The organism is Burkholderia sp. LK4 (assembly GCF_001043615.1).
GTDB classification, from domain to species: domain Bacteria; phylum Pseudomonadota; class Gammaproteobacteria; order Burkholderiales; family Burkholderiaceae; genus Burkholderia; species Burkholderia cepacia.
Genome location: NZ_LDUL01000041.1, coordinates 1 through 57,671, shown reverse-complemented (window position 1 = coordinate 57,671; position 57,671 = coordinate 1). Strand labels below are relative to the sequence as shown.

Genomic DNA, 57,671 nt, shown 5'->3' with positions numbered 1-57,671 from the left:
GGCAACCGTTTCGGACAGCTCGCGACCTTGCGCCTCGAGCGACTTCGATGCGGCCGCGGCCTGCTCGACGAGCGCCGCGTTCTGCTGGGTCGTCTCGTCCATCTGCGTGATCGTCAGGTTCACCTGGTCGATGCCGCGGCTCTGCTCGGCCGATGCGGCCGCGATCTCGCCCATGATGTCCGTCACGCGCGCGACGGCCTGCGTGACGTCCGACATCGTCTTGCCGGCTTCGCCGGCGAGCGCCGAGCCGTCGCGGATCGTCTGCACCGACGCGGTGATCAGTTCCTTGATCTCCTTTGCCGCCGTCGACGAGCGTTGCGCGAGACTGCGCACCTCGCTCGCCACGACCGCGAAGCCGCGGCCCTGTTCGCCCGCGCGCGCGGCTTCGACGGCTGCATTCAGCGCGAGGATGTTGGTCTGGAACGCGATGCCTTCGATGATGCCCGTGATGTCGGCGATCTTCGACGAGCTCTGGCCGATTTCCGTCATCGTGTCGACCACGCGGCCGACCACCGAGCTGCCGCGATGCGCGACATCCGACGCATTCGCGGCGAGCGCGCTCGCCTGTTGCGCGTTCTCGGCATTCAGCCGCACCGTCGACGTGAATTCCTCCATCGTCGCGGCGGTTTCCTGCAACGACGCGGCCTGTTCCTCGGTGCGCTGGCTCAGGTCGAGGTTGCCCGACGCGATCTCGCTCACGGCATGCGCGATGCTGTTCGATGAATCGCGCACGCGGCCGACAATGCCGATCAACCGCTCGTTCATCGTCCGCAGCGCTTCGAGCAGGTCGCGGGTTTCGTCATTGCCGCTGACGTGGATGCGACTGCCGAGATCGCCGTTCGCGACCGTGCGCGCGACGTCCACGGCCGAGCCGATCGGCACCGTGATCTTGCGCGTCAGCCACAGGCTGCCGCAGGCCGCGAGCGCGACCGCGATCAGGCAGATGCCGGCCAGCAGGTTGCGCTCCATCGCATAACGATCCGCGAATTGCTGGGCGATCGCGAGTTCGCGTTCATGCGTATAGGTCGCGTAGGCATCGGTCGCACGCACGAGCTGCGCGAGCAGCGGGCGGCAGTTGTCGTCGATGTCCGCGGTCGCCTCTTCTTTCTTGCCGGCCTGCGCGAGTCCGACGATACGCAGCGCGACGGGCCCGTAGCTGGATTCGATGCGGGCGATGTTGTCCACCAGTTCGCGCGCGCGATCGGAGGTGTCGGTCGCGTTCGCCATCATCTCCTTGAGCTTCGCGAGATGTTCCTGCACGTCCTTGTGCGCCTGGTTCACCTCGGCCAGTTCGAACTCGAGATCGGACGGTTTGGTCACGAGCACGATGTTGCGCGCGGCGATCGCGCGCCGGTCGACCGCGGTTCGGATTTGCGCGGACTGGTTCGCCCGCGCGTTGATGCCGTTCATGTAGCGGGAAAACTCGGCGTTCGTATCGGATAGCGCCTTGAGTGCCACGCCCGACACGATCACGACGACCGCGGCGAGCAGGCCGAAGCCGCCGAGGAGTTTTGTCTTGATGCTCATTCTGGCGATATTCACGTTGTGCCCCTGCGCGTGTGGTTGGTGAATTGAATTTATTGTTCGACCAGATACGGGCTCGTGCCGGCATTAACGGGTATACGGAATGATTCTTTACCCTTCGAAAACCCTGATATTAGTTTTTTTAGCGCTGGAATCCTTTTTGGGCGGGTTTGCTCGAACCGGGGCAGCAAGAACCGAGGCGCCCGTGATTCAAAGGTTTATACGTGGAATTTGAAACCGGTTTTATCGGGCGACGCAAAAGAGATATTTTTGCTAATAATTGTCTGATGAATTGGCTTCTATTTATGAGTGAATAAAACGAAATTCCCTCGCGCTCTAATTGGGGAGGGAACCGGTGCGCGTCGTCGGTATGTATGCGCGATGGGCGGAATTGTCCGGAAAGCGGAAATTCGTGGCGGAGTGGAGGCGCCGCAAGGCGGCCCGCGGCGGGCGCCGCGGGCCATGAGAGGGTCAGAACGTGGTGCGCAACCCGGCCATCACGCTGCGGCCGCCTTCCGGCGCGAGGCCGCGCACGACCGAGGTCGAATAGCGGATTTCCTGGTTCGTCAGGTTGTCGCCGCGCAGGTACGCGAGCCAGTGCGTCGCACCGACGCGGAACTTGTAGGTCAGCATCACGCCGAGCGACGTGTAGCCGTCCGTCGAAAAGTCGTTGTCGGGCACGCGATGCTGCGACCACGCATGCGTGACCTGCGCGCGCGCACCGAACGGGCCGTAGCCGTAGTCGGCCGCGAGTGTCGCGCGCAGCGGCGCGATGCGCGGCAGCGGCTGGCCCGTATCGACGTTGCGTGCGTGCGTGTAGTCGGCCGTCAGCTCCAGGTCGACCGTATGGCCGCGCCGCGCGAAGGCGCGCCACTTGCCGTCCGCCTCGATGCCGTAGAACTCGGCGCGCACGCCACGGTAGATCGCCTCGTTGAGCGAACCATCGGTACCGGGCGCGACCGGTTCGCCGTCGTCGTTCACCACGCGGCCCGTGTTGTACTCGGTCAGGTAGTTCGAGAAGCGGTTGTAGAACACGCCGACACTGCCGCGATTCGGCCCGCTCGTGTAGCGCAGCGACAGGTCGGTCGACACGGCCTTTTCCTTCGACGCGTTCGGGTTGCCGATCAGGAACTGGCCGGTCGCATCGTGCGGGCCGTTCGAATACAGCTCGTAGAAGGTCGGCGCGCGTTCGGTGTAGGCGACGTTGGCCGCCACCGACCACACGGGCGTCAGCGAGAACAGCGCGCCGGCCGAGACGCTGCCGGCATTGAAGTCGCGCGGCTGCGCGCCCGCGAATTTCTCGACGCCGGCCGGATCGGGATCGACCTTCACGTGCTCGAAGCGCCCGCCGAGGCTCAGCTTGAGCGCCGGGACGACCTGCCATTCCTCGAGGCCGAACAATGCGACGCTGTTCGTGCGCGTGGACGGCACGAGCAATTCGTCACCGAGCGCCGAAAACGTGTTCTGGCCGAACTGCACGCCGATCGCGCCTTCGAACGGGCCGATCCTGCGATGCCGCGCCTCGATGCGCGCCTCGTAGCCGCGGTTGCGAAAGGTGGTGGCCGTCTCGCCGTTGTCGACTTCCTTGTGGCGATAGTCGGTGTACGCGAAGTCGAATTTCAGCTTCGTGAACGGCCCGCTCAGGTTGCGTATCTCGGAGGCGAGCGCGAGCCGTTCCTGGCGCATCCGCAGGCGCACGTCGTCCTCGGCGACGGAGCCGTAGTTCGACTCGTAGCCGCTGTACGACAGGCCCGCGAAACCGTCGGCCCACGTGTACGACGCGCCGACCGCGCCGCCATGCACGCGGCCGTCGCTGTTCGGCACGTTGCCGTACGGTTGCGGCGTGTCGGGGCCGTCGATCGCGCGTTGCTGGCTGCTGCGCGCGTAGCCGGGAATCCGCAGCTTGCTCGTTTCGCGGTCGAACGCGTCGACATGGAACGCGAAGCGGCCGTTGCCGCCTTCGACCTGCGCGGCGCCCGCGCGCACCGAATTGGCGCCGCCGTAGCGCGCGTCGAGCGCGCCCGTCACGCCTTCGATCGCCTCGCGTGGAATCCGGTTGTCGATCGTGTTGACGACGCCGCCCACCGCATTGCCGCCGTACAGCAGCGCGGCCGGCCCGCGCACGATTTCGACGCGCTCGATCGACAGCGGATCCTGGGGCACCGCATGGTCGTATGACAGCGACGACGCGTCGTAGGCCGCGACGCCGTTCTGCAGCAGCCGGATCCGGTCGCCGTCCATCCCGCGGATGATCGGGCGGCCGACCATCGGCCCGTAGGTGGTGGTCGATACGCCGGGCAGCCCGTTCAGCGTCTCGCCGAGCGAATCGGCCTGGCGGCGCGTCAGCGCGTCGCCGGACAGTTGCGCGGTCGGCGAGATCAGGTCGGTGTCGCCGAGCGGGTTCGCGGTCACGAAGATCGGCGCGAGCGCAGTGGTTTGCGGCGATGTCGGCGACGCGGGCGCATCGGCCTGCGCGTGCGCGACGGCGGCGAACAGCATCAGCGAGACGGGCGAGAGCGGGCGAAGCGGTAGACGAGGGAGGTCGCGCATGGTCGGTGAATCAATTGAAATGGGTTGGAGTTCGATCGGAAGGCGAGCCATGCGGGTCACGGCTGGATACGATATATTGTTGCGTCTGTGGCGCGCAATGACCCGTCTGGATATGACTCGGCGTAACCCGGCCACCCGGATGAAACGGTTTCAGGTGGGCGAGATCACGAAATGATATGTTATATCATTTCAAACTCCAAGCGAAACGGCGGTCTGTCACAGGGTTTCCGACAAACGGCTGAAATGGCTGCGAAAGCAGAGGCGGGCCGTCGACCCGGCGGCGCAGCGGCGGTTTGCGCCACGCGTCCCACCATGAATCCGCCACCGGCGCGCACGATTCCTGCCCCGTTGACGCGTATCAATGCGTTCCGGTTTCGAGCCCGGATACTGGCGCGGTCATCGACCAGACAGGAGCGACGCATGACTCAAACCATGAAAGCGGCCGTGGTGCACGCGTTCGGCGAACCGTTGCGCATCGAGGAAGTGCCGATTCCGACGCCGGGCCCTGGACAGATCCTCGTCAACATCAAGGCGACGGGCGTCTGCCATACCGACCTGCACGCAGCCGACGGCGACTGGCCCGTGAAGCCGACGCTGCCATTCATTCCCGGACACGAAGGCGTGGGTGTCGTCGCGGCGGTCGGCGCGGGCGTCACGCACGTGCGCGAGGGCGACCGCGTCGGCGTGCCCTGGCTCTACACCGCATGCGGCCACTGCGAGTACTGTCACACCGGCTGGGAGACCCTCTGCCACGGGCAGCAGAACACCGGTTATTCGGTCAACGGCAGCTATGCGGAATACGTGCTGGCCGATCCCGATTACGTCGGCCATCTGCCGGCGCAGGTCGCGTTCGACGAGATCGCGCCGATCCTATGCGCGGGCGTGACGGTCTACAAGGGCATTCGCGTCACCGATACGCGCCCGGGCCAGTGGCTCGCGATTTCCGGTATCGGCGGGCTCGGCCACGTGGCCGTGCAATACGCGCGTGCGATGGGCCTGCACGTCGCGGCCGTCGACATCTCGCCCGACAAGCTCGCACTCGCGCGCGAGCTGGGTGCCCAGCTGACGATCGATGCGTCGATCGACGATCCCGCGAAGGTGATCCAGAAGGAAATCGGCGGCGCGCACGGCGTGCTCGTCACGGCCGTGTCGCGCAGTGCGTTCGCGCAGGCGCTCGGGATGGTACGGCGCGGCGGCACGGTGGCGCTCAACGGTTTGCCGCCGGGAGATTTCCCGTTGCCGATCTTCTCGAGCGTGCTGAACGGCATCACGGTGCGCGGGTCGATCGTCGGCACGCGGCGCGACCTGCAGGAGTCGCTCGATTTCGCGGCGGACGGGCTGGTGCGCGCGCATATCCATCGCGACCGGCTCGGCAACATCAACGACATATTCGCGCGGCTGCGCGAAGGGAAAGTCGACGGTCGTATCGTGCTCACCGACATGCACTGACGCGCATTCGGCCCGCTGCCGCGACGCGACGGACGTCGCGGCAGCGCTGCGCTCACGCGTGCATCACGGCGCGAAGAACACGTCGGTGCGGTTCGTCAGGTTGCCCGCGTTGGTCTGCACGAAGAACGGGTGGAACGACGACGAAGGCATCACGTCGAGCCCCTGGTAGTCGCCGATGAAGAAGCCTTCCGCGTTCGGCGCGAGCTTCAGGTCGAACGGGCCGCCGACGCGCCGCTCGTCGGCGAACGTCGTGCCGCCGTCATGCGAGATCTTGCGCCAGAAACCGGTCGGCAGCGTCGTCGTGTTGCCGGCCTGCAGGTCACGGAAGTCGTAGTAGGTGACCATCACGGCGCCCGTGTTGTCGACGCGCACCGACGGATTGAACGCAGGGCGCCCGGTCGGCGTGTTCAACTGCTGCGGCGTGCTCCACGTCGCGCCGCCGTCCTTCGACGTCGATACGGCGATCTCGTCGTACGTGCCGCCGTTGAAGCGGCTGTCCTGCCACACCACGTAAAGCTGCCCGGATGCCGGATCGATCGCGGGTTCCGGAATGATGTCGCCGGTGCGCACGGGCTCGCCGGTGTTCGGATCGGTGACGCCGACCGTCTGCAGCCCCGCGATCACCTGCGGTTTCGTCCACGTCGCGCCGTCGTCGGTCGACTTGATGAACGCGACCTTGCCTGCCGCCTTGCTGAACGGCGGCTGGATCAGGTCGAAGAAGTCGTAGAGCGTGCCGCTCTTCGGATCGACGACGATCTGGTTGCCGATCGTCTGCTGACGCGACGGCACGTTGACGATGACCTTCGGCGTGCTCCACGTCTTGCCGCCGTCGGTCGTCTTCGAGAACAGCGTCGGCCCGCGGTATGCGTGCGTATGCAGGTTCGCGTACGGGTTGCCGTTCGGCAGTTCGAGGCGGTCCCACACCGCGTAGGCCGTGCCGGCCTTCACCGGGTTCGCCGTCACCGATTCCTTGTCGTTGAAGAACTGCGTCGTCGGTTCGTCGTTCGCGATCAGCACGGCCGGGCTGCTCCAGGTCTGCCCGCCATCGGTCGACACCGACGCGGCCACCGCGTTGGCATTGTTCGACTGGTTGAACGAGATCGATACCGAATACGCGGTGCCGTCCGGCCCGAACGATACCCATGGATCGGACGCGCGCTCGTACTTCAGCCCGCCCGGCGCGCATGCGCTGAACGGCTGCGGCGTGCGGGCCCAGGTCGCGCCCGCGTCGAACGTGTAGCCGGCGACGAGCCCGTGGGCGCCGCCGTTCGACCAGCGGTCCTGCTGCCACACGCCGATCATGTTCATCGGGTTCGCCGGGTTGACCGACAGCCACGGTTCGACCTCGGCGTTCACGTAGTTCGTGCCGGGGCCGCCGATGGTGCAGGCGGAGAACGGGCTCGGGCCGGACACGGCCACGGGGTCGGCATGCGCGGCCGCGGTGGCGGCCATTGCCACGGCCGCCACGGCGGACAGGCGGGTGAGGCGGGTCAGGCCGGTGACAAGCGGGTGGGATACGGTCGAACGTCGCATGGACAGCTCCTCGTTGACGTGCGGCGGCGATGGCGGGCATCGAGCGGCGCGTCGCGCACCGGTACGCGGCGGCAACGAATGCCGTGCCGCGCGTCGGATCGTGTCGTTCAGGAAGCCGTTTCGGTCATCGCAATCCGCGTGTGCTGGATGCCGCCAGCACGTCGGTCAAGACACCTCTTCGTTTTCATTGCTTGTCGGGTGCGTCCACGGAGGCGGACGCGACGGGAAGGCCAGTCCGTGCATACGGCGAATGCGTCGAAGTGGATTGAATGTAGGCGATCGGTATGCGGCGCGGGAGGCGATTTTTTGTAACAGTACGTAGCCGGAAAGCGTTGCCGAAACAGCGCTTCCGGGACGCAAGATTTTCCGCCGGAAAGTTCGGAAACCGAATCGAATGAACGAATCGAAGGCGCGAATCGAAGGCACGAATCGGAATCGCTATCGATTACGCGGATTCGTGCCGATGCGGTGCGCGGTCGGCGCGGTTCAGCGTTCGGCCGGAAAGCGATCCTGCAACGCGTGCAGCCAGCGCGCGACGACGTCGAGTTCGGCATCGGAAAACCCGTCGCACAGCTTGCCGTTCAGCTCGCGCAGCAGCACGCGTGCGCGCTTGAGCGCCGCCTGGCCGTCGTCGGTCAGGTACAGCCGCGTGGCGCGGCCGTCGTCCGAATCGGCGTGACGCGTGATGAGGCCGGCCTTTGCCATGCGGTCGGCGAGGCCCGTCATCGCGGACGGCGCGAGCTGCAGCGCGGCACCGATTTCGCCGATCAGCGCGCCGTCCTGCTTCGCGAGACAGAACAGTGCACCGGCCTGCGCGGCGCTCGCGCGCGTCTCGGTTTCGGCCTTGCGGTCGATCCAGCGCTGCACGCGCCGCTGGCCGATGTTCAACATGAAAAACAGTCGTCGGTCTTCGCTCAAGCTGGGTTCCCGGCTGCAATGGAAAGGGAGGGGCGGCCCGCGGTGCGTGGTGCGTCGAGTGCCCGCGCGAGCCAGTCGGCCACGTCGGGCCACAGCACGGCGCCGGGCCGACTGCGAAAGAAGCCCATGTGCCCGACCGGGCCGCTGCCCGCCGCGCGCGGATCGATCTGGCGGCGTTCGACCGGCGCGCGGGTCAGATAGCTTACCAGCAGGCCGATCGCAGCCGGGTTCGCCCACGGATCGTCGTCGAAGCCGAGCGCGAGAATCGGCAACCGTTGCTTCGCGAAGCGCTCGGCCGCACCGAGCGTCGGATCGTCGAAGAAATAATGCGGCAGCGTCGTCCAGCGGCTCCATTCGCGGAACACGCCGGCCGGCATGTCTTCGCCGAGACCGAGTCGCTTGCCGGGCACGTAGCCGAGCAGCGCCGACATCAGCGGGCCGAGCACACGCAGGATCAGCCGCACCTTCACGCGTTCGGCCGCCTGCGTGATCAGTCGCGTGCTGCCCGCATGCGCGGCGACGAGCACGGCCGCGCGCAGGTGCGGCGTGGCGGCGGACAGCCCGATCGCGTGCCCGCCGACGCTGTGCCCGACCGCCAGCAGCGGCAGCCCTTCATAGGCCTGCCGTGCCCACGCGGTCGCGGCACCCACGTCGAGCTCCATCCAGTCGCGCATGCGGGCCTGCAGCGCACCCAGGCGCGCGGGCCGCGATGCACCGATGCCGCGATAGTTGTAGGTGAGCGCAGCGAAACCACGCTCGGTCAGGAAGCGTGCGAAGCCCGCATACAGCCGCTCCGGCACGGCCGTCGCCGGATGGATCAGCACCAGCGCGCGCGGCGCCGCGTCCGGCGACCACAGCGTGCCGTGCAACGCGTAGCCGTCAGCGGCGGAAAACTCGATGGGTTGGGAGGTCATGGCCGTCCTCGTTCCGGATGGTTATTTCGTATGCGAAATATAGTCCGGGATTTATTTCGCGCACGAAATATCTGTCGAGGATTCATTCGAACCGGGCTCCCGGACGGGCGGCGGGCGGCATCCGGCGATACCGGTCATGTCATAAAACATTTGCATCTTTGCATAGAAGAATATTGCGTTTGTTTCATGGTGCGGATCGACGTATCTTCACCGGTTCCATCCGTTCCGCCGGCCGCCGGGCACGGCGGATCACGTGGCGCCGCGATCGCGCGGGCGCCCGCCAACCTTCCGGGAGATCACGTTGCTGAGCCGAATCGTCACGGCACTCTTGCTGGCGCTTGCCGCGCAGCCAGGCATGGCCAAAGACACCGTCACGCTGCGCGTCGGTGAACAGAACTACTTCAACATCCAGGCGTCGATGGAGGCATCCGGCGTGCTGAAGGACCTGCCTTACACGATCGAGTGGAAGCACTTCCAGGCCGCCGCGCCCGTCGCCGAAAGCCTGAACGGCAACGCGATCGACGTCGGCTTCCTCGGCGATTCCGCGCTGCTCACGCTGGCCGCGCGCGGCGCGCCGGTGAAAGTCGTCGCGGTGTCGCGGCAGAGCCTCGACGGCGTTGCGATCCTCGTGCCGAAGAACTCGCCGGTGCGCACCGTCGCCGACCTGCAGGGCAAGACCATTGCCGTCTGGCGCGGCGCATGGAGCCAGCAGCTCGTGCTGCGCGCGCTCGAACACGCCGGCCTGCGCGCGGATTCGGTCAAGTACGCGTACCTGATGCCGATCGATGCGACCAACGCACTCGCGAACGGCTCGGTCGACGCCGTGTCGCTGTGGGAGCCGTTCGTCAGCACGCTCGCGCTGCGGCAGGGCGCCCGGCCCGTGACGACCGCGCAGGGGCTGATGCCGGCGCTGAGCTTCGTCGCCGCGAACGAGCAGGCCGCAACGGGCAAGCGCGCCGAGATCGCCGATTTCCTGAAGCGCGTGGTGGCCGCACGCCAGTGGGTCGACAGCCATCCGCGCGAGTATGCCGACCTGTGGGCGAAGCGCGCGAAGCTCGAGCCGGACGTCGCGTACCGCTGGCTCAACAATGCGCACCAGCGCGTGGGCCCCGTCGACGACACGGCCGCCAAGGATGCGCAGAACACCGCCGACTTCCTGCACAAGGCCGGCGTGATTCCGGCCGCGTACGACACGGCGAAGCTGCTCGACCGCTCGTATGCGGGCGCGTTCGCCGTGCCCGCGCAGAAGACGGCCGCCGCGCAGTGAGCGTGCCGCAGCGCGCAGCCATTTCCGATCGACAACGACAAGGACCCTCGACATGCCCGTCGACATCATCGGCATGATCACCGCGACGCCCGGCGCGGAGGTCGACGTACCGGGCGGCGCCGCCGTCCAGCCCGACTACGTGCGCCGCTTCGCGCAGGCGCACGAGGCCGCCGGCTTCGACCAGATCCTGGTCGGCCATTTCAGCAACGCGGCGGACGGCTTCATCGTCGCGTCGTTCGCGGCCGCCGCGACCGAACGCATCCGCATCCTGCTCGCGCACCGGCCGGGCGTGATCGTGCCGTCGGCCGCCGCGCGGCAGATCGCGACGCTCGACGTGTTCAGCGGCGGCCGGCTCGCGCTGAACGTCGTGTCGGGCGGCGACGATACCGATCTTCAGCGCGACGGCGATTTCGTGCCGCACGACGCGCGCTATCGCCGCACCGGCGAGTATCTCGACGTGCTGAAACGGATCTGGCAGGCCGACGCGCCGGTCGACCACGATGGCGCGTTCTACCGGTTGCGCGGCGCGTCGCCGCTCGTGAAGGGCGCGCAACGGCCGCATGTGCCGATCTATTTCGGCGGCTCGTCGCCGGCCGCGCTGGCGGTGGCGGGCGAGCATGCCGATGTCTACATGACGTGGGGCGAGCCGCTCGCGTCGGTGCGCGAGCAGATCGCGCGCGTGCATGCGGCCGCCGCGCCGTTCGGGCGTGCGCCGCGCATCAGCGTGTCGTTCCGGCCGATCGTCGCCGATACCGAGGCGGCCGCGTGGGAGAAGGCCGAGGCGATCCGCGAGCGCGTGCGCGCGGCGCGGCTCGCGAACGGCCAGCCGATCGACGGCCACGCGCCGCAAAACGCGGGCTCGCAACGGCTGATGGCCGCCGCCGCGCAGGGCGACGTGCTCGACGAGCGGTTGTGGATGGGCGTCGCGAACCTGACCGGCGCGCGCTGGAATTCGACCGCGCTGGTCGGCACGCCCGAGCAGGTCGCGCGTGCGCTCGGGGCGTATTACCGGCTCGGCGTATCGACGTTCCTGATTCGCGGGTTCGACCCGCTCGACGATGCGCTCGATTACGGGCGCCACCTGATTCCGGCGATTCATGCGCAGGTCGCGGAGCTCGACCGACATCACGCGGCGGTGCCTGCGTAGGCGCATCGCGTCGTTGCGACGCAGGAGGCTGCTTCGGTTCGCCCCGGCATTCCCGTTGCGGGATGCCGGGGCGATGTCATTCGGGTGGTCGATTAGCGAGAGCCTTCAGAACGACGGCAATCCCGGCGGATTGGTTTCCGCCCGCGCGATCGCCTCGCTCTGCAGACCCCAGCGCGCGAGCGCCTGTCCGTAGCGGCCGCTGCCGATCAGCGCGTTTGTCGCCAGCGTCAGCGCGGGCGCGAGCCCGCTGCCGCGCCGCGTCGCGATCGCCACGTCGGCGTTGGCCGGCCAGCCCGCATTGACGACGCCGACACGGCGGATCTTGCCGGTGCGCGCGGCCTCGTACGCGAGCGACGCGTTCGGGTTCAGCTCGGCATCGGCGCGGCCCGACAGCAGCGCGATGCGCGACGTCGCATCGTCGTCGAAATATTGCAGCTCGGCCGGCTTCAGCCCCTGCGCCACGTTGCGCTTGTTCCACTCGAGCAGGATGCGCTCCTGGCTCGTCCCCGCGCCCGTGATGATGCGCAGGCCGGCGATGTCCTTCGGCTCGGCGATCCTCGCGATCGGGCTGCCGGTGCGCACGTAGAAGCCGTGCAGCCCGAGCCGGTAGGTCGTGAAATCGTATTTCTCCTTGCGCTTCTCGGTCACGCCGACGTTCGAGATCACCGCGTCGTACTTGCCGGACGTCAACCCGAGCGGCCAGTCGGCCCATGCGATCGGCACCAGCACAAGCGTGCGGCCGAGCGCGTCGGCGACGAGCTGCGCATAGTCGGGATCGGCGCCGACCACGGTGCGTGCGTCGGTCGCGTAGGTCGATACGGGCGGCGCGTGCGGTGAAATCGCGACCGTGAACGCGTCGTCGCGCACCCAGCGGTAGCCGGCTGCCGCGCGGATCGCCGCGTCGTCGCGTCCGGCACGCACGCGGCCCGCCTGGCGCGGGTCGAGGTCGGCCGTCGCGGTGGCCGCATGCGCCGCGCGCCACGGCAAGCCCGCTGCCGCGACCAGCGCGGCGGTCATGAACTGGCGTCGGTCGGTCATCGTGCGGCCCCTCGGGAGTCGACAGCGGCGCGCATCACAGCACCCGCGACAGGAACGCGCGCGTGCGCGCATGCGTCGGCGCGTCGAGCACGACGGCCGGCGGCCCGGATTCGACGACGCGCCCGCGCTCCATGAACAGCACATTGTCCGCGACTTCGCGCGCGAAGCCGATCTCGTGCGTGACGATCACGAGCGTCGTGCCCGAGCGCGCGAGTTCCTTGATCACGTCGAGCACCTCGTTCACGAGTTCCGGGTCGAGCGCGGAAGTCGGTTCGTCGAACAGCAGTACCTTCGGGCGCAACGCGAGTGCCCGCGCGATCGCGACGCGCTGCTGCTGGCCGCCGGAGAGCTGGCGCGGATACGCATCGGCCTTGTCCGCGAGACCGACGCGAGCGAGCAACGTGCGGGCGATGCGCTCGGCGGCGTCGCGCGTGACGCCGCCGACGGCGACCGGTGCCTCGATCAGGTTCTCGAGCACCGTCAGGTGCGGGAACAGGTTGAAGTTCTGGAACACCATCCCGACGGCGGTGCGCCGCGTCAGCACGTCGCGCTCCTTCAACTCGTAGAGCACGTCGCCGTCGCGGCGATAGCCGATCAGTTCGCCGTCGATGTCGATGAAGCCGTCGTCGACGCGTTCGAGATGGTTGATCGTGCGCAGCAGCGTCGACTTGCCCGAGCCCGACGGCCCGACGATCACGGTCACGCTGCCGCGCGGCGCGACGAACGAGACGTTGTCGAGCACACGCTGCATGCCGAACTGTTTCGATACGCCGTGCACGGCCACTTCGCCGCCGGCGCGTGGCGCGACGGCCACCGTGTCGGCATCGCCTTCGGCGCGCACGAGCGAATCATCGCGGCGGGACCTGACACGCCGCCACAGCACGCCGAGGCGCGCGAGCGCGAACGTGACGACGGATGGCGGCGGGTTGCGCAGCGCGCCGCGCGCATAGTGGCGCTCGACCTGCACCTGGATCGCCGACAGCACGGTCAGGATGATCAGGTACCAGACGGTCGCGACCATCAGCAGCGGAATCACCTCGAGATTGCGGCGATAGATCACCTGCACCGTATAGAACAGCTCCGGCATCGCGAGCACGTAGACCATCGACGTGCCTTTCGCGAGCGAGATCAGGTCGTTGAACGCGGTCGGCAGGATCGCGCGCATCGCCTGCGGCAGCACGATCCGCGTGGTCTGGCGGCCGCGCGGCAGGCCGAGCGCGGCCGCCGCTTCGAGCTGCCCCTGGTCGACCGCGAGAATGCCGCCGCGAATCACTTCCGCGGAAAACGCCGCGTGGTTCAGCGTGAGGCCGAGCACGGCCGCGAGGAACGGGCTGATCAGGTCGGTGGTCGGCGTGTCGAACCATACGATGCTGGTGAACGGCACGCCGAGCCGCACATGCTCGTACAGGTAGCCGAGGTTGTTCAGGATCAGCAGCAGCACGATCAGCGGAATCGAGCGGAACAGCCACACGAAGGCCCACGCGCTCGCCGACAGCAGCCGCGAACGCGACAGCCGGGCCAGCGCGACGAACGCGCCGAGCACGAAGCCGAACACCGCGCCGAGCAGCGTCAGCACCAGCGTGCGCGCGAGCCCCGACAGCACCGGCGGCGACAGGAACCATTCGGCGAACACCGGCCAGCCCCATTGCGGGTTGCCGAGAATCGAATGCAGGACGATCGCGATCAGCGCGACGGCGAGCACGGTGCCGGCCGTGCGCGACCGGTGACGCGCGGGCACGATCCGGAAGCGCGTGCCGGCGTCGCGCGCGCCGGGGGAAGAGAGCGGCGGCAGCGCGCCGCCGAGGTGGGTCGTGTCGCTCATGTCGGTGGAAATCCTCGAATCGGTCGGGCGGACGCGCCGCGCACGCGCACGGGCGGCGCGGCGGCGGGTGTCAGGCGTGCGCTTCGGCCGCCGTTTCGGGCGACGCGTCAGGCACCGCGTGACGGCTTGCCTTGCGCGGCAGGCCGAGGTGGTCGCGCAGCGTCGCGCCGGGCAGGTCGCGGCTGTAGCGGCCGCGCGCCTCGAGCGCCGGGATCACGAGTTCGACGAAATCGTCGACGCCTTGCGCCTGCACCGCGAAGCCGAGGATGAAGCCGTCGCCGGCGCCCGCGTCGTGCCAGCGGATCAGCTCGTCGGCGACATGCTCGGCCGTGCCGATGAAGTTCGGGCGCGGGGTGGCGACCGCGAGCGCCGTCTCGCGCAGCGACAGGCCTTTCTGCTTCGCGTCGGCCTTGATCCGGTCGGTGGTCGAGCGGAAGCTGTTGCGGCCGAGCTCGCCGAGTTCCGGGAACGGCGCGTCGAGCGCGTACTGCGTGAAATCGTGGTGATCGAAATAGCGGCCCAGATAGGCGAGCGCCTCGTCGATCGTCAGCAGGTCGCGGATCGCCTGGTATTTGTCCTCGGCCTCGGCGGCCGTGCGGCCGACGATCGGCCCGATGCCGGGGAAGACCTTCACGTCGCTGCCTTGCCGGCCGTGCTCGATCGCGCTCTGCTTGACGCGCCGCGTGAACGCGGCCGTTTCGTCGAGCGACGGCGAATGCGTGAACACGGCATCCGCATACTTTCCGGCGAGCCCGATGCCGGTGTCGGAGGAGCCGGCCTGGAAGATCACCGGCTGCCCCTGCGGGGACCGCTGGATGTTCAGCGGGCCCGCGACCTGGAAGAAGCGGCCGTGGTGATCGAGCGTGTGGAGCTTGTCGCGATCGAAGAAGCGGCCGGTCGCGCGGTCGCGCACGAATGCGTCGTCGTCCCAGCTGTCCCACAGGCCCTGCACGACGTCGAGGTATTCGTCGGCGATCTCGTAGCGCAACTCATGATCGGGATGCGCCTTGCCGAAGTTCTTCGCGGTGCCCTCGAGCGGCGTCGTCACGACGTTCCAGCCCGCGCGCCCGCCGCTGATCGCATCGAGCGACGCCAGCTGGCGGGCGACCGTGAACGGCTCGCTGTACGACGTCGAGATCGTGCCCGCGAGCCCGATCTTCTTCGTCGCGACCGCGAGAGCCGACAGCACGGTCAGCGGCTCGAAGCGGTTCAGGAAGTGCGGGATCGACTTCTCGTTGATGTAGAGGCCGTCCGCGACGAACGCGAAGGCGATGCCGGCGGCTTCCGCCTTGCGGGCGATGCCGATCGCGAAATCGAGGTTGATGCTCGCGTCCGGCGGGTTGCTCGGGTGCCGCCATGCGTTCATGTGGCTGCCTGCGCCTTGCAGCATCAGGCCGAAAGGGATCGATCGTCGGGTCGTCATGGGAGCGTCACGCGTTCTGGTCAGGGGAAAGGGAGCGGTCGGCCGCGAGGGCCGCCTGCAACGGCGTGGCCGACAGCGCGCCGCCGAGCCATTCGGCCGATGCGAGCCGCGCCGCGTAGTCGGTCACCGGCGAATCGATCACGAACGCGTCGACGTCGAGCCGCCGGCTCAGCACATCGAGCGCGTGGTGCACGCGATCGGGAGTGTCGGCCAGCACCGTCGGGCGCAGCTCGTCGATGCGGTAGTCGGACGCGCCGCTCTGCCGCGCGAATTCGGCGGCCGCCTGCGCACTGGGGAGGTTGAAGCTCTGGCCGCCCGCGAGTTGCAGCTTGAAGATCTTCAGCGGCCCGATCAGCTGCTCGGCCTCGTCGCGCGTCGGCGCGGCCACCGCGTACAGCGCGACCAGCGGCCGTGTGCCGCCCGCGCTGCGGTACGCGTCGAGCGAGCGTTCGATGTTCGCGTCGTCGCCGTTGAAATGCCCCGCGTAGCAGAAGCGCCAGCCGTTGCGCGCGGCGAGCGTGCCGCTGTCCGGCGAGCCGCCGAGCAGGATGCGTTCGGGCGCCTGCGGCGGCACGGGCAGCGCGACCGCGCCGGCGAGCGGGTGATCCTCCGCGACGCCCCAGCCGAGAAACGCGTCGAGTTCCGCGAGCTGGCCCGCGAAGTCCGGCTTGCGCGCCTTGTCGTGGAACCACTGCAGCGCGCGCGTGGTCAGCGGCAACCCGCCGGGCGCCTTGCCGACGCCGAGGTCGACGCGGCCCGGCGCGAGCGCAGCCAGTACCTTGAACGTCTCGGCGACCTTGAACGGGCTGTAGTGCTGCAGCATCACGCCGCCCGAGCCGACGCGGATGCGCGACGTGTGCGCGAGCAGGTGCGCGACGACGATTTCCGGCGCGGAGCTCGCGAAGGCCTGCGTGCCATGATGCTCGGCGACCCAGAAGCGCTCGTAGCCGAGCTGTTCGGCGCGCTGCGCGAGCGTCGTGGTGAAGCGCAGCGCGTCGGCGGCGTTCGCGCCGTCGGCGATCGGACTCTTGTCCAGCAACGAAAGCGAATAAGACATGGTGGGCGGCGTTCCTGCTTGAGCGTGAAGTAAGCGTGACGGGACGGGACGAAGGGCGGGCGTGGCGCTCAGCTCTTCGGCAGCCCGGGCGGATTCGTGCGCGACTGGTCGATCGCTTCGGACGCGAGGTTCCAGCGGTCGAGCACCTGCTGGTAGCGGCCGCTCCTGATCAACCCGTTCAGCGCGACGGTCAGCGGATCGGCAAGCCCGCTGCCGCGGCGCGTCGCGATCGCGATGTCGGCCGTGCGCGGCCAGCCGCCGCTGATTGCGCCGACGAGCCGTGTCTTGCCTTGCTGCGCGCTCTGGTACGCGAGCACCGAGTTCACGCTGAACACGGCATCGGCACGGCCCGACTGCACGGCGACGATGCGCATCGCCTGGTCGTCGTAGTACTGGATCTGCACGGGTTTCAGCCCGTGCGCGACGTTCTCGCGATCCCACGCGAGCAGGATCTTTTCCTGGTTGGTGCCGGCATCGGTCACGACACGCAGCCCCGCGACGTCCTTCGGCTCGCGGATCGCCTGGATCTTGCTGTCGTTGCGCACGTAGAAGCCGACCTGGTCCTTGCGGTAGGTCGAGAAATCGAACTTCTGCTTGCGTTCCTCGGTGACGGTGACGTTCGAGATCACCGCGTCGACTTTTCCGGATTCGAGCGCGAGCGGCCAGTCGGCCCACGCGAGCGCGACGATCTTCAGCTTGCGGCCGAGGCTGTCGGACACGAGCTGGCCGACGTCGGCGTCGAAGCCGATCACCGTGCGAGCATCGGTTGCATACGAACTGATCGGCGGCAGGCTCGGCGCGATGCCGATCGTCAGCGTGCCGGGTTCGGCGAACTTGAACGACGCGGGCACCGCGCGCTCGACTGCCGCATCGGCCACGCCGCGCGGGCGCCCGCGCTGTTCGGGGCTCAAGTCGAACGTGGCGGCGGCCGCGGCTGCGGCGAACGCGGTCAGGCCAATCAACGCGGTGGCCAGCGTGCGCGCGGCACGGGAAGAAAACGGTACGGCTCGTTGCATGAAAGCGTCCTGTGGTGGCAAGCGGAAATCGGAGGAAGGCGGGGGCGCGGCGGTCAGCGCGGCAGCGCCGGTTCGGGCACGGGCGCCCACAGGTCGGCCAGCGTCGACGTGCGCGACGGATCGGCGAGATCCTTGCCGAACCGCAGGTGGTAATGCACCTCGGGGGCGATCGACGAATCGAACAGCCGCGTATAGCCGGTGCGGTCGTACAGCGCCCATGCTTCGGGCTGGCGAAAACCGGTAGTCAGGTAGATGCGGCGATAGCCCTGCTGCGCGGCGCGCAGTTCGAGTGCCTCCACGATGATGCGTGCGAGGCCCTGACGGCGCAGGTCCGCGCGGGTCCAGATGCGTTTGAGCTCGGCGGTCTGCGCGTCGTAGCGCTTGAACGCGCCGCCGCCGATCGTCTCGCCGTCGCGCAGCAGCAGCACGAACGCGCCTTCGGGCGGCGCGAACAGTTCGGCCGGGTAGCGCGCGAGCTCCTCGCGTGCGGACGCGTGGCTGTCGGGGCGATACGCGTTGTAACGGGTCGAATACTCGTCGATCAGTGCGTCGATCAGCGGTTGCGCGCGGACGTCGAGCGGCGTCGTGTCGATGATGCGGTCGGTCGTGGCCATGGGCATCGCGAAGGGCGCGCGATGCGGACGTTCCTGGCGGGGTGCGGGCACGCGGCCCGTCCGGTCTGTTCCGTTATCGCGACGCGGTTGTCGTGATGGCGGCGGCCGGTGCGTGTCCTGCCGGGATGCAGGTGGCGGGCCGCCGCCGTTTTGAACACGTTAGCGGCGCGGCCGGCAAAGGCGAACGAAGCAATTTCGATAAGGATTTCGCGGCGGACGTCAGAAGGCTCGAAGCGGGAGTGGGGTGGCGACGACGCGGTGCATGCGCATGCATCGAAGCCGATACACGCGCGTGCGCGATGCCGGCATGCGAGCGCCTATGCCGCCCGGACTTCGGCGAGCAGATCGGGGTGACGATCGAGGATCTTCAGCAGTTTCACGAGGGCAAGCGGCGGATTCGTCTTGCCTGTTTCGTAACGGGAGAACGCGTTGACGCCGCCGCCGAAAAGCTCGGCCGCCTCGCGCTGGTCGAGCCTCAGCTTCTTGCGTACCTTCGCGATGTAATTCGGGTCGACGATGGTGGCGTTCACCTGCTTGTTGAACTCGCTGATTGCTTCGCCGAGACGGGTCGCTTCGTCGAGATCCAGTACCGATTCCCCGCAGGCCGGGCAGAACTCGCCGGTGATGGCGCGGACGACAGTCGACCGGCCCTTGTAGGTATAAGGGATGTCGCGCGTGTCGCGGACGAGCTTCGCGGCACCGCATGCAGGACATTTCATTTTCATCGCTCCTTGAAAGACACGATCAGCACATCGTCGATCACCGTCAGTTTCAGGTACACGTCGCCGCGCACCGTCAACGGCCGGTAGACGTCCTGCCAGATCGTGTGGTCGGCGTACGTCGTCATGCTCTTGTGGAAGTCGAGGTCGGTCAGCGACATCACGACATCGAGCGCCTCCCGTTCCGTGAAACCGAGTTGCCGCGCGCCGAGTACCGCGCTCGCGGTCAACCGGACCTGGCCGGATTCGACCCGCGCCTTGACGAGGGACAGCTTGCAATGAGGCCTTCTCTTTTCCATTGGCGATCATAACCAAGTAAGTTAATTTGTCAAGTTGGTTAATGGCGAGCGCATGCCGTCCGCCATGACTGGCAGACCGCATGGAAAAGAGATGGATCCGGTTTTAGGCCGTCTGGCCGATGCTCGGCGGGGCCGACAACTCCGCGAGCTGGAACAGGCAATCGCCGCGCTGCACCTGCGCGGGCACGCGCTTGCACACCACTTCGCCGTCGCCCTTGAAGCGGTGCAGCACCGGCTCGCGCAGCGGCGTATCGGGGAAATGCACCCATGCGGCCGGCTGCCCGGCCTTCACCTGGTCGCCGAGTTCGACGAGCGGCTCGTACAGCCCGCGCTCGTACGCGTAGACGAAGTGGCGATCGCCGTCGACACGCATGAAGCGCGTGACGGTGGGCGGCGCGTCGGGCACGAGCGCGCCGCGCAGCAGGCCGATGTAACCGAGGTAGTGCAGCAGCCCGTGGCGACCGAGCCGGATCAGCGACGGGTCGGCCATGCCGGCACCGCCGAGTTCGGTCACGATCGAGATCGCGCCCTGGCGCCGCGCGGCCGAGGCCGAGTGCACGGGATTCGGCGCGTGCAGCAGCGCGTTCTGCAACCCGAACGCGACCAGCAGCCCGTTGAGCTTCGCGGCTTCGTCGGCGTCGAGCGGGTCGATCGCGAGCATGTTGCCGCCCTGGTACAGCAGCGAGCTGCCGCCCGAGTGCAGGTCGACCAGATACTGCGAGCGCGCCAGCAGGACATGCTCGATGTAGTGGGCGATCATCTGCGTCGGCGTGCCGGCCGGATCGCCGGGGAAGCTGCGGTTCAGGTTGCCCTGGTCGAGCGGCGACACGCGCAGGCCCGCGTCCGCCGCCGGGAAATTCGCCATCGGCAGCAGGATCAGCTGCCCGCTGACCATCCCGGGCTCGATCTCGCGCATCAGTTGCGACACGATGATCTGGCCTTCATACTCGTCGCCGTGGTTGCCGGCCATCACGAGCGCGACCGGGCCGTCGCCGTTGCGAATCGACGCGATCGGGATCGGCAGCCAGCCATACGCCGAGCGGTGTACGGAATGCGGCAGCCGCAGGTAGCCCGCGTGCTTGCCTTGTGCGTCGAGATCGATTTCGCAGTGGATGGGATTGCGGTGTGAGGAGGAGGCGGTCATGGCGGCATCGTTCGATGAACGGAATCTGCCATCTTATCGGGAAACGACCGCCGCGCGCCGCGCCGGTCGCGAGCGACGCCGAACGCCATCAGCCGGCAAGCGCATGGAGGCATCAGGGCGAGTTGCAAAGCCGATGCGCGGAACCCGGTGCGATGTTGCAGCGGTGAACGCCTGCCGGCCTCATTCTGGCCCGGCGTTTCGCGCCGGCCCTTGTCGCGACGGGGCCGGCGTGCCAGGCCGGCTCACCGGCCCGATGTTTCAGCTTCGAGACGTCCTTCTTCCCACAGTGCCCAGAAACGGCTGCCGGCGCGATACGGATTCGCGCGGCGGGCGGCGTGATCGGCGACGCCCTGGCGAAACGCGCCGTACAGCGTCAGCGGCGGATTGTCGACGCATCGGGCTTCGCGTGCGGCCGGCATGCGGCGTTCGGAAACGAGCCGGCGGATCAGCGATGCGCCGTCGATCACATCCAGTTCGTCGATGGTTTCGCTGCGGCTGAGGACTTCGACGGTATTCATGTTGGGTCTCCCTGACCACCTGTTTCCCCTGACAGGGAGCAATAAGAGTGCCAGGTTCGAAAAGCCCCGCACTGCATCGATCGTGCAGGCTTCTGCAGCCAACGTGACGGGCCGTGGGCGCCGATGTTACGGAACACGTCACGTGACACGCGAGCGCGCGACGCCACGTGCGGTCACGCAAAGCGTTTCGGAATTGAATCGTCGGGAGGCGTCGACGCGGGAGAAAGAGGACTGCGCAGCCGGGTCAGCTCGCGGTGGCCGGCGTGACCCGGCTGCTGCCGCTCGAATAGAAGCGGTAGATGCCCTTGCCGGCCGATTTCGCGTCGTACAGCGCGCTGTCGGCCTGCCGGATCAGTTCGTCGGGGGAGCCGTGCCCGTCGTCGAGTGCGATGCCGATGCTGATCCCCAGGATCACGGTCTCGCCGATCGACAGCGTGTACGGCGCCGAGATCTGCCGGATGATGCGCGCGGCGAGGAGCGAGCATGCGTGCATCGTCGCGTCGTCGATCGCGACGACGAATTCGTCGCCGCCGATGCGCGCGGCCAGCTCGCCGGGCGGCAGCGTCTTGCCGAGTCGCTCGGCAACCTGCGTCAGCACGTCGTCGCCGGCCTGGTGGCCGAACCGGTCGTTGATCGCCTTGAAGCCGTCGAGGTCGAGATACATCACGGCGAGCCCGGACTCCGGCGTGCGTGAGCGGCTCGCGAGCATCCGCTTGAGTTCCGCATGCAGTTCGTGGCGGTTCGGCAAACCCGTCAGCGCATCGTGCCGCGCGAGATGCCGGATGTGCTGTTCGGTCTGGCGGCGCGCGGTGACGTCCTCGACGATGATCACCGCGTTGCCGTCCGGCACGAGATGGCGCGTCAGTTCGAGCTGGCGGCCATCGGCGAGCACCAGGTCGAGCGGTGCGGGTTCGTCGCAGGTCAGCCAGATCTCGCACTGCGCGGCGAGACGCGCGCCGCCGGGATCGATCGCGTCGTTCGCGCCGAGCGCCGCGACGACGGCGGGCAGCGGCGTTTCGAGCATGATCTGGCGCGGCGAGCCGAACAGTTGCGCGGTGCGCCGGTTCGCGACGATCACGCGGTGCTCGCCGTCGATCATGCACAGGCCGTGCGGCATGTAGGTGAGCGCGGCATCGAAGCGCGCGACGAGTTCCGCGTTGCGCTGGCGCGCGGCAATCAGCGCGACGAGCACGCGATAGTGACGCTGGACGACGGTGCGCATCGCGACGAGGTAGATCGCGAGCGGCGGCAGCAGCAGCCACGCCCCCGGCCGCTGGGCCAGCAACGCGCCGATGCCGATCGGCAGCACGCCGACCGTGACCTGCGTCATCGCGAGCCGGGGCAGCGCCGAATTGCGCGACGCGATCCCGCCGAACACGCCGCCCGCGACCATCACCGACAGCGTGCCGAGCTCGACGTCGACGGCCTGCACGCAGCCCATCACGCCGAGGCCGAGCACGAAGCACGCGACGAGCGACACGGGCGCATAGCGCATCGCCCAGTATTCGGCGCGATCGTCGCCGCCGTCGCGCTGAACCGTGTACGCACGCGCGATCGAGAGCCGCGCGATGAGCAGGCCGACGTCGACGATCAGCCACGCGAGGCACCAGAGCTGCTGCAGCCGGATCAGCGCGACGGCCGCGACGAAGCCGCTCGCGAGCCCGGAGAGCGCCATCGGCCGGACGTCCTCGAACAGGGTAACGAGCATCGACGGGCGCAGCGCGGCCGTCACACGGTGGTTGCCGGAGGGGGGAGTGGCGAGAACGGAGTGCAGGAGAGATGCCCTGACTGCCATGGTTTTTGACCTCGACACGATGTCGCTTGATATCGCGATGGCTGGCGGCACCCGCACGGCACGTGGCGGAAGCCCGGCCAGGCCGGATGCGCACGACATTACCATGAAAAACGGGCGGCGCGGGGCGCCCGGATCGCCCGACGGACCCGCGTGCCGCGTCGGCCACCAGTCGTCAACCCCGCCCACGAAAGTCTTGCGCATTCGCCGGCGCCGGGGCAGCATCGTTGCGAACCGAACGAGGCTCGGCGATCGACAGGAGACAGGCGCGTATCCGCCGGGCGCGGTCGACACGAACGAAAACCGCCGCAAGCGGGCAGGCGATGCGACCTGATGACCTGATTGCCACCCGCGACCGGCTGTCGCAGCCCGGCTGAACACCGTTATAAGAAATTCAATAAGTATTTCATGCGGGAAATACTATAGGCGATATATCAAAAACAATGCCAGAATGCGCGCCGCTCCGAACGTCGCGACATCCGATCGCCGTCCGAGCCGTATCAGGAGGTTCCCCCCAATGAAAAACCACGGCCTGTCACGGCGGGGTTTTCTGAAAGCCAGCGTGCTGGCGGGCGTCGCAGTGTATGTCGCGCCCCTGGGCAGCCGCGCGTTCGCGGCGCTCTTCGAAGAAAAACTCCTCACCCCCGTCAAATGGGATAGCGTCACCGGCATCCCCCAATTCCGCATCGACGGCATCGCGAAGGTCACGGGCTCGAAAGTGTTCGCCCGTGACGTGCGCGCAGCCGACATGCCGCACTGGCCGCAGCAGCAGTCTCATGCGCTGATCCTGCGCGTCACGCAGGCCGACCGCACGTACGAAGGCTTCGACCTTTCGCTGCTGGGCGACGAGCTGAAACCGGACCGCGTGGTCACGGCCGACGATCTCGTGCGCGACGGCGTCGCGTTCCCGGCGTTCTACGGCGACGACATGCTGCTGCCCGCCGGCAAGACGCCCGCGTATCTCGGCCATGCGGTCGCGATCCTCATCTATCACGACTTCGCGCGCTTCCGCTTCGCGAAGAACGCGCTCAAGTTCCGCGACGACGTGATCCGCTACGGCGCGGTCACGGGCCCGCTCGAGCGCGATCCGTGGGGCACCTTCCGCTACGTGCGCGTGGGCGGCAAGACGGCCTACGACGACGATGTCTATTCGAGCCTGAAGGACGCGCCGATCTTTCCGAGCATGATGCGCAAGCACCTGCCGGTGTGGCCGGACGGCAAGGAGCACGGCAAGCTCGACGAGCAGGGCATGTTCCTCGCCGGGCAGATCGCGAGCGAGCTCGACCATCCGTCGGCCGACTGGCTCGTGTTCGACCGCGAATACAGCACGCAGTCGGTCGACACGGCCGCGCTCGAACCCGACAACGCGAACTGCTGGTACGACGCCGCGACGCAGTCGCTGCACCTCGTCGTGCCGACCCAGTCGCCGCTCGAAGTGGCGGAGAACGCGGCCGCGATGGTCGCGAAATGCCGCTTCCCGGTGAAGAAGCTGTTCGTGCATCCGTGCTACACGGTCGGCTACGGCTCGAAGGATCACTTCAACGTGCCGTTCTACGGCCTCGTCTGCGCGCTGTACGCGGACGGCCGCCCGGTGCGTTTCGCGAACGACCGCTACGAGCAGTTCCAGACTTCGCTGAAGCGTCACGCGTTCAAGATGCATTACCGGATCGCCGTGGACCGCAACACCGGCCTGCTGCAGTCGTTCAAGGGCGACTTCGAGGCGAACGGCGGCGGGCGCTCGAACTTCTCGCCGTCGGTCGCGATGGTCGGCGCGACGGCTGCGCAATCGATCTACTACTTCCCGAAGAGCGACCTCGCGGCCGTGGCGATTGCATCGCGCGCGATCGATGCCGGCTCCGCGCGCGGCTACGGCACGCTGCAGAGCATGGCGGCGACCGAGATGGCGGTCGACGAGATCGCCGCGCAGCTGAACATCGACCCGATCGATTTCCGCCTGCGCAACGCGCTGCGTTCGGGGATGAAGAACACGCAAGGGGCGATTCCCGCCGGCGCGCTGCGCGTCGACGAGGTGCTCGAGCGTTCGAGGCAGCATCCGCTGTGGACGCGCCGCGCCGCGCGCAAGGCCGAATACGAGGCGGCGAACCCGGGCAAGCGCTACGGGGTCGGCTTCGCGTGCGTGCAGAAGGACTTCGGCACGGGCGCGGAAGCGTCGTTCGCGAAGGTCGAATTCGACGAGAACGGCAAGGTGTCGCTGCGCCACACGGCTGCCGAGATCGGCACCGGGATGTCGACGTCGCAGGCCGTGGCCGTCGTGAAGTGGCTCGGCCGTCCGGCGACGGACGTGCAGGTCGCCGTGACCGAGTGGCCGGACCTGCCGGTCGAGACCAGCGGCGATCCGTACATCATGTCGCAGGCCGACCAGGATCGCCTGAGCGCGAACCCGCGCTGGTCGCCGAGCTACGCGTCGCCGTCGAGCGCGACGAACTCCGCGTACTACTTCACGCACAGCACGCGCGAAGCCGCGCGCGCGGTGTTCCGCTACGGCCTGTGGCCGGCGGCGATGTCGATCTGGACGCGCGGCCTCGGCGGCGGCCAGGCCGCGCCGTACACGATCCGCATCGAGGACGCGCGCTGGGTCGACGGCAAGCTGACCGCCGACGGTCTCGAGCCGCTGTCGTTCGAACAGCTCGCGAAGCAGGCGCATGCGCTCGGCCTGCCGACCGGCGCCGTCGTGCACGTGTTCAACCGCTGGCAGTGGACCGACGCCGAGTTCGAAGTGGGCGGCGTGGTCGATCGTTTGCCGATCGACGGGCTGTCGCTGCGCGTCGGCGCACCGAAGACGGGCGACAACGGCCCGGTGCCCGGCACCGCCGCGCCTGCCGGCGCGACCGCGATGCGCGGCACGCTGGCGCCGACCGCGAACGGCTACCGCGTGCTGGACCGCAAGCGCGTGTTCATCCCGCCGACGAGCCGCAACAACGCGGCCGTCACGTACTACACGGCGGTCGGCACGCTGGTCGAGCTGGCCGTGCATGAAGCGACCGGCAAGGTCGAGCTGCTCACGCATCACTCGATCATGGAATGCGGCAACCAGATTTCGCCGCAGCTCGTGTCGGGCCAGTTGCAGGGCGGTCTCGCGATGGGTATCGGCCACGCGTTGCACGAATACCTGCCGCTGTATGAAGACGGCCCCGGCAACGGCACGTGGAACTTCAACCGTTACCAGCTGCCGCGCGCATCCGACGTCGCCGTCTGGACGCAGACGGGCGACGTGCTGCCGCCGCTGTCCGAGACCGATCCGCCGAAGGGCGTCGCCGAAGTGGTGATGATCCCCGTCGTCGGCGCGATCGTGAACGGCATCGCGCACGCGATCGGCCATCGTTTCACCGACCTGCCGGTGACCCCGCAAAAGATTCAGGAGGTGCTCGCATGACGACCGCCCAAACCGCGGCTTCGGCCGCGAGCGCCAGCGCCGCTGCGACCGGCGCTTCCGCACCGGCCCAGGCTTCGGCCGTACCGGACTCTGCACCGGCCTCGGCCCCGGCCGTACCGGCATCGGCTCCGGCCGCCGTCGAGCGTCCGCTCGTCCGGTTCCAGTCGAAACCGCTGTCGATCAACATCAACGGCAAGTCCGTCGGCCCGATGCAGGTGCCGGAAGGGCTGATGATGATCGAGTTCCTGCACGAATACGCGGGCCTCACCGGGTCGCGGCTCGGCTGCGGGCAGGGCATCTGCCACGCGTGCGTCGTGATCGTCGACAAGCCGGACGGCACGAGCGAGGAAATACGCACCTGCATCACCGGCGCGCATTTCTTCCACGGCCGCACGATCCGCACGATCGAAGGCCACGCGAAGCGCAACGAAGCGGGCGAAGTGGTCGAGCTGTCGCCGATCCAGCAGAAGTTCCTCGAGCACTTCAGCTTCCAGTGCGGCTATTGCACGCCGGGTTTCGTCAACGCGGCGACCGTGCTGATCGAACGCCTGAAGCGCGAACCGGTTGCGAAGGCCGACGTCGAGCGCACGATCACCGAGGCGCTCGATGCGCACCTCTGCCGCTGCACGGGCTATGTCCGCTACTACGAAGCCGTCAAGGACGTGGTGCTGACGACGCCGGGACTCGTGAAGGACGCCGCATGAAACGCACATTCGCTCATCGTGTCGCGCGGGCTGCGGGCCTCCCGGCGCTCGCGGCGGCTTGCGCGCTGCTGCTTGCCGCTTGCGGCGGCCACGACGCCCCGGCCTCGAACGCCGCTTCCGGCGCGCCCGGTGCCGACCCGGTCGCGCGCGGCCGCTATCTCGTCAAGGCCGCCGATTGCGCCGCGTGCCACACCGCGAAGGACGGCGCGCCGTTCGCCGGCGGCGCGCCCCTCGAATCGCCGTTCGGCACGTTCTACGGCTCGAACATCACGCCGGACAAGGATCACGGGATCGGCAACTGGAGCGCGGACGATTTCTACGCCGCGCTGCATGACGGCAAGGCGCCGGGCAAGCGCCTGTATCCGTCGATGCCGTACACGTCGTACCGGCAGCTCACGCGTGCCGATTCCGACGCGATGTACGCGTACCTGAAGACCGTCAGGCCGGTCGCGCAGGAAAACCGCGAGCACGAGCTGAAGTTCCCGTACAACCTGCGTTTCGGGATGGTCTTCTGGGACATGGTGTTCCTGAAGGACAACCTGCCCGATGCCTCGGCCGGCCAGTCCGCCGACTGGCAGCGCGGCCGCTACCTGGCGGGTGCGCTCGGCCACTGCGCGGAATGCCACACGCCGCGCGCGTTCACGGGCCAGCTCGACAGCGCGAAACCGTTCGCGGGCGCGGCGCTCGGTCGCGTGGCCGCGCCCGACATCACGCCGGCCGGCCTTGCCGCGCGCGGCTGGACGGGCGCCGACCTGCAGACGTTCTTCGGCGTCGGCATCGCGCCGCAAGGCTCGGCGTTCGGCGAGATGTACCCGGTCGTGCACCTGAGCACGCAGTACATGACGAAGGACGACCTGCGTGCGTTGTCCGTGTACCTGCTGGGCGACACGCCGCCCGCGCCGCAACCGGTGAAGCCGGTGTCGGCCGACGCCGCGCAGCTCGCGGCCGGCCGCTCGGTGTATCTCGCGGTCTGCGCGGGGTGTCACGGTTTCAACGGCGAAGGCAAGCCGCACGTGGCGGTGCCGATGAACGGCAATTCGACGGTGCGCCAGGGCGACCCGCGCAACCTGCTGGTCGCGATGCTCGACGGCATCGGCGAGCAGAAGTTCGCCGGGTTCGAGAACCTGCAGCCGATGCCCGGTTTCGCGCACACGCTGAGCGACGACGAACTCGCGCAGCTCGCGAACTACCTGCGTGCGACGTGGGGCGGCCAACCCGCGAGCGTCACGCCGGCCGACGTGAAGGCCATGCGTTAAGTCGTGCCGCCGGGCGGGGCGTCGCGCGCGATTCAGCCGGTTTCCGGTGCTCGTGCGCGACGCGTCGCCCGACTGCTCGCGGCGGTTCTTCAGTAGCCGCTGCCTCCTCCGCCACCGCCCGCACCTCCCGCGCCACTGCCGCCGTACCGGCTCATGCCCGGCCCTTGCGGCGCGCCGCCGCCCGACGTACATCCTGCCGACAGTACGAGCACCAGCGCCGCGATCAGCGCCGCGGCCAAGGTTGCAGATCTCATTTTCACCTCCTTGCAACGCGCAGGCCGCGGGAAAGGCCGGTTCGCGTGAACCGTGCGTCTGCGCGCTGAAGAAACGTTTCGGGCGGGCCGTTTATTCCATGCGTTTTGCGGATCGTCGAATGCGAGGGGGGCGGATCGGCGTCGTCGCACGGCGTGTTGATACACTGCGGCACGCCGCCATTCCTGTTCCGACCACGAAAAACATGAGTGCCACCGCTGAACGTCCGTCGTCGCGTCCGTTCCGTCCCGCCGTGCTCGGCTGCTTGTCGTTTGCGGTCGGCGGCCCGCTGGTCGCATCGCTCGTCTGGCCGGCCGTGATGCTGGTCGGGTGGTCGTTGATCGACGGCCCGTCGTGGGAGGCACTGAAAGTCAGTGCCGGCATGGTTCCGCTGATCTTCTTCGCGTCGTTCCTGTTCGGCTACTTCCTGCCGGCGGCCGTGACCGGCGGCATCATGGGCGTAATCGGCACGCGGCTCCGGCGGCGCTGGTTCGTGCTGCTGGGGATGGTCGTCGGCGCCGGTGCGATGATCGGTTTCGTCGAACTCGAGGATTACCTGATGAAAATCGACCAGTTCAGCGACATCGACGCGATCGCCACGCTCGATGCGATCGTGACGTCGGCCGTGATGTCGTACTGGCTGCATCGCCGGCTCGATCGCCGGCGTTGAGCGCGAAGCGTTGCGCGATCGGTCGCCTTCGCGCCGATCGCATGCATGGGGCGGGCATGCGGGCAGGGGCGGCACCGCGCGGCCGCTTGCGCGACCAGCGGGCTGCCATGCCGTTCCTGAAGCGAATGCCGCCGTCACGGCGGCCCGGGATCAACGATAGACGAGATCCGCTCGGCGGTTCTGTGCCCACGAATCCTCGTCGTGGCCGAGCGCGACCGGCTTTTCCTTGCCGAGGCTGACCGCCTCGAGTTGCGTGGCTTGCACACCGAGCGTTTCGAGCGCGCTCATCACGGCCTGCGAACGGCGTTGGCCGAGCGCGAGGTTGTATTCGGACGTGCCGCGTTCGTCGGTGTTGCCCTGGATCAGCACGTGCCGCGCCGGATGGCTGCGCAGGTAGTCGGCGTGTGCCTGCAGCAGCGACTGGTATTCGGGCTTGACGGAGTACTGGTCGAAATCGAAGTAGATGCTGCGCTTCGCGAGCGGGCTGTTCGGATTGTTGAGCTCGTCGGCCGTCACCGTTGCGACGGCTTCGCTCGAGGGCGCGGGCTCCATGCCGGCATTCTCGGGTGTCTTGGCCGCATGGTGGCAACCGGCCAGCAGTACGACGGTTGTCAGGACCGCAAATCGGTTCGTTTTGCTCATCGTTCGTCTCCAGCGGTTGACTGCATTGAACGCGTGGGGCGATCGACACGCCCGTATCCGGCCGAACGGCGCGAAAGATCCGGCACCTACGACGTGAATCATGTTCGTAAGCCGGTGGTGCGCCATATGAAAGAGTGTTGCGGCCGGAACGCCAAATCTCGGCGTCGCTGCAAACAGATTAGGAAAAATGTCACAGCGTGACCAGTTTCTCCGCATTTTTTTGCGTCGACGCCACAGACCGGGCGGCATTCGTGCCGTCACGCGGCGCGATGCCACTGCGCAAAGGCCGCGCACGGGCACGGCCCTTGCGGCTCGGAGCATGACGTCGAGCCGTGCCGAAACGCATGCGTTGCGCGGACGGCGTGGCAACGCCGTGCTTCGTCTTCAGAACTTGTGCCGCAGCCCCAGTGCGACGACGACCTGGTTGCTGTTCGCCGACGGCGTCAGCGTCCAGACGGTCGCGTTGAACACGGGGTTGCCGTTGCCGCCGCTCACGCTCTGGTAGACCCCCTCGAGATACGCATCCGTGCGCTTCGACAGCGCATAGTCGGCTTGCGCGACGACCTGGTTCCATTTCGGCCGCGTCTGGCCGGTGCGCGTGTCGAAGCGGCCCATCGTGTACGTGTACGCGGCCGAGAGGCTCAACGCACGCGTGACTGCGAAGCGCCCGTCGACCGAGAAATTGTCGAACACCAGCGATTCTCCCTTCAACGGCGCGATGCCGCTGCCCTGGAGCACGCCCGTCACGCCGTCGGTGGTCGAGTGCGACCACGCGGCGCCGACCGAATGCGGCCCGAACGCATAACGGCCCGCCGCGGCCCAGATCTGCTGGTTGCCGCCCGTGATCGTCGCCGAGCCGTCGACCGTGCTGAGCGCACCGTTCGGGTTCGGCGCATTGCGGTCGCGGCTGATCTTCAGGTAACCGGCGCCGAGCTTCAGCGGCCCGTTCGCGTACGACACGCCCGCGCTCCACGCCGCGTTGTTGGCGAACTGGCCGGCCGTGTTCGAGAACCCGTACATCGCGCCGAACCTCAGCCCGCGATACGTCGGGCTCGTGTACTTCACCGCCTGGTTGATGCGGAGGTTGCGGTTCGAATCGTCGTTGTCGTACGGATGAACCGCGAGGTTGCCGCCCCAGCCGGGGCCGGACGCGCCGAGCGGCGTGACGAAATCGAGGATCAGGTCGTACTGGCGGCCGAACGTGAGCTCGCCGGCCGTCTTCGAGCTGACGCCGACCCATGCCTGGCGGCCGAACATGTCGACGCCTTTCTGCGACAGCGCGCCGGTGGTGCCCGAGAAACCATTCTCGAGCCCGAAGATCGCGGCCATCCCGCCGCCGAGATCCTCGCGGCCGCGCAACCCCCAGCGCGACGCGTTCAGGGCGCCGCTCGTCATCGCGACGGCGCCGCTGCCCGGCGAGCCGGCGCCGTGCGTGCGCTGGTTGGTCGCGTAGGTGATCGACGTGTCGATCAGGCCGTACAGCGTCACGCTGCTCTGCGCGTGTGCGCCCTCCGACGCGAAGGCGGTCAGGCAGGTGGCAATGGCGGTCCCCGCGAGTCGAGTGCTGGCGTGTTTGTTCATCTTGTAGGAATGCAAAGGAGTTTTTTATCGTTTTACCGGCGCGGCGGCCGGCGGATCGAGCGGCCATTATTGGAGATCGCGCGCCGGTCGATTAAGGCGTTGCACAGGAAAGGTCCTCTGCGAAATCGCGTGGAATCGCGGCGGACGAAGGCGGGGAGGGGGCGGTTCGGCGGGAAAACCGTCGCCGGGTTTGCGATGGGCTCAAGGGCTCAAGGGCGAGGTCAGGTGATTCAGTTGACCATCGCGTGATCGTCCGTCGGGCGATGGCCGATGGGGAGCCTAGCGGCGGGCAACCGGCAGCGCGGCTTCGATGCCACCGCCGCGATACGCGGCACGAACGGCGATCGCCCTGGCTTCGAGTGCTTCCGGCGAGAGCCAGGGCCGCAAGCGGACCGCGACGCGCGGCAACGCGGCAAGCTGATCGCGCAGGCGCACGATCGACCGGCAGCCACGGAATGCCGACGACCCGGCGTCGGGGCCGGACGCGGCTTCCGCAAGCTCGGCCGCCCACTCGACGCCGCGGTGGCGCCTGACTTCGTCGAGGTGCGGCAGATGGCGCGCATCGCCCGATAACGCGATCAACAGCGCGGCCCAGTGCGCGCCGCGCCATCCCACGTTCATGTCGTCCGTGAGGTCGGCGAGCAGCGTGTCGTCCAGCACGGACAGGCTTTGCTGGCACAGGTAGTGGAAGTCGAGCGGCTGGTAGCGGACCTGCGGATAGTCGCGCAGCACATGGCCGAGTTCGGCGCCGGTCTCGACAACAGCGGCCAGGAACCGTTCGGCCGGCGCCGGGCGGTTCAGCAGCAGCGTCGGCACGCTCCGGTAGAGCCGGTAGATGTCGTCGGGGTGATAGTGCATCGCGAAGGTCGGGGTGATCGAACGGCGCGCGCGGCGCGCCGTTCGGGTTGTCTGCTGACCGCTGGACAGCAGCGCCGTATGACGCCGCTGCATTTCATCGGGCTCGACCGCTTCGATCGTGGGCGCGATCGGGCAATCGTAACCGAACGGGTCGTGAATCGTGCCGGCGCGCTCACGTCGGGTTGTCTACGATTCCCCCGCGGGGCGAAAGCGATCGCGGTATGCGCCGGGGCTGAGGCCGACCTTGTCCTTGAACAGTCGGCAGAACGAGCTGGTATCGCTGTATCCCACCTGGGCCGTAATCCGCTCGAGGCTGAGATCGCCGGCCTCCAGCAAGCCGCGCGCGGCTTCGATGCGCAGGTTCTGCAAATACCGCAACGGCGGCTGATTCAGCGCCGCGCGGAACCGGCGGATGATCGTGCGCTCGCTCACGCCGAGCTCATGCGCCATCTCCGACATCTTCACGTCCTTCGTCATGTTCTTCTGCAGCCAATACTGCGCGCGGTGAACCAGCGAGTCGGCGTGTTCCTTGTCTGCCAGCAACGGGAGATACGGCAATTGCTTCGTCTGGCTGACGTCGATCAGCATCGTCTTCGCGCACTGCGCGGCGATGGCCGCCCCGCAGAAGCGCTCGATGACATGGATGGTCTGCAGCAGGTAGGACGCCGATGCTCCGGCACAGATCAGGCGGTCGGCTTCGGTGACGACGGGTTCCAGCTGAAGGTCGACGCGGGGAAACCGGCTGCGGAACTGATCGGCCAGCCACCATGTGGTCGTCGCGGGCCGTTCGTCCAGGAGGCCGGTTCTGGCCAGGACGAACGTGCCGGTGCAGTTCGCCGCAAGATAGGCCCCCGCGTTCCATTGCGAAACCAGCCAGTCGCATGCGGCCGACTGTCGTGCCAGCAACCGGTCGAAGGCCTTGCCGCTCGCGTAATGTGCACTGGGAATGAAAACCAGGTCGAACTTCTCGCGCGGCCGGATCGGCTCCGTGTTCAGTTGCAAGCCGTTGCTCGCCATGACCGGCTTCCCCGTCGGAGAAACGAACCGCCATTCGAACTGCGCATTGCCATCGCCCCTTTGTCGCCGCCAGTGCGCGTTCGCGATCTGCAGGATGTCGGCGAACCCGCCCAGGCTGGAAGCGTAGCAATCGTCATACGCAAGAATGGCGGCGCGGGGCATGATGTGTCGGATATCGCATTCGATGTGTCAGTTTCGCCAATGTACGGCAGTTCGGCCCGAGAGGAAACTGGTCGTGTCAACCTCGCGCCAATTGGCGCGCAGCGACAGGATCGCCATGCGGCCGGCAGCGCGGGGGACGCAGTATCGTGTGCCGTCCGGGCCACGAGAAGGACAATGTGGCCGCCCCCGGGTAGCTGCAGGCGCCTCCGTTGCCCGGCAGCGTGGAGTTCCGTCGGCTTCGCACCGCCGATTCAGCCGCGCGGTGACGCGCGTCGGGGCCGCAGCGTGCCCTGCATGCGAAGGCGCTTTCGTCTCAACCTGAACCGCAAACATCATGAAAACCAGGATCACCGAACTTTTCGGCATCGACTATCCGATCATCCAGGGCGGCATGCACCATGTCGGGTACGCGGAGCTGGCCGCAGCAGTCTCCAACGCCGGCGGACTCGGCATCATCACCGGCCTGACCCAGCGATCGCCGGCCGATCTGGCCGCTGAAATCCGGCGTTGCCGCGAAATGACCGACAAGCCGTTCGGCGTGAACCTCACGTTCCTGCCGACCGTCACGTCCCCCGACTATCCCGGCTACATCCGGGCCATCGTCGAAGGCGGGGTCAAGGTCGTCGAAACGGCCGGCAACAACCCGCAGCCCTACCTGGCCGCGCTCAAGGAAGCGCACATCAAGGTGATCCACAAGTGCACGTCGATTCGCCACGCGCTGAAGGCCGAGTCCATCGGCTGCGATGCGGTCAGCGTCGACGGATTCGAATGCGGCGGCCACCCTGGCGAGGACGACATTCCGAACTTCATTCTGCTGCCACGCGCCGCCGAAGAACTCAGGATCCCGTTCGTGGCCTCCGGCGGCATGGCTGACGGCCGGTCGCTGGTTGCGGCACTTTCGCTCGGCGCGGACGGCATCAACATGGGAACGCGCTTCGTCGCCACCCGCGAGGCGCCGGTGCACGAGAACGTGAAGCAGGCGCTGGTCGCGGCCTCCGAGCTGGATACGCGCCTGGTCATGCGCCCGTTGCGCAATACCGAGCGCGTGCTGCGCAATGCCGCGGTCGATCGCATTCTCGAAAAGGAAAGCAGGCTCGGCGCCGGCATCCGGTTCGACGATATCGCCGAAGAAGTCGCCGGCGTGTATCCGCGCATCATGAAGGAGGGCGCGCTCGACGCGGGCGCGTGGTCGTGCGGCCTGGTCGTCGGCCTGATCCGCGATATCCCGACCGTGAAGGAACTCGTCGAGCGCATCGTGAGCGAGGCGACGGAGATCATCCGCAGCCGCCTGGCACGTATCGCGGTTTGATCCGGATTGGCGACGCGGGATGCCACCCGCCGTCGCCGACTAATCGTCGCCGGCGCGATGCCGGCGAGGATTCGTGCGGGATGTGGTCGACGAGGGCCAACCGGGCGACCGCGGCGATGGTCGAAAGCGTGCGGTTGGTGGCCGCTTTGTCGATGTAGAGTCTGTCGCGTCGTCGGTTCCAGTCGCCTCGCGGCGCGACCGGACTCGAGCACCCTGTCCGTCGTGAACTGAATCACTTCACGCCGGCCGGGTGCTCGTGAGTTCAATGACTTCCCCTTTTAAGGATCGGGTAACCCGGGTTGCCCGATTCCGCTTTCCCTTCGGGCAGTGCCCCCGGACATCATCCGGATTCCGGCCCGGCCGACGCCACCGCGTTGCGCCACGTGAGCCCGATGCGGTTTCTCCCCGGCTCGACGCATCGCAAGCCGGCGCCCGCTCCGGCGATCGGCCCATGAGATGACAAATACCGTCATCGACGGATCGCGATCTTGCGCGCGGCGATATAATTCGCGCTCCGAGGGCTTCGAGCCCGACCGCGAATACAAGACAAGAAGAAGCAGACATGGCTCCGTCTCAACCGCATGCATTGCAGCGTCCGCCCGCTGAAGTCCTGTATGCCGATCAGCTCGCGCAGCTGAAGGCGCAGGATGGCGCCCAACCACGCCCGCCGGGCTGGCAACTGAGTCTGACGGCCGCCCGCGCATTCATTGCCGGCGATCGCTCGCTCGGCATCGCGCCGAAGGTGGTCGCGCCGATCGCGAGCATCGAGCGCATGCTCGTCACGCTCGCCACCGGGCGCGGGCTGATGCTGGTCGGCGAGCCGGGCACCGCGAAATCGATGCTGTCCGAGCTGCTGGCGGCCGCGATCAGCGGCACGTCGACGCTGACGATCCAGGGCGGCGCATCGATCACCGAAGACCAGATCAAGTACGGCTGGAACTACGCGTTGCTGATCAACGAAGGGCCGAGCCCGCGCGCGCTCGTGCCCGCGCCGCTGTACCAGGGCATGCACGACGGCCGGATCGTGCGCTTCGAGGAAATCACGCGCGCGCCGCTGGAAGTGCAGGACTGCCTGCTCGGCATGCTGTCGGATCGCGTGATGGCCGTGCCCGAACTGCACGGCGAACACGGGATGCTGTACGCGCGCGAGGGCTTCAACATCATCGCGACCGCGAACACGCGCGACCGTGGCGTGAACGAGATGAGCGCGGCGCTCAAGCGGCGCTTCGATTTCGAAACCGTGTTTCCGATTCTCGACTTCGACAGCGAACTCGCGCTCGTGCGCGAAGCCAGCGCGCGCCTGCTGGCCGGCAGCGGCATTCCGGCGGCCGTGCCGCAGCCGGTGCTGGAACTGCTGGTCACCACGTTTCGCGATTTGCGCGGCGGGGCCGGCGATGCGGCGGGCAGCGACGGCGCGATGGACCGGCTGACGGCGGTGATGTCGACGGCCGAAGCAGTGAACGTCGCGCATGCGGTCGGCGTGCGCGCATGGTTTCTCGAGCAGCGCGAAGGGTCGCCGCAGGATCTCGTCGACTGCATCGCCGGCACCGTGGTCAAGGACAACGCCGACGATCGCGCGAAGCTGCGCCGCTATTTCGAACAGAAGGCCGCCCGGCGCGAAGGGGCGCATTGGCGCGCGTATTACGCGGCACGCCACCGTCTGCCGTGATGCGCAACATGAGTACGACCGATCGCGGCGGCATGCGCGGGCCGGGACGTCGTGCGCCCGATGCGTGCCGCGAGCACGGCAAAAAGGGCGAAAAGGGCGTAGAGATCGACAAGGGCAGGTCGGGCTGCATCGCGTCCGGCGCCTCCGTATGCATCGACTTCGACTGACAGGCGCCGCATGCAGACCGTGACGCCCGGCCAGCCGCACATCGTCGGCATCCGCCATCACAGCCCCGCGTGCGCGCGGCTGGTGGCCGAGCGCATCCGCGCACGGCGGCCGCGCTACGTGCTGATCGAAGGGCCGGCCGATTTCAACGGCCGGCTCGACGAACTGTATCGTCCGCACCGCCTGCCGATCGCGATCTACAGCTATCTGTCCGGCGATACCGCGCATTACGGCTCGTGGACCCCGTTCGCCGAGCATTCGCCGGAATGGCAGGCATTGCAGGCGGGGCGCGAAGTCGGCGCGACGGTCCGGTTCATCGACCTGCCCGCGTGGCACGCGGCGTTCTCGCGGCTCGAGAACCGCTATGCCGATGTCGCGGACGCCGAACACGAGGCCCGCGCCGACGCATACGAGCGCGCTCTGGCGGACACGCTCTCGGTGCAAGGCCGCGATGCGCTGTGGGATCACCTGTTCGAGGACGTCGGCGATACGCCGGGCGCGCTGGACGAACTCGCGGCGCGCCTGTCGACCTACTTCTCGCATCTGCGCGCCGACGATCCGGGCTCGCTCGGCAACCAGGCACGCGAACGGATGATGGCGCGCTGGATCGCGTGGGCCGTCGCCGAAGCCGACGGGCAGGCGGACGACGTGCTGGTCGTCTGCGGCGGTTATCACGCGCCGGAGCTGGCGACACTCTGGCGCACGCAGCCGGCCGCGTTGCCCGATACGCCCGAACCCGGCGCGATCGACGGCGATGCCGGTGCCGTGTCCGACGAACGGGACGATGACGCCGGCGCGTGCGACACGGATTCGACGACCGCCGACGAGGCCGCGCGCAGCGTCCGCTACGGTTCCTATCTCGTGCCTTACACGTTCAAGCGTCTCGACGCGTTCGCGGGCTACGCATCGGGGATGCCTTCGCCGGCTTATTACCAGTGGGTCTGGGCTGACGGCGCGGAAGCGGCGGCGCGGCGCGTGCTCGAGAACGTGATGCAGCGGCTGCGCGCGCGCAAGCTGCCGGTATCGACGGCCGACCTGATTGCCGTGCACGTGCGGGCCGAAGGGCTGGCACGCCTGCGCGGCCACGCGCGGCCGTTGCGTTGCGACTGGCTCGACGCGCTGGCCGGCGCGCTGGTGAAGGAGGCGCTCGACGCGCCGCTGCCGTGGACCTATCGCGGGCCGCTGCGGGCCGGCACCGATCCGGTGCTGGTCGAGGCGATGGATGCGCTGGCGGGCGACGCCGCCGGCGAGCTCGCGCCCGGCACGCCGCAACCGCCGCTCGTCGCCGCGGTGCGCGACGAGCTGGCCGCGCTCGGCATCGTGCTGCACGGCACGCTGACGCTCGACCTGCTGACCGACCAGGGGCGTGCGCGCAGCCGCGTGCTGCACCGGCTGGCGCTGTTGCGCGTACCGGGCATCGTGCGCCGCCAGGGCCCACAGCTTGCGATGTCGGGCGAGCGCGACGAAGTCTGGCATCTCGGCGAGCCGCTCGAACAGCAGGCGGCGCTGATCGAAGCCGGCGCGTGGGGCGCGACGCTGTCCGACGCGGCACGCGCGCGGCTCGAGGATGAATTGCGTGAGGCGGGCGGCCGCATCGCGCCGCTCGCGGATGGCCTGAACCGCGCCGCGTGGGCCGGGCTGGCGGCGCTGAGCACCGCGCTGCTGGACACGCTGCACGATGCGGTCGCGCGCGAGCAGCGCTTCGAGTCGCTCGCCCGGGCGCTCGGCAACCTGCATACGCTGCTGCGTCACGGCCATCTGCTCGGCATGAACGATGCACCGGTGCTGCGGATCGTCGTCGAGGCCGGGTTCGATCGCGCGCTATGGTTGCTGGAGCCGGCCGCCGCGCTGCCGCCGGCCGATCTCGACGCCCACGTACAGGGGCACGCCGCACTGCGCCGGATCGTGGCCGACGTACTGGCCGGTGCCGACGGTGCCGGCCACACGCCGCTCGCGATCGAGCCGTCGCGCGCGCTGGCCGTCTGGCGGCGCAAGGCGGCCGATAAGGCAGCGGCGCCCGCGAGTCGCGGCGCGGCGCTCGGCGCGCTGCTCGGCCTGGCGGGGCAGGCCGGCGTCGACGACGGTCAACCCGTCGCCGGCATCGACGATGCGATGGCGCTGCTGCGGGCGATGCCGGCCGCGGCGCTCGGCGATGCGCTCGGCGGTTTGCTTGCGCTGGCGCGCGAGACACTGGCGAGCGCACCGGCTTTCGTCGCGGGCATGGATGCGACCATACGCGCGCTCGACGACGCCGATTTCGTGCTCGCGTTGCCGGGCTTGCGCAGCGCGTTCGCGTGGTTGCCGCCGCGGGAGCGCGGGCAGCTCGCGGATCAGGTACTCGCGCTGCACGACGCGACACACCTGTCACGCCGCGTGCTGACGGAGCGGCACGCGGACGATGCCTCGCCCGAAGAGGCCGCGCACGCCGCGCGCATCGAAGCGCAGGTGCTCGGCCGTTTGCGCCGCTGGGGGCTCACGCCCGATCCGGAGGCGTCATGAAGTGCCGACCGACAGGCCGCCGCGCATCCGGTTTCTGCTTCCCTTACCACGATGTCGCGCCGTCACGGCACGGTGCGGCGCGTTTTCCGCGAGTCCTGCCATGCCGCTGAACATTCCCGGTCCGCTCGAACGCTGGCGCCTGCTGCTCGGCGAACCGGCCGAGGCCGCATGCGGCACGCCGGGTGCGGACGCGCGGGCCGCCGATGCGGCGCTCGACTGGCTGTACGGCCGCGACGACGACCGCGCGCAGCGCGGCGAGCGCGGGGCCGGCCTCGGGCCGTCCGCGCTGACCACGCCGGACTGGATCAACACGATCCACACGCTGTTTCCGAAGGAGGTGATCGACCGCCTCGAACGCGACGCGGTCGAGCGTTTCGGCATCGACGAAGTCGTCACGAACCTCGAGGTGCTGGAGCGGATCGAGCCGTCCGAATCATTGCTGCGCGCCGTGCTGCACACGAAGCACCTGATGAATCCCGAGGTGCTGGCAGCCGCGCGGCGGCTGGTTGCCGAGGTGGTCCGGCGAATCATGGAGCGGCTGGCGACCGACGTGCGGCAGGCCTTCAGCGGCACGCGCGACCGGCGCCGGCGCTCGCGGATGAAGATCGCGCGCAATTTCGACTACACGCGCACGCTGGCCGCGAACCTGCGTCACTGGCATCCCGAGCGGCGCAAGCTGTATCTCGACACGCCGGTCTTCAACAGTCGCACGCGTCGCCACGCCGAGCCGTGGGACATCGTGCTGCTCGTCGACCAGAGCGGGTCGATGGTCAACTCGGTGATTCACAGCGCGGTGATGGCCGCGTGCCTGTGGCAATTGCCGGGCATGCGCACGCGGCTCGTGGCCTTCGACACGTCGGTGGTCGACCTGACCGCCGACGTGTCCGACCCGGTCGAGCTGTTGATGAAGGTCCAGCTCGGCGGCGGCACGGACATCGCGAAGGCCGTCGCGTATGCGCAATCCTGCGTCGCGAATCCCGCCCGCACGATCATCGTGCTGGTCAGCGATTTCTATGAAGGCGGCAGCGGCTACGAACTCGTGCGCCGCGTGAAGGCGCTGGCCGAGAGCGGCGCGCGCGTGCTCGGGCTGGCCGCGCTCGATTCGGCTGCCGAGCCCGCCTACGACCGCGAGATGGCCGCGCGGCTCGTGAACGCCGGTGCGCAAGTTGGCGCGATGACGCCCGGCCAACTGGCCGCGTGGCTCGCCGAGAAGGTGCAGGGATGAGCGCACCGATCCGCGACGACCTCCTCGAACTGACGCCCGAAGCGCTGACGGCGCTCGCCAACGCCGGGTTCGTCAAGCGCGCGCAGAAGGATGTCGCCGCCGGCGCGGTGCCGGCGGTGGCCGTCGACGGCGACGGTACGGTGCACGCGTCGTTCGCCGACGGCGTGCGTACCAGCCTGCCGCCGGGCCGGACCTTGCGCGACGCGGCGTGCAACTGCACCGCGAGCGGCATGTGCCGGCATCGCGTGATGCTGGTGTTCGCCTATCAGGCGAGCATGCGGGGGGACGAAGCGGCTGCCCCGGGCGAGGTGCGAGAAGGCGGAGACGACAGGACGGGGCAGGCCGATACGCGCGATGAATCGATCTCCAATCCGGACGATGTCGCACACGGCGCAACAGGTGCCGGTGCGGACGATGCGCCGCCGGGCGACGACACGAACGGCACGTCGTCCGCGGATTGCGCATGGAGCCCCGCCGATTTCGACGATGCCGCACTGGCGGCGAGTTTTGCGCCGTCGGTGCTCGAACAGGCTGCACGCATGGCGGCCGCGCGGCCCGCCGTGACCGTGCAGCCGTGGTCCGGCGCACAGTCGTCGCCGGTTGCACGCCTGCCGATGTGCACCGTGAGGTTCTTCTCGCGACGCTCGCTCGCGCATGCGCGTTGTGACTGCCGGCAGGGCAGCGGTTGCGCGCACGTCGTGCTGGCCGTCTGGGCATTCCGGCAGGCCGGGGCACCGGCCGACGGCGTACCGGAAACGATCGTCGAGGTGCGCCCGCCGGCCGGCGAAGAAGACGAGCGTGGCGACGACCGGTCGCCGTTGCGCGACGACGCGGCGCACGCGCTGATCGCCGACCTCGACAGGCTGGTACACGCGCTGTGGCTGGACGGTTCGAGCCAGCCGCCGATCGCGCTGGCCGCGCGCGTGGAGTCGCTGCGCGGCCGCCTGCGCGAGCGCGGCTGGCAGTGGGTCGACGACGCGCTCGACGAAGCCTGGCAGCTCGTGCACGCGCAGCATGCGCGCAGCAGCCGCTTCGAGCCGCTGCGGCTCGTGCGCGTGCTGGCCGAACTGTGGGCGCGCCTGCGCGCGGCGCTGTCCGCCGCGACGCAGCTTGAGGGTGCCGCCGTGCCGGCCCGCCAGATGCTCGGCATCGGCGTGAAGGGCGAGGTCGAACTCGATCATCTGCGGCTGGTGTCGCTCGGCGTCGAGCTGTGGGCCGACGACGCGGAAGAGGGGGCGAGCGTGCTGTTCGCCGATCCCGATACGCAGACCGTGATGGTGCTGACGCGCAACTGGCCGCGTGCCGCCGACGTCGCGGCCGGCGGCCGTGCGCCGGATCTGGCCGGCCGCCGCGTCGCGGGTTTTCCGTTGCGGCAGATCGCCGCCGGGCAGGTCGTCACGAAGACCGCGAAGCGGCGCGCGAACGGTGCGGTCGACATCTCCGCCGGCGTGCGGCAGACAGGCGTGCTGCCGCTGTCGCCGACCTCCTGGGACGATCTCGTCGCGCCGATCCGCCAGCCGGGCATCGCGGCGCTCGTCGCGCACCTGCGTGACGCGCTGCCCGACTTCGTGCGGCCGAGACAGGCGGCGAACGGCGCGGCGGCCGGCGCGGCCGGGTCGCTGCACGTGGTCGCGTTCGAGCCGATGGTCGTGCGGTCGGTCCATTGGGATGCGGCTGCCCAGGTGCTGCACGCGCGGCTCGAGCAGGGGGAAGCAGGGACGGCCGATGTGGAAGGCGACGATGTGCTGCACGTCGCGCTGCCGCATCGCGCCGTGGCACCCGGCGCGGTCGATGCGCTGGCACGCGCGCTGGCCGGCGAATGGGGCGCGTTGCGCGCGCTGGCGGGTACCGTCCGGCTGCATGCGGGCACGGCCGTGATGCGGCCGCTGGCCGTGTTGACCGCGCAGCGCGCCGTCGTGCTGCAGACCGAAACGACGGCGCCGCAACCGCTGCCGCTGGCCGGCGGGCGCGAGTCGTTGCCCGCGCTGGTCGCGCTCGCGGAGGACACGCTGGCGCTGCTGGCCGAGTGGCTGCGCCAGGGCATGCGCCATCAGGGCGGCGGCGCGGTCGAGCGTGCGCTGGCGCAGGCCGCGCGACTGGAGCGCGCCGGCCTCGCGCACGCCGGGCGACTGCTGCGCACGCTGGCCGACGGCCTGCGCGGTGCGCAATCGGCGTCGATCCTGACGCAACTGGGTTCGCTGACGTTGCTGCTGCTGGGCATCGTCGAGCAATGACGGCATGACCGTCGAACGGGCGAGCAGTCGGCGCCCGACACCGCGAGCCATCGGGCAGGCTGCACGGCTCGCGGGATGAATGAACGAGAGGGCGTCATGGCTGCGTTGCGGCCATGGCATGCGGGCGCGGCATCGTGCCGCGTCGTCGATCCGAGTGAGAGGGAACGGATGCGTCGTTTTGAACTGATCGAAGGCAACTCCAGCAAGTTCTGGGAAGTGGAGCAGGAAGGCTCCGGGCTCAATATCCGCTGGGGCCGCATCGGCACCGCGGGCCAGAGCCAGACGAAGTCGTTCGCGGACGACGCGAAGGCGCGCGCCGCGCTCGACAAGCTCGTCAAGGAGAAGACCGGCAAGGGTTATGCCGAAGTCGCGGTAGCGGCCGGCGCCAGCATCGGCGCGACTGCCGCCAAGCCGCCGGCCGTCGCGTCGCCGGCAACCCCGGCCGCGGTGCCGCAGGCGCCGACAGACGCGGAACCGGCCGCGAACGCGCAACCCGCAGCGGCGAAAGCCGCGAAAGGTGCGGCGCCCACACCGTCGGCCCAGCCGGCGGCATCGACGCCGCGTTCAACGGTTTCCAGCGCCACCGCCGCCGCGCCCTTGCCGTCCACCGCCGCCGAAGGTTTCGACGCCCAGTGCGAGCGTGTCTTCGAGACCGTGCGCGCGCAGATCGCGAACGGCGACCTGAAGCCCGGCGAGACGTTGACGGTCGCCGTGATCAAGCGCCGCTACGACGTCGGCGACCAGGGCGCCGCGATGGCGCTCGACCTGCTCAAGTCGCGCCGTCTGCTGCATGGCTGGGGCGCGTCGGCCAGCGTGCACGAGCACGGGCAGGCAACTGCCGTGGCGCTCGGCGAGTGGTTGGCGTCCGAGGCGGCCGCCGCGCCGGCGCCCGCAGTACCCGCCGTCGCCGACACCGGCGCTCCGCCGTGGCTGATGCACGGCGATCCCGTGCGGCTGTCGCCGCAGATCCTGCGCGAAGCCTATGCGTCCCGCCGTTTTCCCGTCCCGGTGACCGTGCTCGACGTGCGCGCTGCGTGGCTGAAGATCGAAGGCAAGGACGGGTACTCGATCGACATCGGCGCGACCGACGCGGCGCTGCGCCCGGCCGCCCAGCGGATGCTCGACCGGCTGGCCGCGCGTACGCCGATCGCCGGGCCGGTGGCGGACGCGCAAGCCGACGCCGTGCTGTTCGCACTGGCGATGACCGTGGGCGACTATCACGGCGAAACCACGATCGGCCGCCCGGTCGCCGACTACCTGGTTGCGCAATACGGATTGACGGGCGCGATCGACGTGCTGCTCGACGCGTTGAAAATCCACGTGCACGCCGATTACGACCGTCAGGCGCAGCGCCGCCTCCATCGTTTCTCGACGAATGTCGAAGGCCCGGTGCGCGGGAGCTGGCGCGGGCCGATCGTCGGCGGCGAGGCGGCGCTGCGCGAGCATCTTGCCGCGGCGAGCGAGGCGGACTGGCAGGCCTGCGTCGACAGGATCGAGGCCGAGTTGCCGGCGCTGCACCCGACCCGCCAGCCGATACTCGCACTGTTGTTGCCCGATGTGCCGCAGCTGTCGAATGCGCTGGTGCGCAGGCTGAGCGCTGAACCCGACGTGCCCGAGACGCTGCACTGGATGCTGCTGACCGCGACCGATCCCGATGCGATCGCGGTGGCCGGGAAAATCCGGCCGAACAGCTATGGCCGCGAGTTCTGGGGAATGTCGCGGATGGTCGCGACCGTGCTGCGCGAGCGCGGCACGGCCGCGTTCGACGTGCTCGAACGCGGCGCTGCCGCCGACGAGGCGGGCGACGCGCTCGCCGCGATCGGCACACCCGACGCGGTGGCTGCGCTGGCGAAGGTCGCCAGCGGTTCGAAGGGCGCGCTCGCGCGCCTGTCGCTGTCGCTCGATCGCTGGCCGGTGGCGGGCATGGTCGCGCTGTCGCGGCTCGTGGCAGCGGGTGGCAAGGATGCCGGGCTGCTGACGCCGAGCCTCACGCGCCTGTTGCGCGCGCATGCGGCGCACGTCGACGGGCTGCGGCCGTGGCTCGACGCACCGGCCCAGGCCGTGATCGACAAGCTCCTCGCGCTGCTGGCCGGCCCGGCCGAGGTCGCATCGGCCGAGGAATTGCCGGGTGTGCTGGCCGCACCCCCCTGGCTTGCCGCGCGGCAGAAGCGGGCGGCTGCGCTCACGCTGGAGCCCCTCGAACTGGCAGCGGTCGAATGCTGGGACGAAGCGAAGCGCAAGCAGGCGAAAACGCCAGACCAGTGGGAAGTGAAGCGGCTCGCCGCGGCGTCGAAGGACACGATGACGCTGATCGACGGCCTCGGTTTCGACGCGAGCAAAAAATACTACGGGCCGCTCGGCGAGGCGGCGGCGAAGGCGATCCGGCACGGTGACGCGCCGGCGTTCGTCGCCGCGTGGCGCGCGATGATCGACGCGCGCAAGCGCGAGCGTTACTTCTGGTACTGGCTGCGCGCCGAATACCTGACGCTGTTGCCGGCCGCGGTGGCCGTCGACATCTGGAACGCGGTGGCAGGCGAACACAGCACGGCGGGCGTGACCCTGCTGATGGCGACCTTCGGCCTGCCCGCGTTGCCCGGCCTCATCGCGACCGTGCGCAACAAGCCGACCGAGAATTTCGGCTACGCGCTGAATTACGGCGCCGTCGAATGCGCGCCGATCGCGGCCCGCGCGTTCGCGAAGCTGAAGACCTTGCGCGACGACGGCCGTGCGTGGCTGCTCAAGTTTCCGGAGCATGCGGCCTGCGGCCTGATCGCACCGTCGCTCGGCAAGCCGGGCGAAGCGCGCGACTGCGCCGGCGCGGCGCTGCGTTTGCTGCAGGCGAACGGCCACGAGGCGCTGCTGATCGACGTCGCCTCGCGCTATGCCGACGACGCGGTGCCGCAAGCGGTGCGCGCCGTGCTCGACGAGAGCCCGCTCGACCGGTTTCCGACCAAGCGCAGCAAGCTGCCCGAATTCTGGCAGCCGCGCGGCTGGCGCCGGCCGGTGCTGAAAAACGGTAAGGCGCTGCCGGACGACGCGCTCGACCATCTCGGCCAGATGCTGACGTTCCCGACCGGTGAAGGCGTCTACGGCGGCATCGATGTCGTGAAGGACGCGTGCACGGCGGAGTCGCTGGCCGATTTCGCGTGGGACTGCTTCAACGCATGGCTCGATGCCGGCGCGCCGGGCAAGGAGGGTTGGGCGCTCACCGCGTTGGGCCTGTTCGGCAACGACGACACCGCACGCAAGCTGACGCCGCTGATCCGCACGTGGCCCGGCGAATCGGCGCATGCACGCGCGGCGACCGGCCTCGACGTGCTGGCCTCGATCGGCAGCGATGTCGCGCTGATGCTGCTCAACGGCATCGCGCAGAAGGTCAAGTTCCGCGCGCTGCAGGACCGCGCACGAGAGAAGATCGATGCGATCGCGGAAGCGCGCGGGCTGTCGTCCGAGGAGCTGGAGGACCGTCTCGCGCCGGATCTCGGGCTCGACGAACAGGGGACGATGCTGCTCGACTTCGGTCCGCGTGCATTCCGGGTCGGCTTCGACGAGACGCTCAAGCCGTATGTGCGCGAGACCGGCGCCGACGGCGTGGCCGGCGCGCGGCTCGCGGACCTGCCGAAGCCGAAGAAGACCGACGATCCCGTGAAGGGCAAGGAAGCGGTCGAGCGCTTCAAGGTGCTGAAGAAGGATGCGCGCACCATCGCGAGCCAGCAGGTCGCGCGGCTCGAGGTCGCGATGTGCGGGCGCCGCCGCTGGACACCCGAGGTGTTTCGCACGTTTCTCGCCGAGCATCCGCTCGTGCGCCACCTTGTCCAGCGCCTTGTCTGGGGTGTGTACGAAGTCGACGACGGCGGCAACTTCGGCGGCACGCTGAAGGCCTGCTTCCGCGTGGCGGAAGACGGCACGGCGGCGACTGCCGACGACGATGCATTTACGTTGCCGGAGGGCGCGACGATCCGCATCGGGGTGCCGCATGCGCTGGAGATCGCGCCGGCCGATGCCGCCGCATTCGGGCAGGTGTTCGCCGACTACGAGCTGCTGCAGCCGTTTGCGCAGCTCGGTCGCGACGTGTACCGGCTGACCGACGACGAGCGCAACGGGCGGCAGCTCGAACGCTGGAAGGGCGTCAAGGTGCCGACCGGCCGCGTGCTCGGGCTCGTCAACAAGGGCTGGCGGCGCGGCCAGGTCGAGGATGCCGGCTGCATCTGGTATTTCACGAAGCCGCTCGGCGCGGGCAAGGTGATCGAACTGTCGCTGGACCCGGGGATCTTCGTCGGGGCGGTCGACATGAATCCGGATCAGCAGCTCGGCGCGTTGCAGGCCGGTTCGCCGTCGAACTGGGGCAGCATTCGCGAACCCGATGCGCTGTCGACGCTCGACGAGATCTCGGCGAGCGAGTTGATCCGCGATCTGGAGGGGATGCGTGAGTAACACGTGACCATTGCGTGACCATCCACCTACATCCCATTCGACATGAAGACAACGATTGCCCTCCGGACGCTGGCCCGCATCGCACTGCTGCCGGCGTCCTTCTGGTTCGCCGGCACCGTATACGCCGCGTCCTTCAATTGCCATCTGGCCAGACAACCGGCGGAGCAAACGATATGCGCCATCCCCGAGTTGTCGAAACTCGACGATCAGCTCGCGATCGCGTGGTCGCTTGCGCCGCAACGCGTTGACCGGTCGCACGGCGACTCCGGCCTCAATGGACTGAAGCGCGATCAGCGCGGCTGGCGAAGCCAACGGGATGCCTGCGGACGAGACGTCGGCTGCCTGCGTACCAGCTATCTCCGGCGGCTGCAGCAGCTTTCCCAGCCCAACCCCGAAATCGTGCTCGACATCAACGACTTCCACTGGTCGCAAACCTGGACGCTCCTGGAGATTTCGTCCAGGCCGTTGCCGCGCAATCGCGGCGGAATCATCATGATTCACCTCAACCCGTATGCCGATGCGGCACGGCTGACGTTCGACGCGTCGTCGTGGAACGGTGAAAACAGCGGACGGGAATACAAGGCAGACGCCGTCGTGCGGGCCGACGGCAAGGCATTCCACGTGGGCGCCGACGGCTGCCAGCTCGATTTCGCCATTCACGGTGCGCAGATGGAAGTCGAACAGCGCGGTCAATGCGGGACCGTGCTCGGCCACGGTAGCGACGTGGATTTTCAGGGCACGTATATCGACGAGGAGCACGCGCCGAACAAAGGTTTCCAATTTGAATGACCGTCTGAACCGCACGTCTGCAAACCGACACGCCGACCGCCTCGGTCACGCCTGTCGCCCATTCGCCCGTTCCTGCCATGCCAACCATGACGCAGCTGACACCTGAACTCCTTGCCGTCCTGCACCGGCCCGTCCTCGACGAAACCGATCTCTTCACGCCGGACGACTTCTTCGAACTGGCCGAAGTCGACGAACTGCGTGCGCAGGCGCAGGACCGTCGCCGTGCCGACGCGATCCTGCACGCGTGTGCGGCCGAGTTGCCGGCGCTGCATCCGAATCGCGCGGCGTTGCTGGCGTTGCTCGGTGGCGCGATCGTCGAGGGTGGGGCCGATCCGCGCATCCTGTTTCCGGCCGCGCTGGCGAGGCTTGGGGCGTGGCTGCCTGAGCTCGCGCCGTTTTGCGCAAGGGCAGTCGAGGATGACGACGACGGCGCCACCGACGACGAACGGCTCAACTGGCATGCCGCCCGGCAACGGCTCGATGCGCTCGACGGGCGACAGGGCCGGGAAATCGATGCGTTGCGGGACGCGGTCGATACGCTCGTCCTGCCGCTGATGGCGATGCTGATGCGCGATCGCGACAATCACGGCGATCTCGTGGCCGACACCGCGCTGCAGGCGTTGCTGGAGCGGATCGCCGACAACGACAGTTTGCCGTTCGATCAGTTGCACTTTCTGTGTGCAGCGTCGGCGTTGAGCTACGAACCGGAGTGCGTCGTCGTGCTGCCGGCTTCCGGCACGGGCTTCGTCGCCAGCGCGCATGCGGTCAACAACACGTTCCATACGTTCACGCTGCTTCAGCGCCTGATCGGCGAACATGCGCGGACGCTGCGCGTCGGCAAGCCGATCGCGCCGAGGAGCGGCGACGAAGATCAGGATTCGTCGGAGTTTCACTGGCTGCAGGCGCATGCGTACGCGAACGGCGTGCTGGTCGACAACCTGGCGCTCGCATGGGGCGAAGCGCCGTTGCGCAGCCACCGCAAGCACGGTAAATGCGTGCTGATCGCGCTGGAGACGGAAGAGGGTATCAAGAGGAGCTGGAACGGCTTCAATGGCGCCTGCCATCCGGCGCAGAACTCGTCCGTGACGCTGGTGCGGTTCCTGACGCCGCAGGAAGTGGCCGCGTATCTGGTTTGATGCGGCCGGGCGAAATCGGCGTAGCGATCGCGGATGATCGACGGCGCCCGGTCAGCGGCTCCTGAATCCAGGCTGCGGTTGCCGGGCTTCGACCGGTGTCCCGACACCAGTCCCGCCGGCCCGTGCTCACGTAACCGGGCGACCAGCCGGCAGACCTGCCGGGTCGTCAATTCCAGCCGTTCAGCCGCACCCCCGAAGCGGACATTACAACTTAGCCGCTACAACAAAAACCACTGATAATTCACGTTATGTAAAATTGAATTCAGAGAATTGTCGCCATGATCCGGGCAATCACGGCATGGCTGCTCCCGGCACCTCGCGCTCGGCAACAGCGTAACAAGCCCGAAATCGCCTCCTTCGAAACGCCTGCCACGACCACGTGTTCTTTGTGAAGCCAGGCGTTACGAATGATCCGGTACAGATGCCGGATCTCCCGGGCGGTATCGCTCGACTCGCGCTCCAGCAGTTCCGCCAGAAAAGCTGACAGCTCCCGCAATGTCATTGATCGACACCGTTGCCTCCGCTCCACGACTCGGGCGCCGCCGCCTCCAGTAGGCTTGCCTGCGAATTCATCAGGCAGGGGTGCCTCTATTTGCTAGCCCCAATTTTATACGCGTGTAATCACGTGTAATTGATCACAAGGTGCGGTTCGCATAATTTCATATTCAAGCGAGTCCCGATATAGGCAAATCGCGAATAACTTGAGTTGCAGATCACTCAATATTTGCAAGTCAAGGCGTGAATGTGCTCGATTATTATTGCGGTGCGACGATCTTGCCATGCGCGCATCCTTCGAACCGAAACAAAATGGGTGAAAAAATGTCCGAGAATGTTCAATCGCTTACCAGTGAACAAAAAAATGCATACGGCGTGGTCGCGGCTCTTGCAATCGAGGAAGCCAACAAGGCAGCAGAACGTATTGCGAAAGATCACCCCGAGGTTTTCAATAAAGTCAAGCATGGAGAGCTGCTCTTCATTAATGCGGGTGGACCTTTCTCGTTTAAGGTGATCAATGAGTATCAAATTCTTGCCTTTAGTTGTCAGGCGCTTTCCTACGATGCAAGCCAAACTGCGATTACGCTTACAGTTGCAGGGAGCGGCGCGTTCTCGTCCTCAGCCAATCTTTCTTTTCTTCGGACGCTGAACGGCCAGACCCTTACACCGACGCAGTTGTTGACGTATGGAACGGCAACCTTCTCGCTTACCATTGGAGTGGCCGCAACGACACTTCAATTTACTGCGAGCGACGGAACCGTAATCGGAATCCTCTCTGGAAACGGGAATTCGGCATTTAATGGGAAGCCGTCGATCACCGGGACCGCTACCTTCAAGCAGGCAAATTAATTTATTGGTCGAATCAATTTGATTCAATGTGATTCGTATGGCGATCAAGTGAATTGCCGCATGTGATGTTAATTCCTCTGATCGCCACACCCATGATTCGTCGAGCACCTTGGCATTGCGCAAAAAACGCGAGCCAATACCGAACCGGAAAGAGGTTCATGGGCAACGAGACGTGCTTATATTTTGTGACGCCCTCTCCCGCCCAAGCGGAGACCTAGCAGAAAAATGGGGGGCAACGATTCAAGTCATGCAAAATCAAGAACGCGGGCCGCGGAATTTGTGCACCGCGTACGCCCTCGGTGCCGCTCCGCCTGCAGGATCAGGCCGGCTCCTGCCAAACATCCTCGTATCCCTGGTCATCGACGATGAAGCGCGTGCCGGGCGGCAACCGAAGGTACTTGATGACGAGCGGCAGCATTTGCTGAAGATGCTCCGTATGCACCGGCTGATAAAAGTCATCGGCGTCCGAGTATTCGCCGCAATGGAAATACCAACTGATGTTATCGTCCGGACGACGTTCCAGACGCGTGCCATAAACTGGCATCTGCCCCACAGTCGACGTCGCGAAGGCGACCATGTTCTCCACTGCCGTTTCTTGCAACCCGTATCGTTCGCATACTTCGCGCTGCATGTCCGCTATGGCTGTTTCGTGTTGTGATTCCATCTTTGCACTCCAGGTGTGCGTTCAGATATTCAAAATCTTCTTCATTGGATATGAAGGGCCTTTTTCATTGCGCGCGAAAAGCCCGACGCTTTGCCCCCTTGGGACCGAGAGCAATCTGGGCAATGCGGTTGTACCGCGGCGATTGACGTTTGCGCAGTGACGTCGTTGGCTCCGGTTCGATAATACTCGACCACGAGCGCATCGATATGGTCAGCAACCATCGTTGTGGCCGTTTGATTGCACGCCACGCATGGCTTGCCCTGCACTGACCTCGTCTGCGCCGGGGTCGGTCCGCATTGGGAGTTGCGCGAGTACGCCGTTGTGATGCCGGATTTGGGTTTGAACAAGGACTTGTCGGGGATACCCAGGGAGACAATCGGGACCGTATTCCCGTGACCGTCGATCGTGTTTGCAAGACCGTAAGGGTCGATCCAGGCGGCCGGATTCGGTGCATATCGATAGAGTGCCGAACCTCCCTCGATGCAGCTCGGGTCTTGGCTGATGAACTGCCCGATTCCATGGTCGAGATACCGGTGTCTGTTGTAGCAAAATCCGGTTTCTTCGTCGTAATACTGACCCTGAAGACGAATGGGCTGATCGAACGATGGCCTGTCGTTCCGCTGTATCGGCGTGTTGCTCGACCATGTGGCGTAACTCGCTTCCCACGCAGTTTGGCCACGCTCGTCGACAACGCGGACGGGCGCCCCATTAGGGTCGTTATGGAAGAAATAGACCGTGCTGGCTGGGCAATATGACGCCGGTTGCTGGCGCGTAGTCGACGTCGTGTTCGGAGCGGAATAGTCGGCGATCGCCGTGGGCGACCGTCTCTCATCGAGCGAAGGCGCGCTTCCGGGCTCGACACCGGCATGTTCTGGCACGAGTGGAGGTATGCGCGAGTCGATGGTTCGATGAACCACGGCGAGCGGCCGAAACGTATCGGGATAGTGAATCCAGTCCCGTACGTCCTGTCGGATCAGCACACCTTGTGTCTGGCCATTTTTCTCGTCTGACTGGTCGGAGCGCAGTTCGCTTGCGAGGACGTCGCCGTCCCAAAAGAATTGACGAACAGCGGTGTGGCTGGATTCGAGCCGGCGCGACGATGTGATTTTCCTGATCCGTCGGCGAAATGCGTCGTATTCGTACCGTACGCGGAGGTGATGATCGTCGTTGGCGTCGCCCTGCCCGGCGCGACGAGTCGTCAGCGTCTCGGCCAACTGCCCTGCAGCGTCCCACCGCAGCGTAATCTCCTGGTGCGCCGCGCGCTTGTGCACGAGATTGCCGGCACGATCGAATACGTAGTGACTGTCTTCGTGCACGCCTTCCCGACGCCATGCCGGCAATCCGGTTTCGCCTCGCAGCGCGCCTGACCGGAACACCCGGTTGTTGAGCAGTTCTCCGGCGGGGTCGTACATGAAGCGGCGTGTCGTGCCTGCGCAGTCGATATGCGCGACGACCTGCCCGACAGGGTCATATTGAAACTGCTCGATGCCGGTCCGGGAGTCGCGTCGCTCGATTAGGTCGCCGTTCGCGTCGTACGCGTATTCGATCGCGAACATTTCCCCGGTATCGGCAAGCAGCGCCTGTCGGGACAAACGTCCCTTGGCTTCGTACGACATTTCTCGTCGCAGGGCGTCACCCAGGCGTTCGTCGCGAATCTGGCCAAGTGCATCCCGTTCGATGACGATTGGCGCATGTCCATCGATCTCGATCCGGACGACCGCATTCAGTGCGTCATAGTTGTAACGAATCGACTGCTCGACGATTTCGCTGCCCGCAGCGAGGCGCGTTCTTCGTTCGATTCGATTACCGGTCGCATCATATCGATTGAAAAGCGTAAAGTCGTCGCCCTGTCGTTCCTCGACCAGCCTGCCGTCGTCGTCATATCTGAATTCGAGGTGCGAGGACGCGGTCGACGCGCGAACGAGATCGCCGTGCTCGTCGTAGTGAAAGCAGTCAGTCCGAACACCGTCGTGCCGGTCGGGATCAGGAATGCGTTTCTCGACGATTCGCCCTACTTCGTCATATCGATACTCGATGGCCTGGCCATGCGGGTCGACGCTACGCAAGAGTTCTGCGGTCGACCCGTATTCGTAAACGCGCGACTGTCCCCAGTAGTCGATTTCTTCAACGATCCTGCCGAGCGCGTCGCGCTTGAGCAGATAGGACTCTCCCCGTTCATTGACGACCTGGACGAGCTGCCCTTCAGTGTCATAGCGATACTGGACTTCAGTGCCATCGGGCTGAATCCGCTTCGCGATTTCTCCCAGCGTCGTATAGGCAAGGCGCGTCACATTGCCGAGCGGGTCGCGATACCGTAAGAGATTGCCATCCGGGTCGTAGCTGCAGTGAATCTCGCGTCCGTCCCATTCGATGGCGCGTACCAGTCGTCCGCAGGCATCTCTTTCGTAACGATTTTGGTGTCCCGCTGCATCGAGGGAGCTTATGACATAGCCTCGTGCGTCGCGTTCGTATTGCGTTCGGTGTCCAAGCGCATCGACAATCGTGGTCAGGTTGCCGTATCGGTCGTAACCGAACGTCGTAACGTCACCCTGCGGACCGGCACAGGACGTCACGCGACCGAGTTTGTCGTATGCATATCTGAACGTCGCCTGGGATGGTGTGGCGCGACTCATCAGACGACCGCGTGCATCCCATTCGTATCGAAATTGACGCCCCCCGGCCCCGGTCACGCAAACCGGCTTGTGATTGCTGTCGTATTCGGCTCGAACCGATCGACCGTCCGGCATGAACTGTGCAATCAGATTGCCATTCGCGTCGTATTCCCACCGAGACGTACGGCCCATCGGGTCGGTCTGCGTGCAGGTACGCCACTGGCTGTCGTAACGGTAACTGGTCATGCTGCCGAGGACATCTATTTCGGCGATCGGAACGTGACGTTCATTCATCTGAATGACGGCAACGCGTCCCATGGATTCGGTAATACGAGTTCCGTTTCGAGCGAGGTCGTATTCGAAGCGATAGTCGAGCACCCCATCGTCGCCCCACGCATGGTCGACACGCCACGCGCCGTCGGCACCTCGTCGATAGCTATAGTGAAACGCAACACCACTGGCACTGACGTGCCGAGTCATCCGATTGCCGCTTTCATAGTCGAAGCGGCGCGGATTGCTCATGGCATCGATTGCCGCGACGAGGTTCCGATCGCGATCGTGTTCGTAACGGACCAGCGGATACACGTGTCCGTCAGCGTTGGTCAGTGTCATCACCGCTGTCAGGCCGTGGTGTCCGTCAACGTCAACATTCGAACGACATTCGATGAGGCGTCCCGTCAGTCCAGCGACGCCATGTTCGACGATCCGTGACACGTGACCCGACGAACCGCGCTCGAACAGCCACGCATGACCGTAGAGGTCACCGATCCAGTCGAGCATCAGCGTCAGCGACGGCGCGTCGGATAACCTGTCGACGATCGTGTCCCACGGATGGTGCAACTGGAATCCGTATTCGATGCCCTCGCCTGTACGCAATACCAATTGGTTGTCACGAAAGTATAGCGCATGGCCGTACTGCCAGTCAGCGGCACGCGTTGCCCACCCCTCGTGCGTTGGAACTTCGTCGAATGCCGTGGCATGGTCGACAAAGTAGATCGCTGCGCCGATTCCGTCGTCGCGCGAAATGAGATTCAAATGAATGTCTGCCGGCGTACGCCATCCGACGCCAACCGTACCGACGCGTTGCGCGCGGCTCGCATAACACCGGTTCCACTCGAGAGGAAGATGTCCGGTAATCGTGAAGTCGTGCTGCGCGACGATGACTTCGCCGGTTGTGACATCCACCGGCTCGGCATGCAGGACGTTGCACTTCAGAAATCCAGGCTTCAGATGCAGCTTGTCCGCCAGCGTCTTCGCCCACTTCGACCCCTGAAATGCCTTGAACAACCCCTTCGCAGCCGCGGCCATGTTCATGATCGGTGGTCCGCCCACCAACACGGGCCTTCCTGCCGGAATCGGCAGCATTACCGAACTCGGCATCGACGGATAGGTTCGATCGGTATGCGCGCTGTTATGCGGTGGCGGCTCCATCCCGATCGACCAGCAACTCAACGCCTCCAGCGCCATGTAAGACATCGGGTCGTTGTTGGCGAGTACCGTCTTGCTGCCCATGAACGATTCCCCGTCATTCGAAGGTTCAACCTCCTCAGGCGGCGGCGCAAACGACTCCCCAAGCGGAAAATGCAACCCCGGAACGTGATACGCATGTGTCCCTGCGGTAGCCCGCATCATCCCGTTCACGAAAATCGGCCTGCCGCTGCTGCCACCTGCCCCGACGTTCGAGCCAAGATCGTCACTGATGCGGTTCTTGATCTTGTTGGCCTCGTTCGCGAGCTTTATCCCCTCCACGACCGTGTCAGGCAACTTGCCGCCGCCCATCAATTCATTGACCTGCTGGTTCGCTTCTTCGGCGAGGTGTTCCAGCTTCTTCACGTCTTCGGGATGATCTTCGATGTATTGAGTCAGCTTCTCCTGCGCGATCATCGTTGCAATGCAGCCGACCACGGCCTTTGCGGCCTGAATGTACTCGCGCTTGTCTAGCATGAACCCGACATGAGGATGCGGCAGGAACACCGGCGGCGTACCGGGCGTGACCAGTACAGAATGAACGTCTACGCCAACCACGGGATCGAGATGCTTAACAGCTAGAAGTGCCACGTTGTCGGCCCCCGCTCAACGCCCGCTACGCAACGCCGCGACCTTCTCGCTGAGCGCGTTACGCCGCCGGTCCTGCCCCCCCAACTGCGACACCATCCACTCGATCACCATCGGCAGATTGCTGTTCGCCCGCATCGGTTCGTCGACCATCAGCCCCGCATCGAGCGCATTGAACCCGGCCTCCAGCGCATGCTCGCGCTCCCCTGCCCGCTCCCAGCACACTGCGCTCATCCGCCACGCCTCGACTGTCATCAACCCGTCCTTCGCCGCGGTAGTCGACGCCGCCGCGCGCTCGTAGCAATAAGCCGAGTGTGCATAATCCTTGTGCGTCAAATGCACGCTCGCCTCGCCGAACAACCCGTTCGCAACGAGCTTGTGCCCTGCCGGGTGCCCGGCTTCAACCGCCCGCGTACCGCTGCTGGCCGCGCTCCGATACGCGTCGATCGCCTTCTCCCGATCACGCCACTTCAGATACGCGGCCCCCGCAATCAGATGCACGACCACGCACTGATCGAACCACTGCTCATGCTCCGCCACCTTCAGCGCCGCTGCGCGGAGTTCCTCCAGCCGAGCAGGGTTTCCCCCTTCGATCATCTCGGTCAGCATCACGAAATGCCGTCGAAACTCCCCGCTCGGCCCGCGCTCGCCCGATTCCGCCAACAACTCACGCGGCACGCTCGCCATCGAATACTTAGCGTGCACGACGCGCACGGCCGCGCGATGCCGTTGCATCAACGCAGCAAACGGCGCGATATCGATGCGAGGTACGACAAAGCGCACGCGCTCGGCAAGCTGCGGCGCGACTGCGATGATCGACAGCAAATCGTCCATCCATCGCACCCATGCCGCGTCATCCCTCACTTTCGCTGGCTCCAGCGCAAACACCATCGCTGGAAAAACATCCGGATGGTGCTGCATCAGGCTGTCGGTAACCGCGAACAGATACAGCACGGGATTCTTGCCGTCGTCATACGGCGGCTGCCAGTTTGCCAGCACCCCCTGCGCTTCGGACCCCTCACGCCGACTGTCATAGAACGCAATGAGCTCGTCCGTCAGCGCCTTCGCATAACCCGATTCATTGACGAACGACGCGCGCATCGTCCTGACCGCACACGAAGTCTCATCCTGCACCTGGAAATACAACCGCACGAGCTCCGCATCGGTCTCGTCGGTCTGCCAGATCATCAATCGCGCGTCTCGCTCTTTCGCGAAACTCATCCAGTCCGCATGCGCATCCATGAACCTGCGCTCCACCGGATTGTTCGGCTGCCAGTTCTGCATTCGTGCGGGCCTCCGTTACGGATTCAGTTTCAGGACAGCGCCTTCGACCGTGTGCTCCGCGGTCGCAGACGACGTCACCGTCTTGCCGTTCACGCTATGGGTATTCGTGCCGGTCGACCTGACGTCGACACCCTGGATCGTGATCGTGCCGTCGCTCTTCATCACGATGCTCGAATTCCCGCAGACGAGCGAAAGCTGATCGCCGGCGTTGACGGTCACCTGATGCTGTACGTTCGTCGTATGGTTCGCCCCGACGTTGACGGTGTGTTCGCCGCCGACCGTGTGCGTATGGGCTTTGGCGATCGTTGACGTTCGTGTGCCGATCTCTTCGGTATGCGCCGACGCAACCAGCGTCTTCATGTCCTGCGACGTCGTCTGATACATCTGTCCGACGTTCAGCGTCTTGGCTTCGCCGATCGTTTCGGTCTTGCCATGTGTGACCGTTTCCGTGTGGCTGCCGCCGATCGTCGCCTCGCGATCCGACGCGATCGTCACGGTCTCCTTCTTCCCGACCGTTCGCGTCCGGTTCCCGCCCACCCCATGCGTCTCATCCACGCCAATCTGCGCGACCCGGTTCTGCCCGATATTCACCGTCTCGTTCTGCCCCACACTCCGTTGCCGGTTGTTCTTCACCTGCATCGTTTCGTCGTTCCCGACCGTATGCGTATGGTTGTTCCCGACGGAAAGCGAATGATCGAGTTCCGTCTCCGCATCGAAATTCCGTTCCGCGTGCATCCACAGCTGCTCGGCGCCCTTCTTGTCCTCGAACCGGAACGCATTCGCATGGTCGGTCGTCCCGCCCGGCGACGATCGTGACAGCAACCCGCTCTGCGTCGCACTCCCCGGCAGTCCCCACGGCGGCATCTTCTCGCCGTTGAAAACCCGCCCCGTCACGATCGGCTCATCCGGATCGCCGTTCAGAAAATCCACGACAACCTCATCGCCCACCCGCGGAATCTGCACGCCCCCGAA

44 protein-coding genes and 1 pseudogene (1 of these 45 running past the window's edge) are annotated in these 57,671 nt (G+C 67.0%); 18 read left to right on the top strand and 27 right to left on the bottom strand.

Annotation, left to right across the window (positions count from 1 at the left end; translation table 11 throughout):
• Positions 1–1,527: the 5' portion of a methyl-accepting chemotaxis protein gene (locus tag VK92_RS21070; protein WP_021162137.1), read on the bottom strand. It extends 93 nt beyond the left edge of the window; only the first 1,527 of its 1,620 coding nucleotides appear in the window; it begins with the start codon at positions 1,525–1,527; its stop codon lies beyond the left edge, outside the window.
• Between the two features lie 468 nt (positions 1,528–1,995).
• Entirely contained in the window at positions 1,996–4,074 is a 2,079-nt protein-coding gene (locus VK92_RS21065) for a TonB-dependent receptor (protein WP_231616469.1), read from the bottom strand.
• A gap of 420 nt (positions 4,075–4,494) precedes the next feature.
• On the opposite strand from VK92_RS21065, the gene adhP reads away from it, so the two are divergent.
• A complete protein-coding gene (adhP, locus tag VK92_RS21060) occupies positions 4,495–5,523 on the top strand; it encodes an alcohol dehydrogenase AdhP (protein WP_048024611.1) in 1,029 nt (342 codons plus the stop codon).
• 63 nt (positions 5,524–5,586) lie between these two features.
• Here adhP and VK92_RS21055 read toward each other — a convergent pair whose 3' ends face one another.
• The 3 genes from VK92_RS21055 to VK92_RS21045 all read right to left on the bottom strand — a co-directional run bounded on the left by VK92_RS21055 (position 5,587) and on the right by VK92_RS21045 (position 8,888).
• Entirely contained in the window at positions 5,587–7,056 is a 1,470-nt protein-coding gene (locus tag VK92_RS21055; protein WP_048024615.1) for a sialidase family protein, read from the bottom strand.
• Between the two features lie 486 nt (positions 7,057–7,542).
• Positions 7,543–7,974 (bottom strand): MarR family winged helix-turn-helix transcriptional regulator, encoded by a 432-nt coding sequence (locus tag VK92_RS21050; RefSeq protein WP_021162132.1) that lies wholly within the window; start codon positions 7,972–7,974, stop codon positions 7,543–7,545.
• The gene (locus VK92_RS21045) at positions 7,971–8,888 is read right to left on the bottom strand and encodes an alpha/beta hydrolase family protein (RefSeq protein ID WP_048024617.1); all 918 of its coding nucleotides are present in this window, start codon (positions 8,886–8,888) and stop codon (positions 7,971–7,973) included. The genes VK92_RS21050 and VK92_RS21045 overlap by 4 nt, the downstream gene beginning before the upstream one ends.
• 355 nt (positions 8,889–9,243) lie before the next feature.
• On the opposite strand from VK92_RS21045, the gene VK92_RS21040 reads away from it, so the two are divergent.
• Together VK92_RS21040 and VK92_RS21035 are read left to right on the top strand one after the other, a co-directional pair.
• On the top strand, positions 9,244–10,155 hold the full coding sequence (locus VK92_RS21040) for an ABC transporter substrate-binding protein (RefSeq protein WP_048024709.1): 912 nt from the start codon (positions 9,244–9,246) through the stop codon (positions 10,153–10,155).
• Positions 10,156–10,207: 52 nt separating this feature from the next.
• Complete coding sequence (locus tag VK92_RS21035) at positions 10,208–11,302, top strand: LLM class flavin-dependent oxidoreductase (RefSeq protein ID WP_048024619.1); 1,095 nt, start codon at positions 10,208–10,210, stop codon at positions 11,300–11,302.
• A gap of 105 nt (positions 11,303–11,407) precedes the next feature.
• Here VK92_RS21035 and VK92_RS21030 read toward each other — a convergent pair whose 3' ends face one another.
• The 11 genes from VK92_RS21030 to VK92_RS20975 all read right to left on the bottom strand — a co-directional run bounded on the left by VK92_RS21030 (position 11,408) and on the right by VK92_RS20975 (position 22,747).
• Complete coding sequence (locus tag VK92_RS21030; RefSeq protein WP_048024621.1) at positions 11,408–12,340, bottom strand: ABC transporter substrate-binding protein; 933 nt, start codon at positions 12,338–12,340, stop codon at positions 11,408–11,410.
• A 34-nt stretch (positions 12,341–12,374) separates the two neighbouring features.
• Complete coding sequence (locus VK92_RS40400; RefSeq protein WP_081069976.1) at positions 12,375–14,162, bottom strand: amino acid ABC transporter permease/ATP-binding protein; 1,788 nt, start codon at positions 14,160–14,162, stop codon at positions 12,375–12,377.
• A 70-nt stretch (positions 14,163–14,232) separates the two neighbouring features.
• Positions 14,233–15,585 carry an LLM class flavin-dependent oxidoreductase gene (locus VK92_RS21015; protein ID WP_048024623.1) on the bottom strand — a complete coding sequence of 451 codons (1,353 nt, stop codon included), beginning with the start codon at positions 15,583–15,585 and terminating at the stop codon, positions 14,233–14,235.
• A gap of 7 nt (positions 15,586–15,592) precedes the next feature.
• Positions 15,593–16,642, bottom strand: coding sequence for an LLM class flavin-dependent oxidoreductase (locus VK92_RS21010; protein WP_048024625.1), 1,050 nt, complete (start codon positions 16,640–16,642; stop codon positions 15,593–15,595).
• A gap of 68 nt (positions 16,643–16,710) precedes the next feature.
• Positions 16,711–17,658: an ABC transporter substrate-binding protein gene (locus tag VK92_RS21005; RefSeq protein WP_048024628.1), complete on the bottom strand. Its 948-nt coding sequence runs from the start codon at positions 17,656–17,658 to the stop codon at positions 16,711–16,713.
• Positions 17,659–17,711: 53 nt separating this feature from the next.
• Positions 17,712–18,272 (bottom strand): GNAT family N-acetyltransferase, encoded by a 561-nt coding sequence (locus VK92_RS21000; RefSeq protein ID WP_027791642.1) that lies wholly within the window; start codon positions 18,270–18,272, stop codon positions 17,712–17,714.
• Positions 18,273–18,589: 317 nt separating this feature from the next.
• Positions 18,590–18,991 carry a type II toxin-antitoxin system MqsA family antitoxin gene (locus VK92_RS20995; RefSeq protein ID WP_042974280.1) on the bottom strand — a complete coding sequence of 134 codons (402 nt, stop codon included), beginning with the start codon at positions 18,989–18,991 and terminating at the stop codon, positions 18,590–18,592.
• Positions 18,992–18,993: 2 nt separating this feature from the next.
• Positions 18,994–19,290 carry a type II toxin-antitoxin system MqsR family toxin gene (locus tag VK92_RS20990; protein ID WP_048024629.1) on the bottom strand — a complete coding sequence of 99 codons (297 nt, stop codon included), beginning with the start codon at positions 19,288–19,290 and terminating at the stop codon, positions 18,994–18,996.
• Positions 19,291–19,393: 103 nt separating this feature from the next.
• Entirely contained in the window at positions 19,394–20,434 is a 1,041-nt protein-coding gene (locus VK92_RS20985) for a succinylglutamate desuccinylase/aspartoacylase family protein (RefSeq protein ID WP_027791639.1), read from the bottom strand.
• 242 nt (positions 20,435–20,676) lie between these two features.
• Positions 20,677–20,952 (bottom strand): hypothetical protein, encoded by a 276-nt coding sequence (locus VK92_RS20980; protein ID WP_021158762.1) that lies wholly within the window; start codon positions 20,950–20,952, stop codon positions 20,677–20,679.
• A 244-nt stretch (positions 20,953–21,196) separates the two neighbouring features.
• Positions 21,197–22,747, bottom strand: coding sequence for a sensor domain-containing diguanylate cyclase (locus tag VK92_RS20975; RefSeq protein WP_048024631.1), 1,551 nt, complete (start codon positions 22,745–22,747; stop codon positions 21,197–21,199).
• Between VK92_RS20975 and VK92_RS41945 the strand changes: the two genes are divergently transcribed.
• The 4 genes from VK92_RS41945 (at position 22,746) to VK92_RS20960 (ending at position 28,098) form a co-directional block, all read left to right on the top strand.
• On the top strand, positions 22,746–23,078 hold the full coding sequence (locus VK92_RS41945; RefSeq protein WP_156187232.1) for a hypothetical protein: 333 nt from the start codon (positions 22,746–22,748) through the stop codon (positions 23,076–23,078). The two genes, VK92_RS20975 and VK92_RS41945, sit on opposite strands and share 2 nt — an antisense overlap.
• A 183-nt stretch (positions 23,079–23,261) precedes the next feature.
• Positions 23,262–26,138: a xanthine dehydrogenase family protein molybdopterin-binding subunit gene (locus VK92_RS20970; RefSeq protein WP_048024633.1), complete on the top strand. Its 2,877-nt coding sequence runs from the start codon at positions 23,262–23,264 to the stop codon at positions 26,136–26,138.
• Positions 26,135–26,842: a (2Fe-2S)-binding protein gene (locus tag VK92_RS20965; protein ID WP_048024635.1), complete on the top strand. Its 708-nt coding sequence runs from the start codon at positions 26,135–26,137 to the stop codon at positions 26,840–26,842. The genes VK92_RS20970 and VK92_RS20965 overlap by 4 nt, the downstream gene beginning before the upstream one ends.
• Entirely contained in the window at positions 26,839–28,098 is a 1,260-nt protein-coding gene (locus VK92_RS20960; RefSeq protein WP_048024637.1) for a cytochrome c, read from the top strand. The genes VK92_RS20965 and VK92_RS20960 overlap by 4 nt, the downstream gene beginning before the upstream one ends.
• Before the next feature lie 89 nt (positions 28,099–28,187).
• On the opposite strand, the gene VK92_RS42540 is transcribed toward VK92_RS20960, so the two are convergent.
• Complete coding sequence (locus VK92_RS42540) at positions 28,188–28,352, bottom strand: hypothetical protein (protein ID WP_165580347.1); 165 nt, start codon at positions 28,350–28,352, stop codon at positions 28,188–28,190.
• A gap of 203 nt (positions 28,353–28,555) precedes the next feature.
• On the opposite strand from VK92_RS42540, the gene VK92_RS20955 reads away from it, so the two are divergent.
• Positions 28,556–29,020 carry a hypothetical protein gene (locus tag VK92_RS20955; protein ID WP_048024638.1) on the top strand — a complete coding sequence of 155 codons (465 nt, stop codon included), beginning with the start codon at positions 28,556–28,558 and terminating at the stop codon, positions 29,018–29,020.
• A 150-nt stretch (positions 29,021–29,170) separates the two neighbouring features.
• Here VK92_RS20955 and pal read toward each other — a convergent pair whose 3' ends face one another.
• The 4 genes from pal to VK92_RS20935 all read right to left on the bottom strand — a co-directional run bounded on the left by pal (position 29,171) and on the right by VK92_RS20935 (position 33,280).
• A complete protein-coding gene (pal, locus tag VK92_RS20950) occupies positions 29,171–29,662 on the bottom strand; it encodes a peptidoglycan-associated lipoprotein Pal (protein ID WP_042974287.1) in 492 nt (163 codons plus the stop codon).
• A 384-nt stretch (positions 29,663–30,046) separates the two neighbouring features.
• Entirely contained in the window at positions 30,047–31,243 is a 1,197-nt protein-coding gene (locus tag VK92_RS20945) for a porin (protein WP_048024640.1), read from the bottom strand.
• A gap of 279 nt (positions 31,244–31,522) precedes the next feature.
• On the bottom strand, positions 31,523–32,194 hold the full coding sequence (locus VK92_RS20940) for a hypothetical protein (RefSeq protein ID WP_231600635.1): 672 nt from the start codon (positions 32,192–32,194) through the stop codon (positions 31,523–31,525).
• Positions 32,195–32,287: 93 nt separating this feature from the next.
• Positions 32,288–33,280 (bottom strand): GlxA family transcriptional regulator, encoded by a 993-nt coding sequence (locus tag VK92_RS20935; RefSeq protein ID WP_048024642.1) that lies wholly within the window; start codon positions 33,278–33,280, stop codon positions 32,288–32,290.
• A gap of 334 nt (positions 33,281–33,614) precedes the next feature.
• Here VK92_RS20935 and VK92_RS20930 point away from each other — a divergent pair, with 334 nt between their 5' ends.
• The 9 genes from VK92_RS20930 (at position 33,615) to VK92_RS20895 (ending at position 48,740) form a co-directional block, all read left to right on the top strand.
• On the top strand, positions 33,615–34,589 hold the full coding sequence (locus VK92_RS20930) for an NAD(P)H-dependent flavin oxidoreductase (protein ID WP_048024644.1): 975 nt from the start codon (positions 33,615–33,617) through the stop codon (positions 34,587–34,589).
• A gap of 562 nt (positions 34,590–35,151) precedes the next feature.
• A complete protein-coding gene (locus VK92_RS20925) occupies positions 35,152–36,258 on the top strand; it encodes an ATP-binding protein (protein ID WP_021158777.1) in 1,107 nt (368 codons plus the stop codon).
• Between the two features lie 8 nt (positions 36,259–36,266).
• Entirely contained in the window at positions 36,267–36,425 is a 159-nt protein-coding gene (locus VK92_RS41940) for a hypothetical protein (protein ID WP_231616468.1), read from the top strand.
• Positions 36,426–36,435: 10 nt separating this feature from the next.
• A complete protein-coding gene (locus VK92_RS20920) occupies positions 36,436–38,922 on the top strand; it encodes a DUF5682 family protein (RefSeq protein WP_048024646.1) in 2,487 nt (828 codons plus the stop codon).
• Between the two features lie 100 nt (positions 38,923–39,022).
• Positions 39,023–40,147: a vWA domain-containing protein gene (locus VK92_RS20915; protein ID WP_021158780.1), complete on the top strand. Its 1,125-nt coding sequence runs from the start codon at positions 39,023–39,025 to the stop codon at positions 40,145–40,147.
• Positions 40,144–42,381: a hypothetical protein gene (locus VK92_RS20910; RefSeq protein WP_048024648.1), complete on the top strand. Its 2,238-nt coding sequence runs from the start codon at positions 40,144–40,146 to the stop codon at positions 42,379–42,381. The genes VK92_RS20915 and VK92_RS20910 overlap by 4 nt, the downstream gene beginning before the upstream one ends.
• Positions 42,382–42,549: 168 nt before the next feature.
• Positions 42,550–46,815 carry a WGR and DUF4132 domain-containing protein gene (locus VK92_RS20905; RefSeq protein WP_048024650.1) on the top strand — a complete coding sequence of 1,422 codons (4,266 nt, stop codon included), beginning with the start codon at positions 42,550–42,552 and terminating at the stop codon, positions 46,813–46,815.
• Positions 46,816–46,857: 42 nt separating this feature from the next.
• The gene (locus VK92_RS43055; protein WP_231600637.1) at positions 46,858–47,604 is read left to right on the top strand and encodes a lysozyme inhibitor LprI family protein; all 747 of its coding nucleotides are present in this window, start codon (positions 46,858–46,860) and stop codon (positions 47,602–47,604) included.
• 77 nt (positions 47,605–47,681) lie between these two features.
• Positions 47,682–48,740, top strand: coding sequence for a hypothetical protein (locus VK92_RS20895; RefSeq protein ID WP_231600638.1), 1,059 nt, complete (start codon positions 47,682–47,684; stop codon positions 48,738–48,740).
• Positions 48,741–48,751: 11 nt separating this feature from the next.
• Here VK92_RS20895 and VK92_RS43050 read toward each other — a convergent pair.
• Positions 48,752–48,928: pseudogene (locus VK92_RS43050) on the bottom strand (helix-turn-helix domain-containing protein); the annotation flags it as partial.
• A 74-nt stretch (positions 48,929–49,002) separates the two neighbouring features.
• Complete coding sequence (locus VK92_RS20890) at positions 49,003–49,242, bottom strand: hypothetical protein (protein ID WP_053076287.1); 240 nt, start codon at positions 49,240–49,242, stop codon at positions 49,003–49,005.
• A gap of 305 nt (positions 49,243–49,547) precedes the next feature.
• Here VK92_RS20890 and VK92_RS41935 point away from each other — a divergent pair, with 305 nt between their 5' ends.
• Positions 49,548–50,084, top strand: coding sequence for a hypothetical protein (locus tag VK92_RS41935; RefSeq protein WP_131723320.1), 537 nt, complete (start codon positions 49,548–49,550; stop codon positions 50,082–50,084).
• Between the two features lie 319 nt (positions 50,085–50,403).
• Here the strand turns inward: VK92_RS41935 and VK92_RS20885 are convergent, their stop codons facing one another.
• The 4 genes from VK92_RS20885 to VK92_RS20870 all read right to left on the bottom strand — a co-directional run.
• Complete coding sequence (locus VK92_RS20885; RefSeq protein ID WP_048024654.1) at positions 50,404–50,748, bottom strand: immunity protein Imm33 domain-containing protein; 345 nt, start codon at positions 50,746–50,748, stop codon at positions 50,404–50,406.
• A 41-nt stretch (positions 50,749–50,789) separates the two neighbouring features.
• The gene (locus tag VK92_RS20880; RefSeq protein WP_082160879.1) at positions 50,790–55,418 is read right to left on the bottom strand and encodes an RHS repeat-associated core domain-containing protein; all 4,629 of its coding nucleotides are present in this window, start codon (positions 55,416–55,418) and stop codon (positions 50,790–50,792) included.
• Positions 55,419–55,433: 15 nt separating this feature from the next.
• Positions 55,434–56,699 carry a hypothetical protein gene (locus tag VK92_RS20875; RefSeq protein WP_048024656.1) on the bottom strand — a complete coding sequence of 422 codons (1,266 nt, stop codon included), beginning with the start codon at positions 56,697–56,699 and terminating at the stop codon, positions 55,434–55,436.
• Between the two features lie 15 nt (positions 56,700–56,714).
• Positions 56,715–57,671, bottom strand: a 957-nt coding sequence (locus VK92_RS20870; protein WP_048468191.1) for a type VI secretion system Vgr family protein, incomplete at its 5' end; no start/stop codon positions are given.

Coding starts and splice junctions, on each gene's coding strand:
- VK92_RS40400 (WP_081069976.1), bottom strand. CDS start 14,162: ATGAGCGACACGACCCACCTCGGCGGCGCGCTGCCGCCGCTCTCTTCC.
- VK92_RS20960 (WP_048024637.1), top strand. CDS start 26,839: ATGAAACGCACATTCGCTCATCGTGTCGCGCGGGCTGCGGGCCTCCCG.
- VK92_RS21045 (WP_048024617.1), bottom strand. CDS start 8,888: ATGACCTCCCAACCCATCGAGTTTTCCGCCGCTGACGGCTACGCGTTG.
- VK92_RS20975 (WP_048024631.1), bottom strand. CDS start 22,747: ATGGCAGTCAGGGCATCTCTCCTGCACTCCGTTCTCGCCACTCCCCCC.
- VK92_RS21000 (WP_027791642.1), bottom strand. CDS start 18,272: ATGGCCACGACCGACCGCATCATCGACACGACGCCGCTCGACGTCCGC.
- VK92_RS41935 (WP_131723320.1), top strand. CDS start 49,548: ATGGGTGAAAAAATGTCCGAGAATGTTCAATCGCTTACCAGTGAACAA.
- VK92_RS20940 (WP_231600635.1), bottom strand. CDS start 32,194: ATGCAGCGGCGTCATACGGCGCTGCTGTCCAGCGGTCAGCAGACAACC.
- VK92_RS20965 (WP_048024635.1), top strand. CDS start 26,135: ATGACGACCGCCCAAACCGCGGCTTCGGCCGCGAGCGCCAGCGCCGCT.
- VK92_RS21030 (WP_048024621.1), bottom strand. CDS start 12,340: ATGACCGACCGACGCCAGTTCATGACCGCCGCGCTGGTCGCGGCAGCG.
- VK92_RS20985 (WP_027791639.1), bottom strand. CDS start 20,434: ATGACCGCCTCCTCCTCACACCGCAATCCCATCCACTGCGAAATCGAT.
- VK92_RS20905 (WP_048024650.1), top strand. CDS start 42,550: ATGCGTCGTTTTGAACTGATCGAAGGCAACTCCAGCAAGTTCTGGGAA.
- VK92_RS20955 (WP_048024638.1), top strand. CDS start 28,556: ATGAGTGCCACCGCTGAACGTCCGTCGTCGCGTCCGTTCCGTCCCGCC.
- VK92_RS20910 (WP_048024648.1), top strand. CDS start 40,144: ATGAGCGCACCGATCCGCGACGACCTCCTCGAACTGACGCCCGAAGCG.
- VK92_RS21065 (WP_231616469.1), bottom strand. CDS start 4,074: ATGCGCGACCTCCCTCGTCTACCGCTTCGCCCGCTCTCGCCCGTCTCG.
- VK92_RS21055 (WP_048024615.1), bottom strand. CDS start 7,056: ATGCGACGTTCGACCGTATCCCACCCGCTTGTCACCGGCCTGACCCGC.
- pal (WP_042974287.1), bottom strand. CDS start 29,662: ATGAGCAAAACGAACCGATTTGCGGTCCTGACAACCGTCGTACTGCTG.
- VK92_RS20970 (WP_048024633.1), top strand. CDS start 23,262: ATGAAAAACCACGGCCTGTCACGGCGGGGTTTTCTGAAAGCCAGCGTG.
- VK92_RS20925 (WP_021158777.1), top strand. CDS start 35,152: ATGGCTCCGTCTCAACCGCATGCATTGCAGCGTCCGCCCGCTGAAGTC.
- VK92_RS20945 (WP_048024640.1), bottom strand. CDS start 31,243: ATGAACAAACACGCCAGCACTCGACTCGCGGGGACCGCCATTGCCACC.
- VK92_RS20875 (WP_048024656.1), bottom strand. CDS start 56,699: ATGCAGAACTGGCAGCCGAACAATCCGGTGGAGCGCAGGTTCATGGAT.
- VK92_RS20935 (WP_048024642.1), bottom strand. CDS start 33,280: ATGCCCCGCGCCGCCATTCTTGCGTATGACGATTGCTACGCTTCCAGC.
- VK92_RS20890 (WP_053076287.1), bottom strand. CDS start 49,242: ATGACATTGCGGGAGCTGTCAGCTTTTCTGGCGGAACTGCTGGAGCGC.
- VK92_RS20980 (WP_021158762.1), bottom strand. CDS start 20,952: ATGAATACCGTCGAAGTCCTCAGCCGCAGCGAAACCATCGACGAACTG.
- VK92_RS20895 (WP_231600638.1), top strand. CDS start 47,682: ATGCCAACCATGACGCAGCTGACACCTGAACTCCTTGCCGTCCTGCAC.
- VK92_RS20885 (WP_048024654.1), bottom strand. CDS start 50,748: ATGGAATCACAACACGAAACAGCCATAGCGGACATGCAGCGCGAAGTA.
- VK92_RS20990 (WP_048024629.1), bottom strand. CDS start 19,290: ATGGAAAAGAGAAGGCCTCATTGCAAGCTGTCCCTCGTCAAGGCGCGG.
- VK92_RS41940 (WP_231616468.1), top strand. CDS start 36,267: ATGAGTACGACCGATCGCGGCGGCATGCGCGGGCCGGGACGTCGTGCG.
- VK92_RS21005 (WP_048024628.1), bottom strand. CDS start 17,658: ATGCAACGAGCCGTACCGTTTTCTTCCCGTGCCGCGCGCACGCTGGCC.
- VK92_RS20920 (WP_048024646.1), top strand. CDS start 36,436: ATGCAGACCGTGACGCCCGGCCAGCCGCACATCGTCGGCATCCGCCAT.
- VK92_RS20930 (WP_048024644.1), top strand. CDS start 33,615: ATGAAAACCAGGATCACCGAACTTTTCGGCATCGACTATCCGATCATC.
- adhP (WP_048024611.1), top strand. CDS start 4,495: ATGACTCAAACCATGAAAGCGGCCGTGGTGCACGCGTTCGGCGAACCG.
- VK92_RS21015 (WP_048024623.1), bottom strand. CDS start 15,585: ATGACGACCCGACGATCGATCCCTTTCGGCCTGATGCTGCAAGGCGCA.
- VK92_RS20915 (WP_021158780.1), top strand. CDS start 39,023: ATGCCGCTGAACATTCCCGGTCCGCTCGAACGCTGGCGCCTGCTGCTC.
- VK92_RS20995 (WP_042974280.1), bottom strand. CDS start 18,991: ATGAAATGTCCTGCATGCGGTGCCGCGAAGCTCGTCCGCGACACGCGC.
- VK92_RS41945 (WP_156187232.1), top strand. CDS start 22,746: ATGGTTTTTGACCTCGACACGATGTCGCTTGATATCGCGATGGCTGGC.
- VK92_RS21035 (WP_048024619.1), top strand. CDS start 10,208: ATGCCCGTCGACATCATCGGCATGATCACCGCGACGCCCGGCGCGGAG.
- VK92_RS43055 (WP_231600637.1), top strand. CDS start 46,858: ATGAAGACAACGATTGCCCTCCGGACGCTGGCCCGCATCGCACTGCTG.
- VK92_RS21040 (WP_048024709.1), top strand. CDS start 9,244: ATGGCCAAAGACACCGTCACGCTGCGCGTCGGTGAACAGAACTACTTC.
- VK92_RS42540 (WP_165580347.1), bottom strand. CDS start 28,352: ATGAGATCTGCAACCTTGGCCGCGGCGCTGATCGCGGCGCTGGTGCTC.
- VK92_RS21010 (WP_048024625.1), bottom strand. CDS start 16,642: ATGTCTTATTCGCTTTCGTTGCTGGACAAGAGTCCGATCGCCGACGGC.